The 55,378-nt window shown below is 72.8% G+C and carries 48 protein-coding genes; 21 read left to right on the top strand and 27 right to left on the bottom strand.

Going from position 1 to position 55,378, the window contains the following annotated elements:
* The first annotated feature begins 131 nt into the window (after positions 1 to 131).
* Positions 132 to 1,046, top strand: a complete 915-nt coding sequence (locus tag ABVB68_RS25585; protein WP_353603476.1) for a GNAT family N-acetyltransferase — start codon at positions 132 to 134, stop codon at positions 1,044 to 1,046.
* Positions 1,047 to 1,355: 309 nt separating this feature from the next.
* Here the strand turns inward: ABVB68_RS25585 and ABVB68_RS25580 are convergent, their stop codons facing one another.
* The 3 genes from ABVB68_RS25580 to ABVB68_RS25570 all read right to left on the bottom strand — a co-directional run bounded on the left by ABVB68_RS25580 (position 1,356) and on the right by ABVB68_RS25570 (position 4,666).
* Complete coding sequence (locus ABVB68_RS25580) at positions 1,356 to 2,195, bottom strand: ABC transporter ATP-binding protein (protein WP_353603475.1); 840 nt, start codon at positions 2,193 to 2,195, stop codon at positions 1,356 to 1,358.
* A 290-nt stretch (positions 2,196 to 2,485) separates the two neighbouring features.
* Positions 2,486 to 3,004 carry a hypothetical protein gene (locus ABVB68_RS25575; protein ID WP_353603474.1) on the bottom strand — a complete coding sequence of 173 codons (519 nt, stop codon included), beginning with the start codon at positions 3,002 to 3,004 and terminating at the stop codon, positions 2,486 to 2,488.
* A gap of 492 nt (positions 3,005 to 3,496) precedes the next feature.
* A complete protein-coding gene (locus tag ABVB68_RS25570) occupies positions 3,497 to 4,666 on the bottom strand; it encodes a carboxylate-amine ligase (protein WP_353603473.1) in 1,170 nt (389 codons plus the stop codon).
* 599 nt (positions 4,667 to 5,265) lie between these two features.
* Between ABVB68_RS25570 and ABVB68_RS25565 the strand changes: the two genes are divergently transcribed.
* The 3 genes from ABVB68_RS25565 to ABVB68_RS25555 all read left to right on the top strand — a co-directional run bounded on the left by ABVB68_RS25565 (position 5,266) and on the right by ABVB68_RS25555 (position 8,509).
* Positions 5,266 to 5,562, top strand: a complete 297-nt coding sequence (locus tag ABVB68_RS25565) for a hypothetical protein (RefSeq protein ID WP_353603472.1) — start codon at positions 5,266 to 5,268, stop codon at positions 5,560 to 5,562.
* Positions 5,559 to 7,022 carry an APC family permease gene (locus tag ABVB68_RS25560; protein ID WP_353603471.1) on the top strand — a complete coding sequence of 488 codons (1,464 nt, stop codon included), beginning with the start codon at positions 5,559 to 5,561 and terminating at the stop codon, positions 7,020 to 7,022. The genes ABVB68_RS25565 and ABVB68_RS25560 overlap by 4 nt, the downstream gene beginning before the upstream one ends.
* A 320-nt stretch (positions 7,023 to 7,342) precedes the next feature.
* Positions 7,343 to 8,509: an alanine--tRNA ligase-related protein gene (locus tag ABVB68_RS25555; protein ID WP_353603470.1), complete on the top strand. Its 1,167-nt coding sequence runs from the start codon at positions 7,343 to 7,345 to the stop codon at positions 8,507 to 8,509.
* Positions 8,510 to 8,602: 93 nt separating this feature from the next.
* On the opposite strand, the gene sigJ is transcribed toward ABVB68_RS25555, so the two are convergent.
* Entirely contained in the window at positions 8,603 to 9,538 is a 936-nt protein-coding gene (sigJ, locus tag ABVB68_RS25550; RefSeq protein WP_353603469.1) for an RNA polymerase sigma factor SigJ, read from the bottom strand.
* A gap of 141 nt (positions 9,539 to 9,679) precedes the next feature.
* Here sigJ and wrbA point away from each other — a divergent pair, with 141 nt between their 5' ends.
* Positions 9,680 to 10,288, top strand: coding sequence for an NAD(P)H:quinone oxidoreductase (gene wrbA / locus ABVB68_RS25545; RefSeq protein WP_353603468.1), 609 nt, complete (start codon positions 9,680 to 9,682; stop codon positions 10,286 to 10,288).
* Between the two features lie 93 nt (positions 10,289 to 10,381).
* Here wrbA and ABVB68_RS25540 read toward each other — a convergent pair whose 3' ends face one another.
* The gene (locus ABVB68_RS25540; protein ID WP_353603467.1) at positions 10,382 to 11,842 is read right to left on the bottom strand and encodes a multicopper oxidase family protein; all 1,461 of its coding nucleotides are present in this window, start codon (positions 11,840 to 11,842) and stop codon (positions 10,382 to 10,384) included.
* 306 nt (positions 11,843 to 12,148) lie between these two features.
* Between ABVB68_RS25540 and ABVB68_RS25535 the strand changes: the two genes are divergently transcribed.
* The gene (locus ABVB68_RS25535) at positions 12,149 to 13,243 is read left to right on the top strand and encodes a methyltransferase (RefSeq protein ID WP_353603466.1); all 1,095 of its coding nucleotides are present in this window, start codon (positions 12,149 to 12,151) and stop codon (positions 13,241 to 13,243) included.
* A gap of 74 nt (positions 13,244 to 13,317) precedes the next feature.
* On the opposite strand, the gene ABVB68_RS25530 is transcribed toward ABVB68_RS25535, so the two are convergent.
* The 5 genes from ABVB68_RS25530 to ABVB68_RS25510 form a co-directional block, all read right to left on the bottom strand.
* Positions 13,318 to 13,923 carry a lytic transglycosylase domain-containing protein gene (locus tag ABVB68_RS25530; protein ID WP_353603465.1) on the bottom strand — a complete coding sequence of 202 codons (606 nt, stop codon included), beginning with the start codon at positions 13,921 to 13,923 and terminating at the stop codon, positions 13,318 to 13,320.
* A 205-nt stretch (positions 13,924 to 14,128) separates the two neighbouring features.
* On the bottom strand, positions 14,129 to 16,525 hold the full coding sequence (locus ABVB68_RS25525; protein WP_353603464.1) for a glycoside hydrolase family 65 protein: 2,397 nt from the start codon (positions 16,523 to 16,525) through the stop codon (positions 14,129 to 14,131).
* Entirely contained in the window at positions 16,522 to 17,265 is a 744-nt protein-coding gene (locus ABVB68_RS25520; protein WP_353603463.1) for an HAD family hydrolase, read from the bottom strand. The genes ABVB68_RS25525 and ABVB68_RS25520 overlap by 4 nt, the downstream gene beginning before the upstream one ends.
* 124 nt (positions 17,266 to 17,389) lie before the next feature.
* A complete protein-coding gene (locus ABVB68_RS25515; RefSeq protein WP_353603480.1) occupies positions 17,390 to 18,811 on the bottom strand; it encodes an MFS transporter in 1,422 nt (473 codons plus the stop codon).
* Positions 18,812 to 18,819: 8 nt separating this feature from the next.
* Positions 18,820 to 19,275, bottom strand: a complete 456-nt coding sequence (locus tag ABVB68_RS25510) for a MarR family winged helix-turn-helix transcriptional regulator (RefSeq protein WP_353603462.1) — start codon at positions 19,273 to 19,275, stop codon at positions 18,820 to 18,822.
* Between the two features lie 181 nt (positions 19,276 to 19,456).
* On the opposite strand from ABVB68_RS25510, the gene ABVB68_RS25505 reads away from it, so the two are divergent.
* Positions 19,457 to 20,650 (top strand): acyl-CoA dehydrogenase family protein, encoded by a 1,194-nt coding sequence (locus ABVB68_RS25505; protein WP_353603461.1) that lies wholly within the window; start codon positions 19,457 to 19,459, stop codon positions 20,648 to 20,650.
* A gap of 82 nt (positions 20,651 to 20,732) precedes the next feature.
* Here ABVB68_RS25505 and ABVB68_RS25500 read toward each other — a convergent pair whose 3' ends face one another.
* The 3 genes from ABVB68_RS25500 to ABVB68_RS25490 all read right to left on the bottom strand — a co-directional run bounded on the left by ABVB68_RS25500 (position 20,733) and on the right by ABVB68_RS25490 (position 22,372).
* The gene (locus ABVB68_RS25500; protein WP_353603460.1) at positions 20,733 to 20,903 is read right to left on the bottom strand and encodes a hypothetical protein; all 171 of its coding nucleotides are present in this window, start codon (positions 20,901 to 20,903) and stop codon (positions 20,733 to 20,735) included.
* Positions 20,900 to 21,085 carry a hypothetical protein gene (locus ABVB68_RS25495; RefSeq protein WP_353603459.1) on the bottom strand — a complete coding sequence of 62 codons (186 nt, stop codon included), beginning with the start codon at positions 21,083 to 21,085 and terminating at the stop codon, positions 20,900 to 20,902. Before ABVB68_RS25495 ends, ABVB68_RS25500 begins: the two co-directional genes overlap by 4 nt.
* Positions 21,086 to 21,148: 63 nt before the next feature.
* Positions 21,149 to 22,372: a saccharopine dehydrogenase family protein gene (locus tag ABVB68_RS25490; RefSeq protein ID WP_353603458.1), complete on the bottom strand. Its 1,224-nt coding sequence runs from the start codon at positions 22,370 to 22,372 to the stop codon at positions 21,149 to 21,151.
* Between the two features lie 125 nt (positions 22,373 to 22,497).
* Between ABVB68_RS25490 and ABVB68_RS25485 the strand changes: the two genes are divergently transcribed.
* Positions 22,498 to 23,217, top strand: a complete 720-nt coding sequence (locus ABVB68_RS25485; protein ID WP_353603457.1) for a TetR/AcrR family transcriptional regulator — start codon at positions 22,498 to 22,500, stop codon at positions 23,215 to 23,217.
* A gap of 309 nt (positions 23,218 to 23,526) precedes the next feature.
* Here the strand turns inward: ABVB68_RS25485 and ABVB68_RS25480 are convergent, their stop codons facing one another.
* A complete protein-coding gene (locus tag ABVB68_RS25480; RefSeq protein WP_353603456.1) occupies positions 23,527 to 25,215 on the bottom strand; it encodes an FAD-binding oxidoreductase in 1,689 nt (562 codons plus the stop codon).
* Between the two features lie 70 nt (positions 25,216 to 25,285).
* Between ABVB68_RS25480 and ABVB68_RS25475 the strand changes: the two genes are divergently transcribed.
* Complete coding sequence (locus ABVB68_RS25475) at positions 25,286 to 25,882, top strand: TetR/AcrR family transcriptional regulator (RefSeq protein WP_353603455.1); 597 nt, start codon at positions 25,286 to 25,288, stop codon at positions 25,880 to 25,882.
* Between the two features lie 103 nt (positions 25,883 to 25,985).
* Here the strand turns inward: ABVB68_RS25475 and ABVB68_RS25470 are convergent, their stop codons facing one another.
* Positions 25,986 to 26,774: an SAM-dependent methyltransferase gene (locus tag ABVB68_RS25470; protein ID WP_353603454.1), complete on the bottom strand. Its 789-nt coding sequence runs from the start codon at positions 26,772 to 26,774 to the stop codon at positions 25,986 to 25,988.
* Between the two features lie 518 nt (positions 26,775 to 27,292).
* On the opposite strand from ABVB68_RS25470, the gene ABVB68_RS25465 reads away from it, so the two are divergent.
* Positions 27,293 to 28,123: a class I SAM-dependent methyltransferase gene (locus tag ABVB68_RS25465; protein WP_353603453.1), complete on the top strand. Its 831-nt coding sequence runs from the start codon at positions 27,293 to 27,295 to the stop codon at positions 28,121 to 28,123.
* Between the two features lie 146 nt (positions 28,124 to 28,269).
* Here ABVB68_RS25465 and ABVB68_RS25460 read toward each other — a convergent pair whose 3' ends face one another.
* Positions 28,270 to 29,280 (bottom strand): LysR family transcriptional regulator, encoded by a 1,011-nt coding sequence (locus tag ABVB68_RS25460; protein ID WP_353603452.1) that lies wholly within the window; start codon positions 29,278 to 29,280, stop codon positions 28,270 to 28,272.
* Between the two features lie 189 nt (positions 29,281 to 29,469).
* On the opposite strand from ABVB68_RS25460, the gene snpA reads away from it, so the two are divergent.
* Positions 29,470 to 30,159: a snapalysin gene (snpA, locus tag ABVB68_RS25455; protein ID WP_353603451.1), complete on the top strand. Its 690-nt coding sequence runs from the start codon at positions 29,470 to 29,472 to the stop codon at positions 30,157 to 30,159.
* A 174-nt stretch (positions 30,160 to 30,333) separates the two neighbouring features.
* Here the strand turns inward: snpA and ABVB68_RS25450 are convergent, their stop codons facing one another.
* The gene (locus ABVB68_RS25450; RefSeq protein WP_353603450.1) at positions 30,334 to 30,762 is read right to left on the bottom strand and encodes a hypothetical protein; all 429 of its coding nucleotides are present in this window, start codon (positions 30,760 to 30,762) and stop codon (positions 30,334 to 30,336) included.
* 81 nt (positions 30,763 to 30,843) lie between these two features.
* Between ABVB68_RS25450 and ABVB68_RS25445 the strand changes: the two genes are divergently transcribed.
* The gene (locus ABVB68_RS25445) at positions 30,844 to 31,374 is read left to right on the top strand and encodes a GNAT family N-acetyltransferase (RefSeq protein WP_353603449.1); all 531 of its coding nucleotides are present in this window, start codon (positions 30,844 to 30,846) and stop codon (positions 31,372 to 31,374) included.
* Between the two features lie 282 nt (positions 31,375 to 31,656).
* Here the strand turns inward: ABVB68_RS25445 and ABVB68_RS25440 are convergent, their stop codons facing one another.
* The 3 genes from ABVB68_RS25440 to proP all read right to left on the bottom strand — a co-directional run bounded on the left by ABVB68_RS25440 (position 31,657) and on the right by proP (position 34,970).
* The gene (locus tag ABVB68_RS25440) at positions 31,657 to 32,433 is read right to left on the bottom strand and encodes a hypothetical protein (RefSeq protein WP_353603448.1); all 777 of its coding nucleotides are present in this window, start codon (positions 32,431 to 32,433) and stop codon (positions 31,657 to 31,659) included.
* Positions 32,434 to 32,668: 235 nt separating this feature from the next.
* The gene (locus ABVB68_RS25435) at positions 32,669 to 33,334 is read right to left on the bottom strand and encodes a PepSY domain-containing protein (protein WP_353603447.1); all 666 of its coding nucleotides are present in this window, start codon (positions 33,332 to 33,334) and stop codon (positions 32,669 to 32,671) included.
* A 139-nt stretch (positions 33,335 to 33,473) separates the two neighbouring features.
* A complete protein-coding gene (gene proP, locus ABVB68_RS25430; protein ID WP_353603446.1) occupies positions 33,474 to 34,970 on the bottom strand; it encodes a glycine betaine/L-proline transporter ProP in 1,497 nt (498 codons plus the stop codon).
* 268 nt (positions 34,971 to 35,238) lie between these two features.
* On the opposite strand from proP, the gene ABVB68_RS25425 reads away from it, so the two are divergent.
* The 6 genes from ABVB68_RS25425 (at position 35,239) to ABVB68_RS25400 (ending at position 43,779) form a co-directional block, all read left to right on the top strand.
* On the top strand, positions 35,239 to 36,756 hold the full coding sequence (locus ABVB68_RS25425; RefSeq protein WP_353603445.1) for an MFS transporter: 1,518 nt from the start codon (positions 35,239 to 35,241) through the stop codon (positions 36,754 to 36,756).
* Positions 36,757 to 37,573: 817 nt separating this feature from the next.
* Positions 37,574 to 39,007, top strand: coding sequence for an MFS transporter (locus tag ABVB68_RS25420; protein ID WP_353603444.1), 1,434 nt, complete (start codon positions 37,574 to 37,576; stop codon positions 39,005 to 39,007).
* Positions 39,004 to 40,782 (top strand): S9 family peptidase, encoded by a 1,779-nt coding sequence (locus tag ABVB68_RS25415; protein ID WP_353603443.1) that lies wholly within the window; start codon positions 39,004 to 39,006, stop codon positions 40,780 to 40,782. Before ABVB68_RS25420 ends, ABVB68_RS25415 begins: the two co-directional genes overlap by 4 nt.
* Positions 40,783 to 40,839: 57 nt before the next feature.
* The gene (locus ABVB68_RS25410; RefSeq protein ID WP_353603442.1) at positions 40,840 to 40,965 is read left to right on the top strand and encodes a hypothetical protein; all 126 of its coding nucleotides are present in this window, start codon (positions 40,840 to 40,842) and stop codon (positions 40,963 to 40,965) included.
* Positions 40,966 to 41,056: 91 nt separating this feature from the next.
* Entirely contained in the window at positions 41,057 to 43,012 is a 1,956-nt protein-coding gene (locus ABVB68_RS25405; RefSeq protein ID WP_353603441.1) for a RiPP maturation radical SAM C-methyltransferase, read from the top strand.
* Between the two features lie 107 nt (positions 43,013 to 43,119).
* A complete protein-coding gene (locus ABVB68_RS25400) occupies positions 43,120 to 43,779 on the top strand; it encodes a DUF5825 family protein (protein WP_353603440.1) in 660 nt (219 codons plus the stop codon).
* Positions 43,780 to 44,108: 329 nt separating this feature from the next.
* Here ABVB68_RS25400 and ABVB68_RS25395 read toward each other — a convergent pair whose 3' ends face one another.
* The 5 genes from ABVB68_RS25395 to ABVB68_RS25375 form a co-directional block, all read right to left on the bottom strand.
* Positions 44,109 to 46,595 carry a prolyl oligopeptidase family serine peptidase gene (locus ABVB68_RS25395; RefSeq protein ID WP_503006237.1) on the bottom strand — a complete coding sequence of 829 codons (2,487 nt, stop codon included), beginning with the start codon at positions 46,593 to 46,595 and terminating at the stop codon, positions 44,109 to 44,111.
* Positions 46,568 to 48,352, bottom strand: coding sequence for an N-acetylglutaminylglutamine amidotransferase (locus tag ABVB68_RS25390; protein ID WP_353603439.1), 1,785 nt, complete (start codon positions 48,350 to 48,352; stop codon positions 46,568 to 46,570). The genes ABVB68_RS25395 and ABVB68_RS25390 overlap by 28 nt, the downstream gene beginning before the upstream one ends.
* Before the next feature lie 238 nt (positions 48,353 to 48,590).
* Entirely contained in the window at positions 48,591 to 49,784 is a 1,194-nt protein-coding gene (locus ABVB68_RS25385; protein ID WP_353603438.1) for a carboxylate-amine ligase, read from the bottom strand.
* Between the two features lie 207 nt (positions 49,785 to 49,991).
* Positions 49,992 to 50,474, bottom strand: a complete 483-nt coding sequence (locus ABVB68_RS25380) for a DUF3618 domain-containing protein (RefSeq protein WP_353603437.1) — start codon at positions 50,472 to 50,474, stop codon at positions 49,992 to 49,994.
* Positions 50,471 to 50,899, bottom strand: a complete 429-nt coding sequence (locus tag ABVB68_RS25375; protein WP_353603436.1) for a phage holin family protein — start codon at positions 50,897 to 50,899, stop codon at positions 50,471 to 50,473. The genes ABVB68_RS25380 and ABVB68_RS25375 overlap by 4 nt, the downstream gene beginning before the upstream one ends.
* 319 nt (positions 50,900 to 51,218) lie before the next feature.
* On the opposite strand from ABVB68_RS25375, the gene ABVB68_RS25370 reads away from it, so the two are divergent.
* Genes ABVB68_RS25370 through ABVB68_RS25360 form a run of 3 tightly spaced genes read left to right on the top strand, consistent with a single transcriptional unit; the run spans position 51,219 to position 52,395 of the window.
* Entirely contained in the window at positions 51,219 to 51,365 is a 147-nt protein-coding gene (locus tag ABVB68_RS25370) for a hypothetical protein (protein ID WP_353603435.1), read from the top strand.
* Entirely contained in the window at positions 51,362 to 51,970 is a 609-nt protein-coding gene (locus tag ABVB68_RS25365) for a PRC-barrel domain-containing protein (RefSeq protein WP_353603434.1), read from the top strand. Before ABVB68_RS25370 ends, ABVB68_RS25365 begins: the two co-directional genes overlap by 4 nt.
* The gene (locus tag ABVB68_RS25360; RefSeq protein WP_353603433.1) at positions 51,967 to 52,395 is read left to right on the top strand and encodes a PRC-barrel domain-containing protein; all 429 of its coding nucleotides are present in this window, start codon (positions 51,967 to 51,969) and stop codon (positions 52,393 to 52,395) included. The genes ABVB68_RS25365 and ABVB68_RS25360 overlap by 4 nt, the downstream gene beginning before the upstream one ends.
* 29 nt (positions 52,396 to 52,424) lie before the next feature.
* Here ABVB68_RS25360 and ABVB68_RS25355 read toward each other — a convergent pair whose 3' ends face one another.
* Positions 52,425 to 53,636: a PP2C family protein-serine/threonine phosphatase gene (locus ABVB68_RS25355; RefSeq protein WP_353603432.1), complete on the bottom strand. Its 1,212-nt coding sequence runs from the start codon at positions 53,634 to 53,636 to the stop codon at positions 52,425 to 52,427.
* Positions 53,633 to 55,282 (bottom strand): sensor histidine kinase, encoded by a 1,650-nt coding sequence (locus ABVB68_RS25350; RefSeq protein WP_353603431.1) that lies wholly within the window; start codon positions 55,280 to 55,282, stop codon positions 53,633 to 53,635. Before ABVB68_RS25350 ends, ABVB68_RS25355 begins: the two co-directional genes overlap by 4 nt.
* Positions 55,283 to 55,378: the final 96 nt, after the last annotated feature.

Here is a 55,378-nt window from a genome sequence, read left to right as displayed (position 1 = left end):
CCGCCTCCGGTGATCGGGACCGGAGGCGCCCCGCCGCGCCGGACCGAGGCGGCCAGCGCCGCCCCGCCCACCGCAGCCCGGCACCGAAAAATGCCGGTGTCGATCCCTGACGGCCTGGTTAGTGTGACCAGGTGACGGAATTCAACGCCCTTGAGGACGCTACGGGATGGCAGAAGGACTTCGAGCGACGGCGACGCGACTCGTACACGGCGGCCGGACTCGGTCCCGCCGCCGTGGAGCGCGTGCTCGAGGACATACGCGCCCGCATCGGGGACTGGACCGTCGCCGAGATCACGGACGCCGGTAGCCGAGTGGGACACGTCGCCGTGGTCGTGACCGACGACAACGGCACGCCGGCCGGCCGGATCGGCGACCTCCGCGTCGATGGGCCGCACGCCGGCCGGGGGCACGAGCAGGCCGCCCGGGACTGGGCCGAGCGGTGGTGCGAGGAACGCGGCGCACGCCGGCTGGACATACGGCTCACCGGGCCCGCCGGCGAACTGTTCGGCGGCTACCGCGTCCGCGGCCAGCTCAGGATGCGTCGTATCGCTTCCCCACCGGAACCGGTCGACGGCGTCACCGCGCGGCCGATGACCGAGGCCGAATACCCCGAGTGGCTCGCGGCCGAGAAGCTCGCCTACGTCGACGACATCGTCAGGTCGGGCGCCATGGGCCGCGAGGAGGCCGTACGCAAGTCCGACCGTGACTTCGCGAAGCTGATCCCCGAGGGTCTGGCCACGCCCGACAACACGTTCCTGGTGCTTCAGGCCGCGGCCGAGCGGATCGGCACGGGGTGGTTGAGGCACGGGCACCTCCCGGGCGTCACGTACGGATACTCGCTCTACGTAGAGGAGCGGCACCGCGGCAGAGGCTACGGGCGCGCCGCGATGGCGGCGGGCGAACGGGCCACGCTCGCCGCCGGCGACTCGGCGCTGATGTTCACCGTGTGGGGCGGCAACGAGGTGGCGATGAACCTGTACACGAGCACCGGATACCAGGTCGTCGAGGAGGACCGGTCCATCGGCCTTCCCCGCTCCGCGGCCTGACACCCACTTCGCGGGGGTGCCCGCGGCCGCCGGCCGGTCCGACCGTGGGGTCGTACGCCTCGGTCCGCGGCCACGGCACATGCCGGGGAACGGGTCCGGGCGTCGGCGCCCCTACCGTCTGCCCGTGTGACGCACGGATCGAACAGCCCATCAGCCGGCCCCGCGCGGCGCGGCCTCCTCACCCCCGGGGCGGGACGGCCGGCACGAGGGATCAACGGCGTTGCCCACCGGCGGCTGACACGCCCTCGGAACCCTCGGTCCGGTCGTCCTCGTCGGGTTGCCCGGCTCCGGTGGGCCGATGTCCCGGGGTCAGGGGCGGGCGGTCCGGCCTCCCGAGTGCGCCGCCCAGCGCCCGTCGCGCCGGGTCACCGTGATGTCACGCCCGAAGCAGGCCGTCAGAAGGGCGTCGGTCAGCACGTCGGCGATCTCGCCCTGGGCGAAGATCCGGCCCTCCCGCAGCAGCAGAGCGTGCCCGATCGCCGGGGACAGCTCCTCCAAGTGGTGCGTGACCGTCACGGTGGCCAGCCGCGGGCGTCCTTCGGCCAGCTGGTGGAGGGCCTCGATGAGGTCCTCCCTGGACGGCAGGTCGAGCGCGTTGAACGGCTCGTCCAGGAGCAACAGGGCCGGGTCGGCCATCAGCGCCCTGGCGATCAGGACGCGGGCCCGCTGACCGCCCGAGCACACGCCGTACGGCCGGTCTCCCAGCTCCTTGACACCCAGCTCGGACAGCAGAGCCCCGGCCCGCTGCCGGACCTCGTCGTCGTACGTCCGCCACAGCGGCTGAACAGTGCCGGTGTGCCCGGTCAGGACCACCGTGTGGGCGGTGAGGTCCTCGGGAACCCGCTGTGCGGCGGTGACGTGTCCGATGCGGGCGCGCAGCTCACGGACGTCGACGTGGCCGAGCCTGCTGCCGAGCACCTCGACGGTGCCGGTCGTGGGATGCGTCAGGGCGCCGAGCAGCCGCAGCAAGGTGGTCTTACCGGCACCGTTGGCCCCTAGCAGCGCCCAGTGCTCTCCGGGTCGGACCGTCCAGTCGATCCCGTCGAGGATCAGGTGGTCGACCGTGTGGCGGCGGACGGCCACGTCGCGGAGGTGGACGACGGCCGCCCCGGATCCGTCGGCCGCGTGCCCCGCAGTCTGCCCGGCCATCCGGCAACCCCTCTCGTCCGGGACGTCGTCTCCACGCCGAACGGTAGGTGTACCGAACATGTTGTTGTCGGGTCGTCCGGATCCTGGACCTCGGTCCATGCCGCCGGGTGGCTGGACGTCGCCGGTGCACCGGCGCGGCCTGGGGCACCAGTAGGCGGCGAACGGCTGTCCCACGACGCCCCCGAAGGCGACCGGGCTCTTCGTCCGGACGCCTCGGGCGCGCAGCCGGCCGGCCTGGTCGCGAGGGGGCCGGGCCGCGGGGCGGTCGCGGGCCGGTGGCGCCGTCGCCGTCAGGTTTCGAGTCGTTCCCGGTCGCCCATCACCACGACGGGGTACTGCGCCGGATCCAGGGTGCGCAGAAGCGTCTTCATGCCGGATTCCGGGACGGTGACGCACGCCGACGTACCGTCTCCGTGGTCCAGGTGCAGCCATATTCCGCCGCCCTTCTCCACTCCGTCGGGCCGGTTCCAGTCGAAGGGCGGGGTGCCTTCGAGCCGGTTGTAGTCGATGGCGATGACGTAGTCGAAGTCGTGCGTGTGCTCTTCACCCGGATTCAGCATGGTCGCGTAGGCGTTGTCGTCGTGCCAGTACCTCAGCCGGCTCCCGGGGTCCGCGAGCGATCCTCCCGCGTCGGTGAGGGTGAACACCCCGACGGGGCTGCGTTCGTCGTCCATCCGGTGGTCGGTCGTCCAGCCCAGCCTCCCGTTGTGCGCGGGCCAGCTTGCCGTCTGTTCCCAGGTGGAGCCCCGCTTCTGGTAGAGAACCGCGACGCTCTCGGGCGAGTCCCTGCGGTCGCCGTAGACGACCACGGCCTGTCTGGTACCAGCCGGTACCCGCGCCCACATCCGGTCTCCGACACCCGGCAGCCGCGTGCCCACGACCCCACCGGGGGAGGCCGAGGCCGCGCCGGGCGCGCCGCCGGGGGACTTGCGCTCGACCGTGTCGCCGCACCCCGTGACAGCCGCCAGCAGGAGGCCGCAGGCAAGAGCCGTGCGTGCGGCTCGCCGCATTGTGCGTGCGGCTCGCCACACATCGCGCTGCCGCACACCGTGATGCCGTGCACGGCCGTGCTCCTTCGGCCGGCGTGGAGACTGGGTCACCGTAGATATCCACATGATCAGGATCTTGTGGCGCACGGGGTGCCCCCCGCATCCGGACGCGGCATCCGGCCCAACTGATCCTTCCGGGTGACTGGGCCGGGCGTGAAGGCAGCCCAGCCCAGGGCCACTTGGCGGAGCAGACAGGGCGGCGGGGCAGGGAACTCGGCGGAGCAGACAGAGAGGCGGGGGGGCAGGGACGGTTCAGGGCGGCTCGATCGCGAGGTCGTCCACGACCGCCTGGAGGCGGCCCGCGTTCCGTTCCGCAACGCGCCTCTGCCGTGCGTGGCCGGCACCCTTGAGGTGGGCGTCGCTCAGCCAGTCGCCGACGCACTGGTCGTCGCCGTACCTGCTGAGGTGTGGCTCGACCCGCTTCCACAGTTCCTCGATCAGCCGGCCGACCGCCGTCGGGGCGCATTCGCGGGTGTGGGCCGCGGGCAGGGTGCCGGTCGGCCCGTGCCGCGCGGCCCGCCAGCAGGCTGCCCTCAACAGCAGGTCGGACACCTCGGGTGCGCGTTCGCCGGCGCGTACCACCTCGACGGCGTGGCCGACGAGGGCGCGCACGAGCAGCGCGTACGCGGCGGCGCTCGCGGAGTCGGGCAGTACGTCCGCGACGCGCACCTCGATGGTCGGAAGGTGCGCCGAGGGCCGGACGTGCCAGTACATCATGGCCGGGTCCATGGCCGCCCCGGTGGCGACGAGTTGGTCGACGACCCCGTCGTAGTGGGCCGCGCCGTACAGGTAGGGCGGGGGCCCCGCGGAGGGCCACCGGCTCCAGACCATCGAGCGCCAGCTCGCGTACCCCGTGTCCGCTCCCCCGCTGTAGGGGGAGTTGGCGGTGAGGGCGAGCAGCAGGGGCATCCAGCCGCGTAAGTGGTTGACCGCCAGTACGGCTTCTTCGCGGTCTGCCACGCCGACGTGTACGTGGCAGGAGTTCACTCCCTGGTCGTCGACGACGGGCCCGAAGCGGCGTTCCAGGGCGCGGTAGCGTGCGTGGTCGAGGAGGGGCGGTGGCCCGGACCGGCCGAGGATCGCCGTGCCGCTGGGCACCAGCAGGCAGTCGTACTCGGCCGCGGCCGCGGCGGTGCCCTTCCGCAATCGGCCTATCTCCGCCTCCAGTTCGGCGGCCGTACGGCACACCGCGCTCACGGTCTCCACCTGGGACCGCGAGAGCTCGGGCGTGGCGTGCGGGGCGCCGAGGTGGGCGCGGGCCGCACACACCACGGAGGGCGATCGGTACACGGCCGACCTGGTGTTCCGGTCGGCCAGGACGAACTCCTCCTCCACGCCCACCGTGGGTGGTGCGGTCGCCTCGGGTGGGAGACCGAGGCCGCCGACGGCGGCAAGGGGTACGGCATCACGCGGCTCTGGCACGTCCAGCCCTTTCGGCAGACACGGGACAGGGATCCACTGGTCGCTGCACTGCACGGCTCGCGCCGGCCGCTGGCACGCTCGGGCGCATGGGCCACTTTCTGTCGAACAGCGGGCCGGAACCGCCATGTTGAGCCTTCGCCCTGGAGTGCCGCAAGCGGTTCCCAAGCCACCATCGGGGCACGCGAGCCGCCGCCGCCCCCTTCAGCGGCCCGGCTGCCCGGCTACCCGGCGACCGCCGGCCCTTCTTCCGCGGACACCCGGGACGCCACTGTTCACCAGGCGTACGGTTGCGCCAGGCGTGACGGCGGGACAGGTGCCCCCCTGCCGACGGACGCGCATGGCCGAAAGCGTGGCGCCCTCGGGCGAGCGGGCGACGCCGGCCTGCCGTCCCGCGACCGCCGCCGGTCACCGGCTCGCGGCCCCGGACGCAGGACGGGTCGCGGACCCGAACGTATCGGTCCTCGGGTTAGCCCACCCGGGTTCCCTGGACCTCCTGGACACGATCGCGGCGGTGCGTCCCGTGGCCGCCACCCGCCCGGTGGGCCATGTTGCTGACCGTCGAACCGATCGGCACCGGCCGGATCCGAGGGAGGCCCCGGGTGGGCGAGCTGTACACCGACGGCGAGTGGACACGGGCGGCGGCCGGCCTGCGGCGGGAGGCGCTCGATGCCGACGGCGCCCCCGTCACCACCGTCGCCGAAGCCGAGGCCGAGGCCAGCACCGCCGTGGACCGCGCCGTGCGCGCCGCCCGGCGCGCCGTCGAGGGGGACCGGGTGAGCGCACCCACCCGCCACCGGGCCCCCGAGCCGGTGGTGACCCTCCTGGTCGCCGCTGAACGCGCCGCCGCTCTCGTCACCGGCCGCCCCGGGCCCGGGTGTCAGGAGGGCGGGCGGTGACCGGTCCACAGCCTCCCGCACCGGCGGCCGGCGGCACGGGAGGGGAACCGGGCTCGGAGTTCCGCAAGGACATGGGGCCGTGGGCGAACTTCGCTCTCGGTTTCACCTACCTCTCCCCCGTTGTCAGCACCTACACCCTCTTCGGTACCGCGCTGGCCACCGGCGGGCCGCCGATGATCTGGGCGTTCCTGCTCGCCGGCTGCGGCCAGTTCCTCGTCGCGCTGGTCTTCGGCGAGATCGTCGCGCAGTACCCCATCGCCGGCGGTGTCTACCCCTGGGCCAGGCGGCTGTGGGGCAAGCGCTGGGCGTGGATGACCGGCTGGGTGTACATGTGGGCGCTGCTGGTGACCATCACCTCGGTCGCGTACGGCGCCGGCCCCTACATCGCCATCCTCTTCGGTTTCCGTCCCACCGTGCACACCACGGTGCTGTGCACGGTGGTGCTCATCCTGGTCGCCGTCCTCATCAACTACATGGGCACGAAGGCCCTTTCGGCGGCGGCGGTGATCGGCTTCACCGGGGAGCTGGTCGGCGCGCTCGTCGTCGGTGTCTATCTGCTGTCCACCCACCGCAAGCACGGCATCGGCGTCGTCTTCGACTCCTACGGCACCGCCGGGAACGGCTCCTACGTTCCGGTGTTCCTGGCATCGGCGATCATCGGCTTCTACCAGTACTACGGCTTCGAGGCGTGCGGCGACACCGCCGAGGAGGTCGCCGATCCCGGCCGGGTCATCCCCCGGGCCATGCGCCGCACCATCTACGTCGGCGGGGCGGCGGCCACCTTCACCTGTCTGTCCCTGCTGCTCGCGGTCCCGGACTACCGCGCGGTCATCTCGGGCAGGGACCGCGATCCGGTGGTGCACGTGCTGTACGACGCCATGGGTGAGGTCGGTGCCAGGCTGGTGATGGCGGTGGTACTGATCTCCTTCCTGTCCTGCACCGTCAGCCTGCAGGCCGCCGCCGGCCGGCTCATCTACTCCTACGCCCGCGACGAGATGATCGTCGGGCACCGGTTGCTGCGGCGGTTCTCCCACGCCCGCGCGGTTCCCGGATACGCGCTGCTCGTGGCCGCCGTGGTGCCGATGCTCATCGCCTTCGGGTCGCTGGTCTCCGCCGACGCCCTCACCAAGATCGTCTCCTTCGCCATCCTCGGTATCTACGGCTCGTTCCAGATGGTGGTGCTGGCCGCGCTGCGTGCCCGGCTGAAGGGGTGGCGACCGCAGGGGAAGTTCACCCTGGGACGCTACGGCCTCGCGGTGAACATCGCGGCCCTGGCATACGGCATCTTCGCCATCGTCAACATCGCCTGGCCCCGCACCCCACAGGAGCCCTGGTACGACAACTGGATCGTCCTGCTGTGCGGAGCGGTGGTGGTGGCCACCGGTCTCCTCTACATGTTCACCACCCACCACTACGGCCGCGGCACCTCACCCGCCGGTGACGCCGTACCGACACGGTGACCTCCGCGACCGCACCTTCGGCGTGCCGTCGACGGCGTCACCACCCTCCGGGCCGCACCACCCGGTGGTGCCGGGCCGTAAATCAGGTGTGCGGGCGAGCAGGGCGGGTTATGGTCGCCCGCATGAACGTCACCGGCCGAAGCACCAGCGCGACCGCGCGAGCGACCAGCTCGCCGGTTGCCGCCGCCTGACCTTCACCTCTTCCCATCGGCGACCGGAAACGGCCCGCCGGTGGTGCCTCGGCTTCCTCGCCCTGGTGTGAACGATCCCGCGGTCCCGTTCTCCGGTGCCTCCCCCGCTTGACGCGAAGGAGCCACCTCATGAACACCGATCAGGTAGTCCGCACCTTCATCGAGTACTTCGAGGAGCGCGGGCACCGGCGGATCACCGGTTCGACGCTGCTTCCATCGCCCGGCGACCCGGTGCTGTTCACCACCTCCGGTATGCACCCGCTCACGCCGTACCTGGAGGGCCGCCCCCATCCGCAGGGCCGGCGGCTGGTCAACGTACAGCGCTGTCTGCGTACCACGGACCTGGACGAGGTCGGTGATCCCACTCATCTGACGGTCTTCGAGATGCTCGGCACCTGGTCGCTGGGCGACTACGAGGGTTCGCTGAGCCTCGGCTGGGCCTATGAGCTGCTCACCGAGGGGCTGGGCGTCGACCCGGGCCTGTTGCAGGCCACCGTCTACGGCGGCGACGACCGGGTCGGGCCGGACACCGCTTCCCTGCGGCTGTGGCAGGAGCGGGGCGTCCCCGTGGAACTCACCGTGGAGGACAACTGGTGGTTCAACGGCCCGGTCGGGCCGTGCGGTCCCGACTCGGAGATCTTCCTCTGGAGCGGTGAGGGGCCGCCCCGGTCGACGCCCACGCGTGACGACCGCTGGGTCGAGGTGTGGAACCACGTGATGATGCGTCACCGCCGGCTGGAGGACGGTTCGCTGGTACCGCTCCCCCAGCGCAACGTCGACACCGGGCTCGGCCTGGAGCGGCTCGTCTCGCTGCTGCAGGGCAGGACGTCGGTGTTCGACTGCGACGTCTTCGACCCGTGGCGGCGCCTCCTGCCGGCCGTGTGGCCGTTGGACGAGCCCTCGTTCCGCCTGGTCTGCGACCACCTTCGCTCGGCCGTGGTGGTACTGGGCGACGGAGTGCGCCCGGCCGGCACCGGGCGGGGCTACGTGCTGCGCCGGCTGGTGCGGCGGCTGCTCACCGTGCTGTGGCGGGACGACCCGTCGCGCAGCCTCGAAGACCTGCCGGACGAGCTGGTCGGGCACACCCTGGACCGCTTCCGGCAGGACGTGGGCCCCGGCGGGGTGCGCCGGGAACTGCTGGCCGAGGAACAGCGGTTCGCCGGGCTCCTGCGGCGCGGCCGGCAGGTGCTGGCCCGGCCGCGGTTCCGGGGCCCGCTGACGGACGACGACTTCCGCTACCTGCACGACACCCACGGTCTGCCCCGCGAGCTGGTGGTGAGCCTGCGTCAGGAGTGACGGAGCGGGCGGACGAGTCGGCCCGCTCCGTCACCCGCGAGCAGTTGGGCGAGCGCGTACGGCGTCGAGGCGGGGCCGTCGGAACGCGGGCTGTCAGCGGGCCGTCCAGGCGCGGAGTTTGTCGGGGTTGAGCACGGCCCAGACATGGTTGATCCGGTCGCCGGTGATGTCGAACGCCATCACCGACACGGTGACACCGTCGAGTTGGGCCACCAGCCCCGGCTGGCCGTTGACCGTGCACTCCACGAGCGTGAGATCGGGTGCCGCACCGCGCCGGTCGGCGAAGAAGCGTGCGACCTGCTCCGCGCCCTCGACCGGGTGCAGCGCGGCCGTGACGAGTCCGCCGCCGTCCCCGGTCGCCGTGGCGTCGGGGGCCAGCAGGCCGATGAGGCCCTCGATGTCCTTGGCCTCCCACGCCTGTTTGAAGGCTCTGACGACATCGGCGCGCTGGGCTGCCGAGACGGCGTCGGGCTGCGCCGAGCGGATGCGGCGGCGGGCCGAGGAGGCCAGCTGACGGCAGGCAGCGGGGGTCCGGCCGACGATCTCGGCCACTTCGGTGAAGGGGTAGCGGAAGACGTCGTGCAGCATGAAGGCGACGCGCTCGGCGGGGGTCATCGCTTCGAGCACGACGAGGAAGGCCATGTTGACCGACTCGTCGAGGGTGACGCGGTCGGCCGGGTCGACGATCCCCGCCCCCGGCCGCCCACTGATCCACTCCGTGCGGTCGGGCAGCGGTTCCGGGATCCATTCGCCCACGTAGCGCTCACGCCTGGCCCGCGCCGAGCCGAGCAGATCGAGGCAGATCCGGCTGGCGACGGTCGTCAGCCAGGCGCCGGGGGCGTCGATGGCCTCCCGCTGCGGTCCGGACATGGCGTACCAGCGGGCGTAGGTCTCCTGTACGACGTCCTCCGCGTCGGCGAGCGAGCCCAGCAGCCGGTACGCGAGGTTCGTCAGCTGCCGCCGCTCGCTCATGATCGCGCTCAGCCCCGGTTCGGAGTGGTCCGGTCCGGGCTCGGACGGGTTGGTCATGGTGTCACCGGCTCCCTCGGTCGTTCCTGCTCACTCTTCACGACGAACCGTCGCATCGAACTGTCAGGCCGGCTCGCGACCTCACATCTCGCGGGGCTCTCTCGTCGTACCCGTCGGAACCACCCAGGAAGGAAAACATTCATGCAATCCGTGAACGTCGCGATCATCTACTACAGCTCCACCGGCACCATTCACGCCTTGGCGAAGGCCGCCGTCGAGGGCGCCGAGAAGGCCGGCGCCGAGGTGCGGCTGCGCAAGGTCGCCGAAACGGCCCCTCCGCAGGCGGTCGACGCCAGGCCGGAGTGGGCCCGGCACCTGGAGGAGACCGCCGACGTCGCCGAGGTCGGCCACGAGGACCTGGAGTGGGCCGACGCGGTGCTGTTCGGCACCCCGACCCGCTTCGGCAACCCGGCCAGCCAGCTCAGGACGTTCATCGACACCACGGGTCCTCTGTGGTTCCAGGGCAAGCTCGCGAACAAGGTGTATTCGGTCTTCACCGCCTCCAACACCCTGCACGGCGGGCAGGAATCCACGATTCTGGCGCTGACGAACACGTTCTACCACTGGGGCGGCATCATCGTGCCGCCCGGCTACACCGACCCCATCCAGTTCCAGACGGGCAACCCCTACGGCACCTCGCACGTGGCCACCGAGGGCCTTCCCGGTGAGGTGCCCCTGCAGGCCGCCCGCTACCAGGCCCGCCGCGTCGCGGAGACGGCGGCCGCCCTCAAGGCGGGGCGCACCGCCTGATCGACCGCTGAGGGTTCGAGCCCGTCACAGCCGTGTGTGCCCCCCGTCACAGAAGCGTGGCGGGGGGCACACACGGCGTCCGGCTGCCCCGGGTCAGCGGATCCTCATGGTCGCCATCATGCCCATCGCCGAGTGGTCGAGCATGTGGCAGTGGTACACGAAGTCCCCAGCGTAGGTGTCGAACGTCGCCTGCAGTCTGACCGTCTCACCGGGCTGGAGCACCACGGTGTCCTTCAGGCCCGACTCGGCGGGACCGGGCGCGTTCCCGTTGCGTTCGATCACCCGGAACTGCACCAGGTGCATGTGGAAGTTGTGCGCCGCCTTCACGTTGGTGTTGGTGACCGTCCACACCTCGCTGGCGCCGTGGCGGACGCCGGCGTCGATCCGCGCGGGATCGTAGAGCTTCTCGTCCAGGAACGCCTGCGGGTCGGGGCGGCCGTCCTCGTCCATGCGCATGACGACGGTGCGGCTGCCGGTCGGCGTGGGCAGCGGGGGCAGGGTGCGCAGCACGGACGGCACGGAGCTGGGGTCGTCGGCGGTGTGCGTCACGTCGAAGCGCATCACCTGCCCGACCTGCTCGACGGGGCCGCGCCCCGCGGTGTTCTTCAGGACGAGCTGGGTGCCGACCGGGTACCGCGAGAAGTCGATGACGACGTCGGCGCGTTCGCCCGAGGACAGGTAGACGGACTTGGTCGTGTTCGGGCTCGGCAGCAGTCCGCCGTCGGAGCCGATCTGGATCATGTCGCCGCCGTCGGCGAGGCTCAGCTCGAAGAAGCGCATGTTGGACGTGTTGGCGAAGCGCAGCCGGTACTTGCGGGCGGCGACCTCGAAGTACGGGTAGGGCACGCCGTTGGCCAGAATGGTGTTGCGGTTGCGATCGCTCATGGCGTACAGCAGCCGGCCCGTCGCGTCGAAGTCCGCGTCCCGCAGCTGGATCAGCACGTCGTACTTGCCCTTGGGCAGCGGCAGCGCGTCCTCGGTCGAGTCGCGGATCAGATAGCTGCCCTGCAGGCCCCGGTAGACGTTCTCCGACTCCTGGTGGTGCGCGTGGTCGTGGTACCAGAGCGAGGCGTGCGACTGCTTGTTGGGGTAGAAGTACACCCGCTCGCCACCCGGGTCGATGGTGTCCATCGGACCGCCGTCGCTGTTCTGCGGCACCGAGGCTCCGTGCAGGTGGCGGGAAATGGGGACGTCCAGCCCGTTGCGCTGGACGACGCGCACGGGGCGGTTCCTGCGTGCCTTGATGGTCGCGCCGGGGAACTGGCCGTCGTACGTGAACAGTTCGGTCTGGACCCCGGGAACGATCTCCTTGGTGACCTTGCGTGTGGTGACCTCGTAGGTGTCCACGCCGCCGGCGGTGGAGACGGGCCGCGCCACGGGTATCAGGGGCATGGGCACCTTGAAGAGCTCTATGGCCAGGGGGGTGGTGCCGGTCGCCGGTGAGTCCGCGGCCTCGGCGGCGCGGGCGGAGAGCAGGGGGGTCAGCGAGGCCCCGGTGAGTGCCGCGGATCCGGTCGCGATCCCCGCGGCCAGCACGCGGCGTCTGGTGGCCATGATGTGTCGTCCTCCTTGGATGGTGCCTGGTCGAACCCGTCGGGTGTGCCGTGGCGCCGCGTTCGAGGCGCAAGCGCCCTCGGGCAGCGGCGCGTGGGGGCCCGGAGCAGGCTTGAGTGTCGTCACCGTGGCTCGGGACCGGGTGGAGAAGTGTTCAAGGGCCTCCGGCATGCCGGAGCACGGCTCACGCCAGTCTCGAGCGGAACACGATGTGTCGGGTGCAGGGTGGGACACAGCATGCCGAGCCGTGTGCGGGATCGTTTGCGCCCCTGGACTTCGCGGGGCACGAGAAAGGGGACCTTACCGATGGCAGGCGCTCGCCCCGAGGCCGCAGCGGTCTCGAAGACCACTTCCGACCAGCACGCTGCGGACGGCCCGGTGCCCGCTCCGGCCGCCGCCGCGCAGTCGACGACGGGTGAGCTGCTCGAACTGGCCCTGGGTTATGTGTACTCGGCGGCCCTGCACACGGCCGCGCGCTTCGGCATCGCCGACCACCTGGTGGACGGTCCCCGCACGGCCGCCGAACTCGCCGAGGCGATCGAGGTCGACGGTCCGTATCTGTACCGGCTGCTGCGATTACTGGCGACCAAGGGCGTCTTCCGTGAGGACACCGAGGGCCGCTTCCATCTGACCGCGCTCGCCCGGCCGTTGTGCACGGACGGGGAGCGGTCGCTGCGGGACTACATCACGGTGCGCGGCGAGGCGGTCTTCTGGGAGTCGGCCGGCCGTCTCCACGAGGCGGTCCGCACGGGCACGACCGCCTTCGAGCGCCTGTACGGCGTGCCCTTCTACGACCATGTCGCGGCGGACCCCGCTTTCGGCAGGGCGTTCAACTCCAGCATGGCGGCGTTCTCCGAGACGCTCAGCAACGACGTCGCCGAGGCCTGGGACTTCTCGCAGGTCAAGAGCGCCGTCGACGTGGGAGGCGGGCGGGGCGGTCTGCTGCGCGCGATCCTGCGGCGCAACCCGCACATGACGGGCACCCTGTTCGACCTCAAGTCCGTGGTGGCCGGTCATGTCCTCGACGAGCCCGGGCTGGAGGGGCGGTGGACCGTGGCGGGCGGAGACTTCTTCGTCTCCGTGCCGGCCGGCGCCGACGTCTATCTCCTCAAGCATGTGCTGGCCAGCTGGCCGGACGAGGACTGCGTGCGGATCCTGCGGACGTGCCGCGCCGCCATGCCCGCGCACGCACGGCTGCTCGCCGTCAACGCCATGATCCCGCCGGGCAACGACCCGCATCCGGGCAAGACCATCGACCTGCTGATGATGACGGTCCTGAACGGGAAGGGCCGCACCCGCGCGGAGTATGAGGCACTGCTCACGGCGGCGGGATTCACGGTCACCCGTGTGCTGGAGGCCTCGCCGCACGCGTCGGTGATGGAAGCGGTCGCGACCGCCTGACCCCCCGGACCGTCCGTCGTACGTCCGCTCCAGGCGGTCGTCCGCCCCGCCGTCGTCTGCGCGAGTGCGCCCGGTCAGCGGCTTCCGCGGGGACGCGGCCCGTGCGAGTCGCCGCCGGCCGCCAGGGCCTGGGCCGCCCGGTGCCGGTTGAGCCGGAGGCGGCGGAGGTAGGACCGTGCCATGGGGCCCGGGGGGACGCCCCGGGCGAAGGCCCGCATGTTGCGCTCTCCGGCGTTGTAGCCGAGGGCGAGGAGTTCGTCACGGGTGTAGCGGCGCGTACGGCGTTCCGGAAGCCTGCGGTCGAGGTCCGTCAGGTGCAGGGCCGCCGCGTGGACGGCGAACGCGGGGTCGTCGCGGAGATCCTCCCACCGCCCGTCGAGGTCGTGCGCCCGCCGTACCTGCTCGAACGTCGCCCGGTGCATGTTGGCGACACCGAAGGACGCGCCTGGCTTCCACCACTGCCACAGCCTCTCCAGCAGCGGATGGTGCGGCTTGTAGGCCTCGTTGTGGAGGACGCCCATCAGCAGCAGCGGTGACACACCCGTCTCGGCGGCGCTGCGCAGCACGTATCCGGCGTAGTCGGCCGGGTCGTACCCGCCCGGACGCAACGGCGGCGTCCGCACGTCACCGTCGTCGATCGGCCCCGGCCGTTCCGCCACCTCGGTCACTTCCTCGGTCATCCTCGGTCCACTCTCCTCGTCGCCGCCACCGGCGCGGTGGGCTGCCGGGGCACACGCCGGCGTGAGGTGCGCGTGCCCCCGCGGACGAGTCTCAATCAGCCGTGCCGGATCCCCTGACGGTCGCCCAGGCGCCGGCCGCCGGCCGGGCTCCCGAAGGTGACCGGCACGGCTCCCGCCGTGGGTGCGGCCGTCTGCGGCCCGCGTGCTACTCCGGTGCCTCCGGCCCGGCTTCCTCCAGGTCGGGCCGGCCCTCCGGGCGGCGGCCGCGCGGCTGCTGCGGCTCGGGGCGCACGGGCGCCGGCGGAATCGGACGGTCCACCGGCGCGTCGGAGGTCACGGTCATGGGCTCTCCGTGGTGCAGCACCACCAGCGGCTCGCCCTCCACCAGCCGGTAGCGGGCCCGGGACCGTTCGAGATCCACCCTCAGTCTGCGTCCGCGCACCAGCACCGTGAAGGCCACCCTGGACAGTGCTTCGGGCAAGCGCGGGACGAAGCTCAGGAGGTCCGGCTTCCCGTCCTCGCCGGCGGAGCGGCGCAGTCCTCCGAAGCCCGCGACCAGGGCGATCCACGTTCCGGCGAGAGAGGCGATGTGCAGTCCGTCGCGGGTGTTGTGCTCCAGGTCGCCCAGGTCCATCAACGCGGCCTCGACGAGGTAGGCGTAGGCGAGCCGCAGATGGCCGGTCTCGGCCGCGAGCACCGCCTGGCAGCAGGCCGAAAGGGAGGAATCGCGCACGGTCAGCGCTTCGTAGTAGGCGAAGTTGCGGGCCTTCTCCTCGTCGGAGAAGGCCTCCGGGCACTCCATCATCGCCAGCACCAGGTCCGCCTGCTTCACCACCTGTTTGCGGTACAGGTCGAAGTAGGGGTAGTGCAGCAGCAGCGGGTAGTGCTCGGGCGGGGTCGCGTCGAAGTCCCAGCGCTGCAATCGCGTGAAGCCGGCCGACTGTTCGTGCACACCGAGGGTCTCGTTGTACGGCACCGCCATGCGGGCGGCGGCGTCCCGCCAGACGGCGGCCTCCTCGTCGTCGACACCCAGCTCCGCGGCCCGGTCCGGGTGACGCATGGCCACGGCCGCCGCGGCCAGCAGGTTCCGCCGGGCCATCAGGTTGGTGTACAGGTTGTCCCGGGCGATGGCGCTGTACTCGTCGGGTCCGGTGACCCCGTCGATGTGGAAGACGCCGTCCGCGTCGTGATGCCCGAGGGAGCGCCACAGCCGGGCGGTGTCCACGAGGAGTTCCATGCCCTCGCCGCGCTCGAAGTCGGTGTCGCCGCTCACCATGATGTAGCGCATCGCGGCCATGGCGATGTCGGCGTTGATGTGGAATGCGGCCGTCCCGGCCGGCCAGTAGGCGGAGCACTCCGCGCCGTCGATCGTCCGCCAGGGGAACGTCGCTCCCGACAGGTTCAGTTGACGCGCGCGTTCGCGTGCCGCGGGCAGTGTCCCGTGCCGCCACCTCAGTGCCGAGGCGACGGCCTCCGGCGCGGTGAACGTCAGCAGGGGCAGCACATAGGACTCGGTGTCCCAGAAGGAGTGCCCGTCGTACCCGGTCCCGGTCAGTCCTTTGGCGGGGATCGCCCGGTTCTCGCCGCGGGCCGCCGCCTGGAGCACGTGGAACAGGGCGAAGCGCACCGCCTGCTGGATCTGCGCGTCGCCCTCCACCTCGACGTCCGCGCCGGCCCAGAACCGGTCCAGGTAGGTGCGCTGCGCGTCGACCAGCCCGTCCCAGCCGGTGCTGACCGCGGCCGCCACCGCACCGTCCACCTGATCGTGCACGGCCGGCAGCGAACGCTCCCCCGACCAGCCGTAGGCCACGAACTTCACCAGCCGCAGCGGCTGTCCGGGCTGCAGATCCGCGGTCACCGTCAGACGGCTGACGTCGGGTTCGCTCTCCGACGCCCAGCGCGTGCTCTCGGGCCCCTCCACGAGATGGTCGGCCGCCGCCCCCACCCGCAGGGCGCTGCCGGCGGTGCAGTGCACGAGGCGCAGCCGGGTCCCCTGCGCGAAGTGCTCCTCGGCCACCAACGGGGACTCGGTCGCCGCGGCGACGCGCGGGTCGCCCTCGAAGCGCGGCAGTTGTTCGTTGGCCACCAGCTCGGACTGGACGGCCACCGTGACCGCTGCGTCGACCGGCTCGACCTCGTACACGATCGCGGCCACGGCTCGTTGGGTGAAGGAGACCAGCCGCTGTGAGGTGATCCGGACCGTGACCGCGCCGGGCGTCTCCCACCGCGCGGTGCGGCTGAGCACACCGGTGCGGAAGTCCAGGAACCGCTCGTGCTCCAGCAGCCGGCCGTAGCGCAGGTCGCACGGGTGATCGTCGACCAGCAGCCGGATGATCTTGCCGTCGGTGACATTGATCATCGTCTGCCCGGACTCGGGGTAGCCGTAGCCCGCTTCGGCGTAGGGCAGCGGATGCCGCTCGAAGACACCGTTGAGGTAGGCGCCGGGCAGTCCGTGGGGTTCGCCCTCGTCGAGGTTCCCGCGCCAGCCGATGTGCCCGTTGGACAGCGCGAACACCGATTCGCTCTGCGCGAGGACGTCCAGGTTGAGCTCGGTCTCGCGCAGCCCCCACGGCTCGACGGTGAAACTGGGATGGGTGATCACGGCGACTCCAGAAGTTCGGCCAGGTCACTGACGGCCACGTCCGCCCCGTGCGCCCGCAGTTGATCTGCCTGGCCCACCCGGTCCACCCCCACGACCAGACCGAACCGTCCCGCCCGGCCCGCCTCCACACCGGCCAGCGCGTCCTCGAAGACGGCGGCCTCGTCCGGCTGCACCCCCAGCCCGCGGGCCGCCTCCAGGAAGGTGTCGGGAGCGGGCTTGCCGCGCAGCCGGCGCTCGCGTGCCACGACCCCGTCGATCCGTTCGTCGAAGAGGTCCTCGATGCCGGCGGCCACCAGGACGTCACGGCAGTTCGCGCTGGACGAGACCACCGCGCAGCGCAGACCGGCCTGCCGCACCGCGTGCACGAAGCGGACCGACCCCTCGTAGGGCTCCACACCCTCCTCGCGGATCCGGCTGAGCACCAGGTCGTTCTTGCGGGTGCCCAGTCCGTTCACGGTCTCGGCCTCGGGCGGGTCCTGCGGTGTTCCCTCGGGCAGTCGCACCCCGCGAGAGGCGAGGAAGGTGCGCACGCCGTCCTCCCGGGGCCGCCCGTCCACGTACTCGTCGTAGTCCTCGACGGCGTCGAAGGGCACGAACTCGGTCCCTTCGCGTGCGGCGCGCTCGCGGAGGAAGTCGTCGAACATCTCCTTCCAGGCGGCCGCGTGTACTTTCGCGGTCTGGGTGAGCACCCCGTCGAGGTCGAACAGGCAGGCACGGACATGAGCAGGAAGCCCCAGCATGCCGACCAAACTAGGAGGCGCCCGCGACCGCTGCCGTGGGGACACGGTCCGGCACGCCGGAAGGCACCCGCTCGGTCGAGACGTGAGAGGGGTCCGGTGATCCTGGAGGCCGCCGGAGCTCGCGTTACGAGGTCGCTGCCGGTGGCTCGCCGACGCGGCGCAGGGAACGGTCGGCCACGGTCACGGCGAGGAAGAGGGCGCTGACGCCGAGCATGAGCCAGGCGAGGTGGTGGAGGCCGCCGGTGTCGGCGCGCTGTCCGAAGAAGGCGCCGCCGGCGGCGGAGGCGACGATCGCGCCGAGGTAGCCGAAGGTGCGCAGGAGGCCGGCGGAGGAACCCATGCGGTCGGGGTCCGCCTGGTGGAAGACGGCGTTCTGCAGGGCGAGGCTGTTCAGGCCCTGCGGGACGCCGAGGACGACGACGACGGCCAGGAGGAGCCACGGGGCGCTGTGGGCGTCCAGGAGCAGCAGCAGGGCACACGCGACGAGTTGGCCGACGGCGCCCACCAGGAGCTTGCCTCGGATCGCCTCGCGGCGTCCGGTGAGGGTGGAGACGGCCAGGGCGGTGGCGAAGAGCGGCAGTTGGACCAGACCGGCCTGGGAGGCGGACAGCCCCCGGCCTTCCTCGGTCCACTGGGTGAATCCGTACAGGAACGCGTAGCTGACGATGTAGGCGAGCAGGGCCCGGGTGTAGGTGGCCAGGAGGGGCAGGCTGCCGCCCAGTACGCGGACGTCGATGAAGGGGTGCCGGGCCCGCAGCTCGCGCCGGGTGAAGGCGGCCGCCGCGGCGAGGGTCAGCGCCGGGAGGTACCAGTGGCCGCCGCCGGGGCTCATGAGGAACAGCAGCAGGCAGACCATGGCCGTGGCGAACAGTGCCATGCCGGGCAGGTCCAGGGCGGCGGCGGGGTGGGGGTCCTCACCGCGGCGGGTGGTGGGGGTCGCGGGGAGGCGGCGGGCGCCGAGGCAGAGGCCGGCGAGGGCGAGGGGGATGTTGACGGCCAGGGTGGCGCGCCATCCGCCGACGCCGATCAGCAGGCCGCCGAGGCTGGGGCCGATGACGGCGATGGTCTGGGTGGTGACGGCGAGGGCGGTGAGGACGCCGACGGGGCTGTCCTGGCCGGTGCGTCGGGCCTCGCTGCGGATGAGGTACATGGCCGCCGGATAGCCGGAGCAGGTGCCGAAGCCCAGGATCACGCGTGCGGCGATGAGCACGCCCAGGTCGGGGGCGAGCATGCCGACGACGCCGGCGACGCCGGTCAGTGCCGTCCCGGCCAGGAACAGGCGGCGCGGCCCGAAGAGGTCGATCAGCCGGCCCACGACGGGCTGGCCGATGGCGGTGGCCAGGTAGAGGGCGCTGATGAGCCATGCCGTCCGCGAGGGCGGTGCGCCGAAGGCGGCGCCGATCGGGACCAGGGAGACGGAGATGACGGAGGAGTTGACCGGGTTGAGCACCGATCCCAGCATCATCGGGGCCAGCAGCCGCCGGTCGAAGCGGCCGTCCGGCGTCCTGGCCGGGCCCGGACGCAGCCGGAGCAGTGCGCGGATCATCCGGCCGGTCACGAACGGACGACCCGTTCCAGTATCGCCGCCGCTTCGAGCAGGGTGTGCCGTTCGGCTTCCGTGCACCGGTCCTCCAGGGCGCGGGTGAGCCAGCCCTCTCCGGCGCGGCGGCGGTCCTCCAGGAAGGCGTGGCCGCTGTCCGTGACGAAGACCAGCTGGCGCCTGCCGTCCCCGGGATCGGGACGGCGGGACACGAGGCCGCGTTCCTCCAGGACGGCGACGGTGGAGGCCACCGACTGGTGCCGTACCCGCTCGGCTGCCGCCAGGTCGCTGACCGAGGCCTCGCCGTCCTTGTCCAGGCGGCTGAGGACGGAGGTCTGGGACGGCGTGAGGTCACCGGGGTCGTAGCTCTCGCGCATGCGGCGCCGGAGGCGGCTGAACACCACGCGGAACTCGTGTGCCGCGCGCACGGCCGATTCGGACACGCCGGCGGTGTCGCCGATCTCGTTCATATGTACAGGTTAGGTTGCGCAGTCCAGCCTGTGCAAATGGCTGGGCGGTCCGGCGGCCCGCCGGAGCCTCCCACGGGCGCACGCATCGCTCGGGCGCGTTCCGCGAGCGCAGGCGTCGCACCGTGCGGGCGTGGACGGCGCCCGCACGCATCGCACCGCGCAGGCGTGGAAGAAGGGGCCCATGACTTCTCTGACGGAACAGCGGAACACGGCCGACTTCTACGACTTCGAGTCAGCCCTGACGGAGGAGGAGCGCAAGGTCCTGCACAGGACACGGGCGTTCATGCGCGAGGAGGTGCAGCCCCTGGTGGCCGAGCACTGGGCCGAGGGCACCTTCCCCGGGGAACTGATCGGCCGCTTCCGGGACAGCGGCCTGGTCGGGCTGCCGTACGAGGGGTACGGCGAACCGGGCCCCGCCGCCAGCCACCTGCTGACGGGGATGATGGCCATGGAGATGAGCCGCGTCGACGCCTCCGTCGCCACCTTCTTCGGCGTCCACAACGGACTCGCCATGTACGCCATCCAGCTCGGCGGTGACCAGGCCCAGCGCGACCGCTGGCTGCCGGGGATGGCGCGGATGGACACCATCGGGGCGTTCGCGCTCACGGAGCCGCTCGACGGTTCCGACATAGCGGCGGGTATGCGGACGACGGCCCGGCGCGACGGCGACACCTGGGTGCTGGACGGCGCCAAACGCTGGATCGGCAACGCGACCTTCGCCGATCACGTCGTCGTGTGGGCCCGTGACGTCGCCGACGACCAGGTCAAGGGCTTCGTCGTCGGCAAGGGCGCACCGGGGTTCAGGGCCGAGAAGATCACCCACAAGACCTCGCTCCGCATCGTGGAGAACGCGGACGTCACCCTCGACGGCGTCCGGGTGCCGGAGACCGACCGGCTGCAGAACGTCTCCTCGTTCCGCGAGGTCGCCGAGATCCTGCGCGCGACGCGCAGCGGTGTGGCCTGGCAGGCCCTCGGTGTCATGATCGGCGCGTACGAACTGGCTCTGCGCTACGCCACGGAGAGGCAGCAGTTCGGCCGGCCGCTCGCGGGATTCCAGCTCGTGCAGGACCTCCTGGTGAAGAGCCTGGGGAACATCACGTCGAGCTGGGGCATGCTGCTCCAGCTCGCCCGGCTGCAGGACAGGGGGGTGTTCCGGGACGAGCACTCCTCCCTGGCCAAGGCCCACGTCACCGGCCGGATGCGCGAGGTCGTGGCCTGGGCCCGCGAGATCTTCGGGGGCAACGGCATCGTCCTGGACTACGACGTCGCACGCTTCTTCGCGGACGCGGAGGCCATCTACTCCTTCGAGGGCACCCGGGAGATGAACACGCTGATCGTCGGCAAGGCGATCACCGGCGAAAGCGCCTTCGTCTGACCGGCGACGCCCTGGCGTACGCCGACTCCCGTGAGGCCGCGGACCCGCCATTGCGGCCAAGGCGGGGCGGGGCCGCGCCCGTTCACCCGGCCGGTGCTCGGCCGGCGGCGACTCGGCGGGTGACGGAGCGCCACGACTCCAGGGGCGGGACGCGCAGACCCGGCACCTTCCCGGCGTCGTCGGCGCGGCGCGGCGTGACCGCCGCCGTGAAGTCGGGGTCGGCCTCGAAGTCCGCCGCCTCCCGGGGCGTCATGGGCCGCCCTGACGGCCCAGCGTCCGAGCGCTCTCCGGGGAGAGGGTGAGGCCCGGACCGGCGGCGGCGAGATGGCGTTGGGCCGGGACGTGCGCGGCGACCAGGCGGGCGCCCCGCGGCCCGAGCAGACCCTCGACCGCCTCCGCCGCGTGCCGGCCGCGTCCCGCCTCGTCGGCAGGCACGGCTCGTCGTCCCAGTGATCCGGGGCCTGTGAGCCGTCCACCCTCCGCTCCGGGCCCCCGGGGTCAGTGCTGCTCGCGCAGGCCCCAGGGAGAGCCGTACTCGGTGAGCAGGTCGAGGAAGGGGCGGGGTGCCATGGCCTCGGGGCCGAGGACGCCCTGTCCCGACCAGACGCCGGTGGCGAGGAGTTCGAGGGCGGCGACCGGGTTGACGGCGGTCTGCCAGACCACGGCCTGACAGCCGTACTCGCGCATCGACCACTGGTTGTCGACCACGTGGTAGAGGTACACCTCGCGCGGGGCGCCGTCCTTCGTGCCCTTCACCCAGGTGCCCGCGCAGGTCTTGCCGGTCATCCGGTCGCCCAGGGTGGCCGGGTCGGGCAGGCAGGCGGCGACCACGTCGCGCGGGGACACCCGCACCGGCCCGTCCTCGCCCGGGACGGTGACCTTCGCGGTGGAGTCCAGCCCCAACTCGTGCAGGGTCTTCAGCTTGGCGATGAAGTCGTCGCCCAGGCCGTACTTGAACGTCACCCGGCGCGCGTCCACCCAGCGGGGTATCAGCAGCACCTCCTCGTGCTCGACGTTCACGCACTCGACCGGGCCGATGCCCTCCGGGAAGTCGAAGACCTCCGGTTCGCTGAAGGGCGCCGTGGTGAACCAGCCGCGGTCCTTCTCGTAGACCACCGGAGGGTTCAGGCACTCCTCGATCGTGGTCCAGATACTGAAGGACGGCGCGAAGTCGTAGCCCTCCACGGTCAGGTCGGCCCCGTCGCGGACGCCTATCTCCTCGATGTCGTCGAAGAGTTCGTCGGCGGCGTAGCGGGCGAAGACGTCGGACAGGCCGGGCTCCACCCCCATGCCGACCAGGGCCAGCCGGCCCGCGTCCGCCCAGCGCCCGGCCAGCTCGAACTGGCCGTCGCCGAGTTTCACGCCGCACTCCTGGTACGGGCGCTCGGCGTGCGGGGCGGACAGGGACATCGCCATGTCGACATAGTGGGCGCCCGCCGCGAGTGCCGCCCGGAACAGATGCATCACGAACCGCGGGTCGGTCGCGTTGAGCAGTACGTCGCAGCGTTCCTCGGCGAGCAGCCGGCGTACGCCGTCCTCGTCGGAGGCGTCCAGACGCCGGGCGCTGAAGCGGTCGCCGTGCTCCTTCAGCGCGGCGACGGCCGCCTCCGCCCGGCTGAGGTCGTAGTCGGCCACGACCATGTGGGTCAGGAAGTCGCGGCGGGCCGCGATCCGGGTGACGGCGGTCCCGACACCGCCCGCGCCCACGAGCAGTACTCGCATGTCAGACACCTTTCTCCCAAGGCACACGCCTGTGCGGATGACCCGATGCAACGGGACCGCGCAAGGTAAAGTCAATGGCGTTGGCATAAGGGTCGCCGTCGTGGCGCCGAGGAGGAGGGGTCCGCATGGCCAAGCAAGTGGTGCCCGAGTCGGCGCGGCGCAGGCGCCGGCCGACGCAGCGGGGCACCGTGCTGTCGGAGGCGCTCATCGTGCGGACCGCGCTGCGGGTGCTGCGCGAGCACGGCAGCACCGGCCTCACCGCGCGCCGGCTGGGTGCGGCCCTCGGCGCGGACCCGAGCACCCTCTACCGCTACTTCGCCGGGATGGACGACCTGACCCGGGCCATCGGCGAGGAGCTGATGGGGCGGGCGCTGGACACCTGGTCCGCCACGGGTGAGTGGCGGGCCGATCTGCGGGCCCTCGGGCTCGCCATCCACTCCTCGTACCTCGCGCACCCGCACGCCGCCGCACTGACCGCGAGCCGGGTCACCGGGCGGCCCCGGGAGATCGCGGTCGACGAGACGATCCTCGGCATCGTGCGCTCCGCCGGCTTCCCGGACGACGAGGCCGTCCGCCTCTACCACGCCTTCATCGACCTGAGCCTGGCCTTCGCCGCACTCGATGCCGGAGCGCTGGCCCTGACGCAGGAGGCGCGCGCGGCCGACGAGGAGATGTGGACCTCCACGTATGCCCGGCTCCCCGCGGAGTCCTACCCGCACATCGCCGCGACCGCCGGGCTGCTGGCCGCCCGCATGCCGCACAGCGCCTACCCGGCCGTCCTCGACACCCTGCTGGACAGCGCCGCCGCGCAACTGGCCGCCGCGCGATCCGCGGACTCACCCTGACCGGACCGAACCGAGTCTGCCCTGACCGGACCCGCCCCTGGCCGAGGGCGTCCGGCCGACCCGCGGATGCCCCCCTTCCCCATCGTCCATGTGATCCGGGGTGACACCTTCCCGGGCGCGATCGCGCGGGCACCGGGATGGCAGGTGCCGGGATGCCGGGTGCCGGGATGCTGGATGCCGGGTGCCGGGTGGCGGGCGCCGGAATGCCGGGCGCCGGGATGCCGGGTGCCCGGGTGCCGGGTGGCGGGCGCCGGAAGGCCGGGTGGCGGGCGCCGGGTTCTCGAGCGCCGGGCGCCGGGCCCCGGGCGGTTACGGCACCGGGAGGAGCACTCCGGGGTTGAGGACGCCGGCCGGGTCCAGGGCGGCCTTCGCGGCGGACAGGGCGGCGGCGAAGGGGTCGGGGCGCTGGCGGTCGTACCAGGGGCGGTGGTCGCGCCCGACCGCGTGGTGATGCGTGATGGTCCCGCCGTGCGCCTCGATCGCCTCGGACACCGCGGCCTTGATGTGGTCCCACTGGGCTACGGTGCTGCCCCAGCGGCCGGGTGCGTACACGCCGAAGTACGGCGCCGGCCCATCCGGGTAGACATGGGTGAACCGGCAGGTGACGACGCCTGTTCCGGTCACCTCGCGGATGGCTTGGCGCGCCGCGCCGGTGACCGCCCGGTGGAGTGCCTCGAACCGGTCCCAGGTGCAGGCCGTCTCGAACGTCTCGGCGATCATCGAGTGACGGGCCAGCGCGTCGCGTTGATAGGGCATGCGCAGGAACGACGAGCGCCAGGTCTCCGTGGCCGATCCACCGGACCGGCCCTCACCGGAGTTCCTCGCTGATCCCCGGCCGGAGTTCCCGGCGGAATCCCCGGCCGGTTCCCCGCCGTCGTTCATGCCGGGTTCCCCGCCGGAGTTCCGGCCGGGTTCTCCGGCGGGATCGGCGAACGGCTCGCCGCCGTGGTCCCGGCAGAGTTCCACGGCCCGCTCCAGGCTCCGGCGGACCGGGTGGTCCGCCGATTCGAAGGCGAGGACGAGTACACCGCCGCCCACGCTCACGCCCGCGTTGATCAGCGACTCGGCCGCGTCGAGCAGGCGGCAGTTCGCCGGGTGCAGCCCGCTCTGCGCGATCGCCCGGGTGGCCGCGACCGCCGCCGCGTAGTCGTCGAACCGCACCGACGCCCCGGCGCGCCGGCGGGGGCGCTCCTGGAGGCGCATCCACGCCTCCGTGATGACGCCCAACGTTCCCTCGCTGCCCAGGAAGAGCCGGTCGGGAGACGGCCCCGCGCCGGAGCCCGGCAGCCGCCGCGACGCGCTGACCCCGCTCGGCGTGACCACCCGCATCGACTCGACCATGTCGTCGATGTGCGTGTACAGCGTCGCGTAGTGGCCGCCGGCGCGCGTGGCGAGCCAGCCGCCCAGCGTGGAGAACTCGAACGACTGCGGGAAGTGCCGCAGCGTCAGCCCGTGGGGACGCAGCTGGGCCTCCAGACGCGGACCGAACACGCCGGCCTGGATGCGCGCGGCCCGGCTCGTCCGGTCGATCTCCAGGACCCGGTCCAGGCGCTCCAGATCGAGGGTGACCACGGCGGGGTGACCGTCGAAGCGCGGCTCCACGCCGCCGACCACCGAACTGCCGCCGCCGTACGGGATGACGGCGATGCCCTCGCGCGAGCACCAGTCCATCAGGTCGGTCACGTCGCGCTCGTCGCGGGGCCGGACGACGAGGTCCGGTACGTGGCGCAGCTCCCCGTGCAGGTTGCGGACCACGTCCCGGAACGCCTTGCCGTGGGCGTGCGCGGCGCGGTCGGCCGGCTCGGCGGAGCAGAGGGCGGCGAGCGAGGCGGGTGCGGACACCCGGGGCGCGCGCAGGCCGAGGGCGGCGACGGCCGGCGGTCTGTGCTCGGTCAGTTCGCCCGGGATCAGCGCTCGCACGCGTGACAGCAGCATCCGCAACTCGGCACCGGACACCGCGTCCTGGGCGTTTCCCCAGCCCCACCACGATCGCGTCACGACAGTGCGCCCCTCGATTGACCCATGGGTAAATTACTTTGGGGTCACATGGTGGGCTAGGGTGGCCCTCATGGGCAAGGCCGGAACCAAGGGTGTCTCCCGGGCGGAGCGGGAGCGGCAGATCATCGACGTGGCCGTGGAGGAGTTCGGCAGACACGGGTACGCGGGGGTGTCCGTCGCCGCCGTCGCGGGGCGCGCGGGCATCTCCAAACCGCTGGTCTACAGCTACTTCGACTCCAAGGACGGGCTGTACCTGGCCTGCGTCCACCGGGTCGGCGGCCTGCTGGTGGACGCCGTGGCCGCCGCCAGGTCCCGCAGCGGCTCGGCCGACCACGCGCTGGACACCCTCGGCGCGATCTTCACCACGGTCGAGCGGTGCCGACACGCCTGGTCGGTGCTCTACGATCCGGCCCTGCCGCCGACCGATGAGCTGCGCGGGGCCGTGCGTCTGTACCGCGGGCGGCTCGCCGCCATGGGGGCCGCGGGCGCCGCCGGGCTCCTCACCCGGGCCGGGCACGACGACCCACTCGACCACCAACTGCTCCATCACGTCTGGCAGTACACCGTGACCGCCGTCATGCGCTGGTGGTCGGACCACCCCGACCAGAGCGCGGCCGAGATGACGGCCCGCTGCGTGCGTCTGCTCACCGCGCTCGGCACGGACTGACCGGCCCGGGGCGGGACCGTGCGGACCGGCCCGGGACCGAACTCACCGGCCCGGGGCGGGACCCTACTGACCGGCCCGGGGGCCGCACGACCGGCGCCGCGGGTCAGCGGACGCGTGCGACGCCGGCGTAGATGCCGCTGCCCTCCGGGGAGGGAGCCGGGGTCTCCTTGAACCACTCCGGAGCGGTCACCAGCCCGGGCTCCACCAGATCCAGGCCCTCGAAGAAGCGCAGGACACCGGCGCGCGTCCGGAATCCCAGACGGATGCCGCCCTTGGCGTACTCGGCCGTGACCTGTTCGGCGAGTTCGGGGAAGATGTCGGACGCGGCGTGCGACAGCACCAGGTAACTGCCGGAGGGCAGTTCGGCCACCATGTCCCGCACCAGGGCGTGGGGGTTCTGGTCGTCGCCGAGGAAGTGCATCAGCGCGATCAGCGACAGGGCGATGGGGCGGCTGAAGTCGAGGATCCGGCGCGCGTGACCCATGATCGCGGCCGGGTCCCGGACATCGGCCTCCACATAGTCCGTGACACCCTCCGGACGCCCCACGAGCAGCGCCTCCGCGTGCCGCAGCACGATCGGGTCGTTGTCCGTGTAGACGACACGGGCGGTCGGAACGATGTCCTGGACTATCTGATGGAGGTTCGGCTCGGTGGGGATGCCGGTGCCGATGTCGAGGAACTGGTCGATGCCCTGTCCGGCGAGCCAGGCGACCGCGCGGTTCATGAACGCGCGGTTCTGCCTGGCGGCGTCCCGGGCCTGCGGGGGAAGTCTGTCCCCCACCGCCTCGTCGACGGGATAGTTGTCCTTGCCGCCGAGCAGCCAGTCGTAGACGCGGGCCGGGTGGGCCGTGCTCGTGTCGATCTGCCGGGGGGTTGAGGTGCCGGGCGTCATGGCGGGCTCCGTCGCGCGTCGTTGACCGATGGATGCTGACGATCAACGAGTGTCGCACACCGTTCTCCTTGCTCCGCAAGGCCGTTGACGCATCCCGGACCGCCGCTGTCCGGCTGGGCCATTCGGATGGGACTCGCCGCGCCGCGGAGCTGCGGCGGGCAAGCCCCGCTGCGCGGGCCTATGTTCAGGTGCTGTTCCACTGCCCCGGGCAACGGTGCCGGCCGTGCCGGCCACGGGACACACGGCGGGCGCGCGGACCACGGACGTCGACGGCGGTCCTCGGCGCCGGGGCCGAGACGGTGCGCGGCCGGCGGTGTGACCGTGGTGATCGACGCGGCGGTGCGAAAGACGTACCGCGCACGGCTGAAGGCGTACCGCGCGCGGCGGTCGACCGTCGCCCGCACCCTGAGGGAGATGAGCATGGAGGTCGTGCGAGCGATGTGTCAGCCTCACCCGGCCGGGCGCCGGCCGGTCGATCGGGCACGGCCCGCCCTGCGGCCGGCACGCGGGGTCCGATCATGACCGGGTCGCCGTCCGCGGACGACGCGGCCGCCGGGGAAGGCCGCTACGGAGAGGACCTCTTCGAACCGGACCGCCCGGGCGAAGCCGAGCGGATCGACGCCGCCGCGCTGGCCTACGACCCCGTGACCACGCGCCGGCTGCGGGCTCTGGGCGTGGGCCCGGGCAGCCGCTGTCTGGAAGTGGGGGCGGGGACCGGAACGGTGGCGCGCTGGCTGCTGGAAGAGGCGGGCGTCGAGGAGGTCGTCGCCCTCGACCGGGACACCGGCGCACTGGACGCCCTCGCGGAGCCCCGGCTGCGGGTGGTCGACGCCGACGTCACCGACGAGAGCCTGCGCCCCGGCAGCTTCGACCTCGTCCACGCCAGGTTCGTCCTCATGCACCTGCCCCAGCGCCGCCGGCTCGTCACCCGGCTGGCGGGCTGGCTCAGGCCGGGAGGCTGGCTGGTACTGGGCGACGCGGTGGAACTGCCGGACGCCCTGGACGCCTCCTCCGCCTACCGGCGGACCATGGACGCCATGTGGCGGGCGCTGCGATCGACGATCGGCACGGACGTCTCCACGGTCCCGGCGTATCCGCACTTCCTGCGGGAGGAGGACCTGCGGAACGTCGCCGCGGAGCTGTACTGCCCGCCCCTGGTCGCGGGCAGCCCCCTCGCCGCGTTCTGGTCCGAGACGTGGAGCCGGATGCGGCCCGCTCTGGAGGAGACCGGCCTGGTGGACGCCACGGTCGTCGACGAGGCCCTCGCGTACCTGGCGTCGTCCCGGCTCGCCGAGCTGGGGCCCGGCATGATGATGGCCTGGGGGCAGCGCGAGCGCCGGAGCCGCTGACCGCGGCGAGGCTTCCCGACGAGGTTCGGCAGGCTGAGGGACGGGGACACCGTCTCCGCGGGCTGCCCACCCTGCCGGCCAGGCCGTCGCCCGACGACTGGCCGGGCCGCCGCGCCTACCACCTTCGTGGCGGCCGGCCGGCGGTCTCACGGCGTCGGCAGTCCGGCCGTCATCGGCCGCGTACACGGCGCCGGCACCGGCGCGCGCACCGGCTCGGGACGCGTGTGCCGGTGCGCGTCCTCCAGCCATTCCCGGTAGGCCGGCGCCTCACGGGCGACCGCCCAGTAGGCCTGCTCCAACTGTGGGTACACCTCGTCCAGTTCGGCTTCGGTGCGGGCGGCCAGCAGGAGGCGCACGCCTATCGGGTTGCCCTCCAGGGGGCGGATCGCGAGGTCGGGACGGGGATGGGCGGTCGGCTGGCTGACCGTGACCACCTCTCCGGTGGCGGCCAGGGAGTACGCGGTGAGGTAGTCGCCGTGCAGCATCTCCGGCTCCAGGCCCGCCGCCCGCAGCACCCGGAACAGGGCGTCCCACTCGCCGTCGACCGTGGAGTCGATCATCCACCGGTCACCGGCCAGGTCGGCAAGGCTCACCTGCCGCCGCGACGCCGCGGGATGGTCGGCGGCGAGCGTGACGAACTGCGGTTCCCGCTCGAGGAGCACGCGCAGGCACAGGCCGGGCGGGACGCGCAGCGGGCTGCCCTCCACCTCGTGCACGAAGGCCATGTCGAGCCGGCCCGCGGCGACCATGCCGAGCAGGGCGTTGGCGGACACGTTCATCTGCAGCGTCGGTTCGATCCGCGGTACCCGTGCCCGCAGCAGGCGCAGCCAGCCGGGGATGGCCCGGCTCGCCGTGGCGCCGATGCGCAGCTGGAACCGGCCGGTGGCGCGGGCGGCCGCCGCCCTGGTCTCGGTGACGATCGCGGTGAACTCGGTGATGAGCGGTCTGGCCCGGCTCAGCACCGCGAGCCCCAGCGGGGTGGGGCGGCAGCCGGTCCGGGCGCGGACGAAGAGCTGGGCACCGAGCGCCTGCTCTATGCGGCGCAGCTGAGTGCTCAACGAGGGCTGCGCCAGGCCGAGTTCTCGTGCCGCTTTGTGCAGGCTGCCGGTGTCGGCGATGGCGCAGAGAACGCGCAGATGCCTCACCTCGAGCTCCATGGAGGGAGCGTAGGGCGGCGCGGGGCGTGACACCAGATGTTCAAGTTCCAACAAACAACGCAAGTGGGCGAGTTGGGCGCCGATAGCCCCGTGCTATCCCCGATTGCCATCATCCCCCGACCCGTTGGCCTACAGGAGACTCACTGGCAACCGATCGTTCAACCCCACAGGACGAGAAGGAGCCCCCACATGGCCTCGTTCCGCCACAGCACCGGCTCGAAGAACCCCAGACGCATCCTGGCCCTCGCGCTCGGCCTCGGTCTGGCCTCCGCCGCGCTCGGCACCGCGAACCCGGCGAGCGCCCAGAGCCCCGCCAAGGCCCCCGCCCCCACGAGCGCCGTCGGCTACGTGGGTACGGCAGAGAACGCCGGCAACAAGGCGTTCTTCGACGCCGTGCTGAAGTCGGTCGCCAAGAGGCAGGCCGCCCAGTCCTCCCTGAAGGCGGTGACCGTCTACTACAACGCCTCCCAGGCCCCGAGCTTCCGTTCCCAGATATCGAGCGCCGCCTCCATCTGGAACAGCTCGGTGTCGAACGTCAAGCTCCAGGCGACGTCCGGCGGCGCCGACTTCTCCTACTACGAAGGCAACGACTCACGCGGGTCCTACGCCTCCACCAACGGTCACGGCAGCGGCTACATCTTCCTGGACTACACGCAGAACCAGCAGTACGACTCCATCCGGGTCACCGCGCACGAGACCGGTCACGTGCTCGGGCTGCCCGACCACTACAGCGGCCCGTGCAGCGAGCTGATGTCGGGCGGCGGTCCCGGCCCCTCCTGCACCAACCGGTACCCGAACTCCGCCGAGCGCTCGCGGGTCAACCAGCTGTGGGCCAACGGCCTCGCCAAGGCCATCGCGCAGGTGAACGCGTCGCGCTGACCCCCGTGCACGTGCCGGGCGGGCCTCCCCAGGGTCCGGGCCGGCCCCTTCCGGTACGGACCGCGGCGCCGACCCGCGGTCCGTACCGCCGCTGTCTTCGACGCCATCGAGCGGTCGCGGCGGGGCTGGAGGGGTGCTACCGGTGCGAGCCGGACGCCGGCCGCCGACGGGCCGTCACATACGCGCGTTGGTCAGGCGGGTGAGGGGACCGTACGTGTGCCGCTCGGCCCGGCGGCCCATCGCGTACGACGCGGCGGTCAGCGCGGTGAGGCCCGCGCCCACTCCGGCGACGACCACCTTACGGTGGGCGACCACCGCCCAGGCCGTCCTGGCCGTGGCCGCGACCTGGCCCGAGGCCGTGATCAGCGCCTGCCGGCCCGACTCGACGCCCTGGGCCGCCGTGCGGGCGGCCGCGCCGGCCGCCCCGGCCGCTCGATCGGTGCCGGACTTCGCGGCCGACACCGCGTCATCGGTGGTCGCCACGGCCTTCTTCGCCGCGCGTCCGGCCGGTGCCGTCGCCTTGTCCGCCGTCTGCCGTGCCTTCGCGGCCGTCTTGTCCTCTGCTGCGGACTTGCGGCTCGTCTCACTGTTCGGTTCAGTCATGGAGTTCGCGTTGCCCGACCCGGTCCGGGCAAACGCGGAAACCCGGATGGCATCGACGCGCCTGCGGGATACGGTCGGGCCATGACCGAGTTGCAGCGGCTCCATGCCGGCCATGCCCAGGCGGTCCTGGCGTTCGAGCTGGCGAACCGAGCCTATTTCGCCGCATCCGTCTCCGACCGCGGCGACGACTTCTTCGCCCGGTTCGCCGAACGGTACGACGCCTTGCTGGCCGAGCAGGAGGCCGGCGTCTGCGCCTTCCACGTGCTGGTCGCCGAGGACGGCTCGGTACTCGGCAGGTTCAACCTGGTCGACATCGAGGACCACACCGCACAACTCGGCTACCGGGTGGCGCAGCACGTGGCCGGGCAGGGTCTGGCGACCGCCACCGTCCGGGAGTTGTGCGCGGTGGCGGGGGCGCGGTACGGCTTGCGCACGCTCAGGGCGGCCACCGCGCACGCGAACGCCGCCTCCCGGAAGGTGCTGACGAAGGCCGGGTTCGTTCCCCTCGGCCCGGCGGACCCCGCCGATCTCGGAGGCAGGCCGGGGACCTGGTATCGGCGCAGCGTCCAGCAGGCGTACGACTCGTCCCGTGACGACGGCTTCAGCGGGTAGCGGAAGGGCGACGCGAGGAAAGTCCGCGCAACGCGCCGGTCCGACGGACTCCACGGCCTCCGGGGCCCGGTGCGACGAACTCCATGGCCTCCACGGCCCACTCCGACGGACTCGGCGGCCTCCGCGGCCTCCACGGCCCACTCCGACGGACTCGGCGGCCTCCGCGGCCCGGCCCAACGAACTCCACGGCCTCCACGGCCCGCTCCGACGGACTCGGCGGCCTCCGCGACCCGCTCCGACGGACTCGGCGGCCTACCGGTTCGGGCGCGCGCACGGTCCCGGTCACTCACGCAGTGCCTTGCTGAGGAACGCGCCGACGACGATCAGGGCCACGCCCAGCCACCAGGTGTTGTCGAAGACGAGCACGGCGATCCCTACCGGGATGAGCAGGCCGGCCATGGGCAGCAGCAGGCCGGACAGCCGGGGCTGATCGGGAACCGGCAGCCCTTGCTCGCGCCGGGCCCGGGCGCGGACCACGTCGGGGTACCAGGCGGTGAAGCGGAGGGCCACGACGATGGCCAGGATCTGGATGATCCAGCCGGTCCAGATGTTGTTCGGGTTGTGGAGGACGAGGTCGCCGTAACCGCCCACGAGGGCGGCGACCAGGAACGCCAGCCCCCACACCCCGGTGATCATGTAGTTGGCCCGCAGGAACGCGGGTGTGTGCCACTGGGCCGGGTCGACCTGCTCGCGGGCGTACTGGAGGGTGAACGGCGTCCCGGCCGCCATCGATCCGAAAGCGATCAGGACGAGGGCGATGTTCGACACCTCCCCGGAGTACACCTCGAGCCAGCGCAGCGTGCCGGCGTCCGCCAGTCCGCCGATGACAGCCAGGCCGGCGAAGAAGACCAGGTCGGCCAGTTCGAGAAGTTTCCAGGAGCTGCCCCGGTGCACGAGTCTGCCGAGGGACACGAGGACAACGGTGCACGCCAGGGCCAGCGCGACCGCGATCTCGAACCGGCCCGGTCCGACCAGCAGGGAGAAGACGATCCACGGGGCCATCCCGACGATGGGGCTTTCCAGGAGCCGGCCGGAGCCGGTGGCCGCGACGGTACTCATGTTTCCAGAGTGGGCACGGTGCACGCGGGCGGCCACTCGCGCGTTCCCCTGCGCCGACGGGATCCTGCGCCAGGGGCAAGCTCGCGCGCCGCTCGCCCGCGAACTCGCCTCGCCCGGCGCGTCCCGGAAGTCCCCCACGGCGAAAGACCCCCGCCGCCCGGACCGGTGTCCGGACGGCGGGGGCGCTTCGGGCGCTTCACCGGGTTCCTCACGTGCGCGACGGTGCCCGACCGGTTCAGTCCTGGTCGACGTGCTCCCGAATGATCTTGCGGGTGGTCGCGTCGATGTCGAAGGTCGTCTTCTTCCAGTCCTTGAGCGTCACGACGTCGACGGACCACTTCGGCGCACCGTTGTCGGAGGTGCCGAGTCCGATCGAGGTCACGGTGCCCTTGATCTTGTCCGTGGCGGTCTGCGCGGCCTGCTGGGCGGTCACGGTGGCCTTGCTCAGCCGGTCGGCCACCTCGTGCTTGTCGTCCTGGTCCTGCTGGGCCTGCGCCTGCCCGGCCTTGCCGGTGACCGCGTCGACGCGGACGGAGTGGACGGCTCCGTCGGCGGTGGCCACCTCGGCCTCCCAACCGGGGCTGTCGGCCGGACCCTTGAGATCGATCGAGAGCGGTTTCGCCTTCTGCACCGCCGCCGTCGCGGCGCTCAGCGCCTTGACATAACCGACCTTGACCTTCGCAAGGAGTGCCTTCCGCCTGGCCTGGTCCTCCGTGAGGGTGCTCCCGCTCGCCGAGGCCGACGAAGACGTCGTCGCAGCGGAGGACGAAGTCGCCGGGGCGGAGGGCGGCGAGGCGGTCGGGGCCACCTGGGCGGCCTCGACCGCACCGGTCCCGGCGGCGCTGGTGTCGCCCTTGCCGCAGCCCGTGATCAGGGCGCCCGCCGCGGCCGCGACACACACCAGGCCGACGCCCCGCGAGACCGGCGGACGTATACGCTGCGCAGTCGTACCATCTCTCTTTGTCACCATATGGGCACGTTAAGTGAGTTTTTCACCCTCGGCCACTTGGCGGTCCCACGGTCGGCGCAGCGCAGGCGCCTCAGAACCTGGGCACGGCGGACCGGGCCTGGACCAGCTCGGCGGCCTCCGCCTCCGTCTCGACGGAGGGCGGGGACCCGGCCAGGGGTTTGTTGGCGGTCTCCCGCATGCACAGCACCGCGATGACGCCGACGACCGCCGCGGCCGTCGTGTAGTAGGCCGGCATGAGGTTGGTGTGGAAGGTGCTGATCAGGGCGGTGACCACCAGGGGCGTCGTGCCGCCGAACAGCGAGGTGGCGAGGTTGTACGCGACCGAGAGCGAACCGTACCGGACGTGGGTGGGGAAGATCGCCGGGAGCGCCGCCGACATCGTGCCGAGCATCATCACCAGGGAGAGGCCCATCAGAAGCAGGCCCAGGGTGATGAGGGCGACGCTGCCCTGCCGGATGAGGAGGAAGGACGGCACGGAGAGGAAGAGGAAGCCGAGCATCCCCGCCATCAGCAACGGTTTGCGCCCGAATCGGTCCGAGAGGCGTCCGACCTGGTTGATGACGCACATCTGGACGATCATCACGATGAGCAGGATCAGCAGCCCGCGGTTGGTGCCGTAGCCGAGTTCGTCGGACAGGTACGTCGGCATGTACGACAGCAGCAGGTAGTCCGTGATGTTGTACGCCGCGACGAGCGCGAGGCACAGCACCAGCGGCCGCCAGTAGCGGGTGAAGATCTTGCCGAGGTCGGCGGCGGCCGAGGTCTCCACGGCGTCGGCGGCCTCGCTCGCCTTGGCCTGGCCGCCCTCCAGCTTCTGGAAGGCGGGCGTCTCGTCCAGCTTGAGCCGCAGATAGAGGCCGATCAGCCCGAGCGGGGCCGCGACCAGGAAGGGGATGCGCCATCCCCACTGCAGCATCTGGTCCTCGCTGAAGACGCTGGAGAGGATGACGACGAGGCCGGAAGCCCCGACGTACCCGGCGAGCGTGCCGAACTCCAGGAAGCTGCCGAAGAAGCCGCGGCGCTTGTCGGGCGCGTACTCCGCGATGAACGTCGAGGCGCCCCCGTACTCCCCGCCGGTCGAGAAGCCCTGCACCAGCCGGAAGAAGATCAGCAGGGCGGGGGCCCACAGGCCGATGGCGGCGTGCGAGGGGATGAGGCCGATGGCGAAGGTACCCACCGCCATCATGATCATGGTGATGGAGAGGATGCTCTTGCGGCCGATCTTGTCACCGAGCGGCCCGAAGACCATTCCGCCGACGGGCCGCACGAGGAACGCCACCGCGAAGGTGGCGAAGGAGCCGAGCAGCTGGGCGGTGTCGCTCCCCGAGGGGAAGAAGACCTTCCCGATGGTCGACGCCAGGTAGCTGTAGATCCCGAAGTCGTACCACTCCATCGCGTTACCGAGGGCCGCGGCCTTGGTGGCGCGCTTCACCGCCGCCTCGTCGGTCACGGTGATGTCGCTTCGCCGAAGCTTCGGGTTGCGTCGCCTCTCGATCGCGCGGAACAGCACCCTGTGGCGTCTGACCGCGGCGAGATCTGCCGACTCGTCGTTGTCGGTCGCCGTCATGTCTTGATCCTTTCGCCGGTCGTCTTACCCCTGCACAGTTCTCGCCACTTCAAACTGACCCCTTCGTACGGCACCCGGCCGGTCACCGAGAGCGACGAACGACGCACCCGTGTTCCTGCGTCGCCGCGGCACTCGCGGGCACGGGCGGCGGGCGTCCGGGGCGGACTTCCCGCCCGGGTGTCGCCGTCACACGATGCGGTGTGTGCCGTCGTCCGGTGCGGGAACCTGGTTCGCCCGGGGACCTGCCCGGTGAGAGGAGTCCGAGCGAGTGACTGCGTCGGCGTCGGCGGCGGGCGGCCGGAACACGGGCGCCCAGGAGAGCGGGTACGAGCCGGACCCGCAGCGGTGGCGGGCCCTGTGGGTCACGCTCGTGGCGGGCTTCATGAGCCTGCTGGACGTGACGATCGTCGCCGTCGCCCTGCCGACCATCCAGCGCGAACTGCACGCCTCCGCCGCGCAGGTGCAGTGGGTGGTGTCCGGGTACGCCCTCACCTTCGCCCTCGCCCTGGTCACCGCGGGGCGGCTCGGCGACGCCCTGGACCGGCGGCGCATCTTCCTGCTGGCCCTCAGCGGCTTCGTGGTCTTCAGCGCGGCCTGCGGGGCGGCCCCCGACATCACCCTGCTGGTGGCGGCCCGCCTCGCCCAGGGCCTGGCGGCCGGTTTCATGGCCCCGCAGAACTCCGCACTCATCCAGCAGATGTTCCGGGGCGCCGAACGCGGCCGGGCCTTCGGCCTGTTCGGCGCGACCGTCGGCATCTCCTCGGCCGTCGGCCCGATCACCGCGGGTGCCATCCTCACCCTGGCCTCCGGCGCCCAGGGCTGGCGGTGGATCTTCTACGTCAACGTCCCCATCGGCATCCTCGCGGTCCTCCTGGGCCGCCGGCTGCTGCCCCGCACCCGCCGGTCCGGCCGGGGACACGTGGACGTGCCCGGCATCCTCCTCCTCGGCCTCGGCGTCCTCGCGCTCATGTACCCGCTCGTCCAGGCGGACTCCGGCGGTATCGGCCGAGTGTGGTGGCTGTTCCCCGCCGGCGCCGCGATCCTCGCCGGGTTCGCCCGGTGGCAGCGCCACCTCGTCGCCCGGGGGGCCGAGCCGCTGCTCGACCCGCGCCTGTTCACCACCGTGCGCGGCTACGCCGTCGGCGCCGGTGTCGGCACCCTGTACTTCATCGGCTTCAGCGGGGTCTGGCTGGTCTTCGCCCTGTTCTACCAGCGCGGCCTCGGCTTCTCCCCGCTGCGGTCCGGTCTCGCCGTGACTCCCTTCGCGCTGGGCTCGGCGATCGCCGCCGTGGTCGCGGGCCGGCTGGTGGACCGGTTCGGCCGGCTGCTCACCGTGTGCGGTCTGACGGGCGTGATCGTCGGCCTGGGCGGCACCGCGCTGCTGCTGCGGTTCGCGCCGCTCGGCACCGCTCCCTGGATGGCCGCCCCGCTCCTGTTCCTCGGCGGCATCGGCGGCGGCTTCGTGGTGTCCCCCAACATCACCATGACCCTGCGAGACGTGCCCGTGCACATGGCCGGCGCGGCCGGCGGCGCGTTGCAGACCGGGCAGAGGCTCGGCGCCGCGGTGGGCACCGCCGCCCTGCCCGGCCTCTTCTACCTGGTGCTCGGCAGGAGCAGCGACTACCGCGGTGCCGTGGTCACCGCGCTGGCCGCGGCTCTCGTCGGCATGCTGGCATCCCTGGCCCTCGCGGCCTTCGACTGGCAGCGGGACAAGCGGAAACGCCCGCCGAACCGCAAGTGCCCGGACGAAGTCGCCAACAGCCCGGTGCACGCACGCCAGACGTGAGACAGCGGGGCGCGGGCGCGGGCTCCAGAGGTCGCGCCCCGCGCTACCGCACATCCACAGCCCACGAGCCCGCCGGCTCACCGGGCCGCGAGCGCGCGAGGCGGCCGGCGGCGTTCCGGGCGGGCGGACAGCGGACCCACCCGGCGCTCAAGTCGGGTCGGAGAGAGCCGAGTCGAGTTGGGCCGAGCCGGGACGGACGCGATCGGACCGGGCCGGAGCGGAATGACTGCTTGCTCTTTGGGCTTCGACGGGGCGTGTTGTCGGCCAATGTGGAGGCCGCGCCCGGCCCGCCACCGGCCGCGGTGCCGGATGATCGCCGACGGGGTGACCGGGGCCGGAGGGGAGGGGGCGCGCCCGCGGGTGCGAGCGCTTTCCTTTCGTACCGCAACGCACGGCCGTCGGCCTCGCGGGACCCGCGCGCCGATGCGGGTGACACCACGCGGGCGTGCGGCCTTCGCCGGAGTGAGCGACGGTGTCCGGTAGCCGGACGGCGGAGTCCGGACACCTTGAAGTGCGCTGTCGCGAAGCGCCGCGCCGGTGCCCGGCAGCCCGTGGGCGGGGGCTGCCGCGGCGCCCCCGCGCGGGAGTGGTCGCAGGCAACGGCCAAGTCGACTGTTGGCCAACTTGGGCGTACCGGACGGGATCGAGGCGACTGCCGGGCCCTTGTTCCCCCGGCGCCGGGGTGATTAGGCTCCGGCTCACTTTCGCACTTCGCACACATTTTCCACACATGACGGCCGGTTTCCGCGTACGCCGTGTGCTTTCGCATGCCTCCGCCGGTCACCTCCGGCGGCGGCCACCGTGCGTTTCAAGGGGGGTGGGGGAGATCGACGCGTCGGGCGTACCGCGGCGGGTGGACGGCGGGTCGCCGCCCTCGCCGGTGGCCGTCGTCCCGCGGCGGACAGCAGGGGCCGGCACGGGCAGCCGCCGCGACACGGCCGTGCTGTGGTGCGTCAACGCCGTGGACGCGCTCGGCAGTCAGGCCTCCGGGCTGGTCTTCCCGCTCCTGCTCCTCGACCTGGGTCACGGCCCGGCAACCGCGGGCGCGTTCGCCAGTGCCGCCGCGATCGCCGGAGTACTGCTGGGGCCCCTGATCGCCGTGCCGGCCGACCGGGGCCACCGGCGCGCCCTCATGACCGCGTCGGCGGTGCTGGCCACGCTGGCCATGGCCGGGCTGGCCACGGCCTGCCTGCGCCATCCGCCGCTGTGGGTCCTGCTGGGGCTGGCTGTCACCGAGCGGCTGTCCGCGACGGGGTACGAGGCGGCGGCGCGCGGTGCGCTGTCCCGGCTGGCGGCACCGGAGGACATGCCGCGGGCCGTGGCCGGCGTCCAGGCGGGCGATCAGGCGGCGCTGGTGCTGGGACCGGCACTGGGCGGGGTCCTGTTCGGCGTGAGCCGCTTCCTGCCGTTCGCCGTCGACGCGGTCACCTACGCGGTGACGGCCCTCGGGACGCGGGCGATTCGCAGTCACCTCGACGCGCCCCCCGTGTCCGCGCCCGTCCCGTCGGCTGCCGCCTCGGCCGCGGCCGCCCTGTCCGCACAGCCGTCGCGCGTGACCGCCGAACCGCCGTGCGGCACCGGGGCGTTACGGCGGGTCACGGACGAACTGCGGGCCGGTGTGCGGGTGGTGGTCCGCTCCCCCGTGCTGCGCCTGGTGCTGTGGTGGTCCTCGGTGGCGAGCGGAGTGCTCGCCCTGCTCTTCTACGCCGCCGTGTTCGTGATGGGCGGCCGGTCGGGCGGCGCCGTGACCGGGGGCGTGCTCGCGGTCTCCGGGGCGGCGGGACTGGCCGGCTCGCTGGTGGCGGCCCCGGTGGTACGGCGGTTCGGCGCACACCGGTCGCTGGCGGCGGCCACCTGGCTGCTCCTGCCGCCGTGCGCGGCGCTGTCGGTGGCCGGAGGGCCGTGGGCGTGGGCCCTGTGCTTCTCCGCGCTGTGTGCGGTGCTGCCCGTGGTGACCGTCGTGCTCGGGTCGGCGGCCGTGCTCGCCGCACCGCGGGAACTGCAGTCGCGGACCGGCGCCGTACTGGCGGCCGGTGCCGCCACGACCGCCGCCCTGGCACCGGTGTGCGCGGCCGCCCTGGTCGGCTGGGGCGGGGGCCGGGCGCCGGCCCTGTGCTGCGGGGCCGTCCTCGCCGTACTGGCGGCGCACACCCAGCGCTCCGCGGCCGCCGTGCTGCGCCCAGCCGTGCCGGCGGACGGACCCGGGCGCACCGGCCCGTCGACGAGTGCCACACCGGGAGAGCGCCCATGACCGATTCCTACCAGGTGTTCCTCGCCGCCCTGCCCGACGTGTGCCCGGCCGACCGGCGCCGCATGGTCTTCACCGCGGACGCCGCCGGACGCTGCGAGGTCTTCACGTGGGACGCGCAGAGCCGCCGGATCCGGCAGGTGACGAGCAGTCGGGTGGGCACCGTGCACCGGGCGATCGACGCCGACGGGTACGTGTGGTGGTTCGACGAGAACGCGTCGGGCGAGGGCCGCTGGTGGTTCCAGCACTTCGAGGGCGGCCCGCGGTTACCGGGACTGCCCGGAACCCCGGCCGGACTGCCCCGCGGGCTGGCCGTGACCGCGGACGGGACGGTCGCCGCGGCCGTCGCCGGACGGCGGCACACCGTGCTGACGACGGGCCGGCGGGGCCACGTCCCTCGCGAGGTGCTGCGTACGCCCCGGCCGTGCCGGCTGGCCGGCGTCAGCCCGGACGGCGAACTGATCGCCCTGGCCTCGTCCGCCGACGACGCGGTGGCCGTCTCGGTCGTCACACGCGATGGCCGGACCGTCGCCGATCTGCCCGGCCCCGGACTGTGGTGCCAGGGCTTCCCGTCCTCGCCCGGTAACCCCGAGCTGCTCCTGGTGCGGGACCTCGGAGACGCTTACGCCCTGGCCACGTGGACGGCGCGGCACGGTCTTCGCACCCACCACTGGTGCACCTTCGACACCGAGATCAGCGCCTGCTGGTACCCGGAGGGCCGCGAGGTGCTGGTACGCCAGGACCGCCACGGCCGCTCCCTGCTGCACCGCGTCGTCCTCGGATCCAGGCACCGCGGCCTCGTACCGACGCCCTCCGGCACCCTGCTGGACGCGGCCCCGCGGGCCACCGGAGCGGTCGACTACCTGTGGACCGCGACCGCCCACCGGCCGGTCCTGCGGGCCACGGACGGCATCGCCCTGCCACCGGCGGGGCCCCAGGTCGTCGTCCCCGGCCGGCACACCGACCGCTGGACGCCCACGGCGTCGGGACGCGTGCACAGCCTGCTGAGCCTGCCCGGGCCGGCCGGCGGCACGCCGCCGCCGGCCGTCTTCCTGGTCCACGGCGGTCCGGCCGACCACGACCGGGACGCCTACGACGGCACGGTGCACTCCCTGGTGGCCTCGGGGTACGCGGTCGTCCGCGTCAACTACCGCGGCTCCACCGGGTACGGGCCGCGCTGGCGGCGCGCCTTCCCGGCCGGAGTGGGGCACACCCAGGTGGAGGACCTGGACGCGGTCCGGGCCGATCTCGTCTCCCGCGGGCTGATCGCCGGCGACGCCGTCGCGCTGTGGGGGGTGTCCTGGGGCGCCTACCTGGTGCTGCTCGCCCTCGGCAGCCGTCCCGGGCGGTGGCAGGCCGGCGTGGCCGTCAAACCGGTCGCCGACTGGGCCGCGGCGCACCGGGCGACCACACCGGCGCTACGGGCCCTGGACGTCCGGATGTTCGGCGGCACCCCGGACGAGGTGCCCGAGCGCTATGCCGGCAGCTCGCCCCTGACCTACGCGTCCTCGGTCACGGCGCCGCTGCTCGTCGTCGGCGCCGACCGCGACACCAAGTGCCCGCCCGGGCAGATCCGCGCCTATCTCCGGGCGCTGACCGCCGCGGGCGTACCCCACGAGGCCATGTGGCTCGACACCGGCCACGACGGCTACGACGGCGCGGCGCACGTCGCCGTGCTGCGCCGCGCGCTGTCCTTCCTGCGCGCGCGGCTGCCGCGACCGGCGCCCCGCGCCCCCGGACGTCCTCCGGCACCGGCCGGAGGGCCCCGGCCCCGCTGAGGACACAGCGGGACCGGGTGTGCACAGCACCACGCCACTCACAGAAGGAGAAGCACCGTGCAGAAGGACATCATCCACAACGACCCGCTCGCGGGCGACGAGCAGAACCGCAGGCCCGGCATCGGCATCACCATCACCGTCCCGTTCCGCAACGCCGACGAGGGCGACGACAACGAGGAGTGACCCACCGTCCGGCCGGTCCGCGTACGTGCGGGCCGGCCGGGCTCGCCTCCCTCCCGGCCGTCATCCCGCGCCCTCATCCAAGGAGCCGTCCGTGCGCGTTCTCCTCCTCAACATGCCGTGGTCGCCCATCGACCTGCCCTCCCTGGCCCTGGGCATCCTCAATCGCAGTGTCGACGAGCGCGTCGCGGGCGCGACCTGCGAGGTGCTGCACGCCAATCTGGAGTTCACCGACTGGATCACCCGGCGCACCGAGTTCACCGCGGAGGACTACGAGTACTACGCGCTGTCCTCCTACTTCCTCGGCTGCGGCGACTGGGTGTTCTCCAGCGCCCTGTACGACGACCCCGCCTGGAAGGACGCCGAGTTCACCGCGGCGATGGATGGCAGGCTGCGCTCCTCGCGGATGCGGATGACCCGGGAACTGCACGCGGTCGTGCCGGAGTTCGTGGAGGAGATCGCGCGGCGGGTGGCCGAACTCGCCCCCGACGTGGTGGGCCTGACCTCCACCTTCCAGCAGAACACCGCCGCGCTGGCCGCGGCCCGGCACATCAAGCGGCTCGCTCCGCGGACCGTGACGGTCATGGGCGGCGCCAACTGCGACGCCGAACAGGGTGCTGCCGTGCACCGGAACTTCCCCTTCGTCGACTTCGTGGTGCGCGGTGAGGGCGAGGACGCCTTCCCGCGGCTGCTGGAGGCGCTGCGCGACGGCGCGGGCGACGGCGCGACGGCCGGGATCCCGGGGCTGTGCCATCGCGAGGACGGCGCCTCGGTCGCCAACCCGATGCCCACCGGCCCGCTGCCACCGGCGGCGATCCTTCCGCCCGACTACAGCGGCTACTTCGAGCGCCTCGCCGCCTCCGTGGCGCGCAACTGGGTGGAGCCGAAGCTGGTGGTCGAGGGCGCCCGCGGCTGCTGGTGGGGCGAGAAGCACCACTGCACCTTCTGCGGTCTGAACGGCTCGTTCATGCAGTTCCGCAGCAAGAGCCCCGACACCTTCTACCGGGAGATCATGGACCTGGCCGAGCGGCACCGCGTCCTCGACATGTACGTCGTCGACAACATCCTCGACATGCGGTACCTGACCAGCGTGCTGCCCCGGATCATCGACAGCGGTTACGACCTGCGCATGCACATCGAGATCAAGGCGAACATGCGCCGCCCGCAGCTGCAGGTCCTCGCCGACGCCGGGCTCATCTACGTCCAGCCCGGCATCGAGAGCCTCAACAGCAGAGTGCTCGACCTCATGGACAAGGGGGTCAGCGGCTGCCAGAACGTCCGGATGCTCCGGGACGCGGCCGAGACGGGCCTGTCGGTGTCCTGGAACTACCTGCACGGCTTCCCCGGGGAGACGGCCGAGGACTACGACCCCGTCATCCGGCAGCTGCCCGCGCTCGAGCATCTGGACCCGCCGGTCGACCTGTCCGCCAGGATCGCCATCGAACGCTTCAGCCCCTACTTCAACCGGCCCGAGCTGGGCTTCACCGGGCTGCGCCCGGAGGAGCACTACCTCTTCACCTACGACCTGCCGGAAGAGGAACTGCACGGCCTGGCCTACGTCTTCCAGGCACCCGAACGCGGCATCGGCGAGGACACGGTGAGCGGGCTGAACGACGGCATCGCCGCGTGGAAGAAGCACCACACCGACTCCCGGCTCACCCACACCGACCTCGGTGACGAGATCGTCCTGGTCAGCCGGCGGCGCTCGTTCGAGTGGCGGACGCTTCGCCTCACCGACCCGTTCGGCGTCGCGCTCTTCCGGCTCCTGGACCAACCGCACTCCCCCGCCGCCCTGCACCGCAAGGCCACGGCGGACCCCGCGCACGCCGGCCGGACCCCGGAGCAGGTGCAGGCGCTCCTGGACGAATGGACGGCCCTGGGGGTGACCTTCACCGACGCCGGCCAGTACGTGCACATCGCGCCCGCGTCGGTCAACCAGGACCTGCTGCGCCTCGACTACATGAACCACCTGTACGCCCGTCCCGCCTCCGAACCGGCGGCGGGTTCCGTCACGACGGGCCGCCCCGCTCCGGCTCCCGCGCTGCCCTGAACCCCGCCGAGGGCCGGCGCCGCTCCCGCGTCCGGGCTTGCTCCCCGTCAGGTCTCACCGCCCGCACGCCGCCGCACACCTGGCGGCCAGTCCCAAGGAGCCACGCCATGCCAGCCAGTCCACCGCCCCCGGCCGTCCTGGCCTGGCGCGACCACGACCCCCTCGCCCGGACGCTGACGGGCATGTCCCTGGGCCGCATCCCGCTCGCCCCGGAACCCGGCGCCGCCGAACGGCTGTGGGGCATGGGCGCGCGCCGGGCCGAACTCGACCGCCCGGTGGACCTCGCCACGCCCGGCCGGGCCGCCGCCCGGGCCGCGGTCGACCGGCTCTGCCTGGTCCGCGACCTCACGGCGCGGGCCGTCCAGGTCGACTGGGACCTGCGCCTGCCGGCGGACCGGGCCGAACAGACGTGGAAGGTCCTGTCACACCTGCAGCCGCCCCGAACCGTCACCGGCCCCGCAGAGGCCGAAGCCGCCCTGCGGGCCTGGCGGACCCGGCACTACCTGTGCAAACTCGTATGGCGTCAGGGGCCGGGGTTCCTGCAGATCCGCGACCGGCGCTGGGGCGACCTGCGCCGCTTCACCGCCGACGACCCCCGTTACCCGGCAGCCGTCGCCCGGCTCGACCGGGGCGCCCACCTCACCGAGGTCGCGGGCGACATAGTGGAGGAACTGACAGCCGAGCACCTGGTCCTGCGAGCGGACGACCTCGTCTGGTGGCTGCCGTACCGCGTGGCCCGATGGCTGCAGGAGGCCATGGCCGTCTAGGGCGGGCACGGGCCGTCCAGGGGCATGGGCCGTCCAGGGAGGGCACGGTGGTCGACGGCGGGCACGGTGGTCGACCGCGGAGACGGTCGTCGACGGCGGGCACGGTGGGCCGGGCATGTCGGATGCACGGCCGCGGCGGCGTGTCACCCCGGTGTTCAGGACGTTCCGCTCCTGTCGACCGCCATGTCGACGACGGCACCGCCCTCGTGCCATCCGGCCCGTCGGTCCGGACGGCACCGCCATCGTGCCGTCCGGACCGACGGTCCGGAACCGGGCCCGGTCGTCTCGCCCTCCCGTGTGGACCGGTGCGCCGGGGGACGGCGGGCGTGTCAGGTCGTCACGTGCCGGTGGATCCAGTCGGCGGCCGTGCGGCGGAAGAGGCGGCGGTTGTCCGCGCGCCGGAACTCGTGGCCCTCCTCGCGCAGCAGCAGGAGTTCGGCGTCCAGTCCGCGCTCCCGCGCCGCCCTGACGAACTGCTCCGACTCCCCCACGGGCACGTTGGTGTCGTGCTCGCCGTGCACGGCGAGGACGGGGACGCGCAGCGCGTCGACGCGGCTCATCGGCGACAGTGCCCGCAGCAGCTCGCGGTCGCGTTCCGGGTGGCCGTACTTGTGGGCCGCGGATTCGGCGATCCACGGCTCGGTGCCGGCGAAGAACGTGTTCAGGTCCGACATCCCGCACACCGCCACCCCGGTGCGGAACAGCTCCGGATGCCAGACGAGCGAGGCCATCGTCAGATACCCGCCGTACGACCGTCCCATCACGGCGAGCCGGCGCGGGTCGGCCAGTCCCGCGACGATCACGTGGGCGGCGCACGCGGCGACGTCTTCGAGCGCGGCGAAACGTCCTTCGCCGAGGTCCGCGTCGACGAAGGAGCGGCCGTATCCCGACGAGCCGCGGATGTCGGGCGCGAAGACGTCCACGCCCCGGCCGAGCAGCTCGTGGTACAGCGGCTGCAGCACCGGGCGTTCCTGCTCCTCGGGACCGCCGTGCAGGTGCAGGACGCAGGGCGCCGGCTCCTCCGGGGAACGGCCCGGCGCCCGGTAGTACCAGCCGCCGAGTTCCAGCCCGTCCCGCGCGACGGGGCGCAGGGGGAAGGGGCGCACGGGCGGGCGGCCGCCGGGAACGGTGTCCTCGTCGCGCGCGGACCAGGGCATGCGCAGCGGCACGCCCTGGTGCAGCCACCACACCCCCGGCCGGCGCCGGGACCCCGCCAGCGCCACCACCGGGCCGTCGGCCGCCGGGGTGGGTGCCACCCGGGTGACCACCTCGTGGGGCAGCGCGAGGGCGTGGGACGGGCCCGCGGCCGCCGGCTCGGCGGGGTCCGCTCCGTCTGCGTCCGGTGCGGCCGCGCTCAGCGTGGTGACTTCCAGCTCGCTGACTCCGCGCACGTTCCACGACAGCACTGCGCTGCGCCCCGCCCGGCCGAGGGCCAGCAGTTCCAGGTCGCAGCCCGGGCGGGCGGCGGCCACCCGCCGGTCTGTCCACTGTCCCTGCGGGCCGAGCCGGACCGCGACCAGTGCGGCGAACTCCCGTCCGGCGTCGCTGCGCAGCCACAGGGTACGGCCGTCGGGCGAGAAACCGCCGATCCAGGGATCCCCGTCGGCGACGCGCAGGGAGCCGGTGACGGCGCCGTCCCGCAGGCGTACGACGAGTGCCTCGCGGCCTCCGCGCGGTCCCCGGCGCAGCAGGGCGAGCCCGCCGTCCCGGCTGAGGGCGCACACGCGCAGGCTCGGCGCCCCGGCTTCGCTCGCGAGCAGCACCGGCGCGGTGGCGCCCTCGGGGTCGACGAGGTAGGCCGCCAGGGTGCGCCGGCCGGGCTCTCCTGAGGGCCCGGTGTCCGTCCCGCCCGTCACCGTCCTCACCGGCTCGTGGTGGGAGGGGAAGGTGAGTTGGGGTCCTCCCAGGAGGGTCGCCCGGCCGTCGCGGCCGGCCCAGTCGCCCGGGTGGGCGGGTACCGCCGGGTCCGTCGTCGCGGCCGGTCCTCCGGGTTGGGTGAGCGTGAGGCCCGCGGGTGCGGGTGCGGTGACGGTCACCGCGACGGCGGCGCCGTCCGGGGACCAGCAGCCGAGGTGGGCGGAGGCACCCGGTTCGCCGCCGGCCAGCAGGCGCCGGCCGGTGCCGTCGGGGCGCACGCACAGGACGCGGGTGAGCTCGCCGCCCCCGGGGGCGGTGGTGTAGGCGACCCACCGGCCGTCGGGGGACCACGAGACCTCGATCACCGGGTCCGGGCCGGCGTCCAGCAGGTGCGCCCGGTCGCCGTCGACGGGACCGGCCCACAGCTGCGGTACGCCGGTGCGGTCGCAGATGAAGGCGACGTGCCGGCCGTCGGGGTCCACCGAGGGATACCAGCAGCCGTGGGCGCTCAGCGGCTGCGCCACGTCGAGCGGGGCGGAGGTGTCGGGCAGGAGCACGGGCTCGGGCGCCGGCCGGGCACCGGCCACCGCGAATCCGACGGTGGCCGCCGCGAGTGCTCCCGCCGAAGCCGCCCCGGTCGCCGCGCGGCCTTCCCGCGACGCCGCCTCCGTCGCCACGGGACCTCCCACCGGTGCCGGACCTCCCGCGGGCGCTCCCGCCGCAGCCGCCCCGGTCGCCGCGCGGCCTTCCCGCGACGCCGCCTCCGTCGCCGCGGGACCTCCCACCGGTGCCGGACCTCCCGCCGACTCCCCCGCTGCCGTGGCACGTTCGCCGGTGGCGCCCTCACGTCGTCCGGGATCCGGCGGGCGGGCGGCCGGGGTCGCGCCGGGGGGCGCAGTCGCGCGTCCACCGGCGTCCGGCGCCGGGCCGGTCAGTGGATGCCGTGCGTCTGCAGCCATGTCTCCAGCAGCGCTACCTGCCACAGTGTGTTCGCTCCTCGCCGGGTGCGGTGCGCGTTGGGTGCCGCGAGCAGTCCGGCGACGTACTCCTGGCGGAACACGCCGCGCTTCCTGGCCTCCGGGGCGGTGAGCGCCTCACGGACCCGCTGCAGCACCGGGCCTGCCATGTGCTTGATCGCCGGGACCGGGAAGTAGCCCTTGGGCCGGTCGACGACCTCCCGCGGGAGGACCTTGCGTCCCGCGGCCTTCAGTACGCCCTTCCCGCCGTCGGCGAGCTTCAGCTCGGGCGGGCAGGCGGCGGCCAGCTCGACCAGTTCGTGGTCGAGGAAGGGCACCCGGGCCTCCAGGCCCCAGTCCATGGTCATGTTGTCCACGCGTTTGACGGGATCGTCGACCATCATCACGTGCGTGTCCAGCCGGAGATCGGCGTCCAGCGCCGTGTCCGCGCCCTCGGCCGCCATGTGGGCGCGGACGAACTCCGCGGACGTGTCCCGCTCGGTCAGGAAGGCGGGCTCGAGGATGCGGGAGAGCTCCGCGTGGGACCGGTCGAAGTAGGTGTCGATGTACGCGTCCGCGGCCCGCTGCCGGGACACGTCCGCCATGGCCGGGTACCAGTGGTAGCCCGCGAACACCTCGTCCGCCCCCTGGCCGCTCTGGACGACCTTGACCTCCTTGGCGACCTGCTCGGACAGCAGGTGGAAGGCCACCACGTCGTGGCTCATCATGGGCTCGCTCATGGCGCCCACGGCCGCCTCCAGCGCCCCCGACACCCGGTCGGAGGGCACCATCAGCTGGTGGTGGCGGGTGTCGAAGTGCCGTGCGACGAGGTCGGAGTAGTGGAACTCGTCCCCCTCCTCGCCGCCCTCCGACTCGAACCCGACGCTGAAGGTCGCGAGGTCGTGCTGTCCTTCGTCGGCCAGCAGGGCGACGATGAGGCTGGAGTCGAGACCGCCGGACAGCAGCACGCCCACGGGCACGTCGGCCACCATGCGACGGCGCACGGCGGTGCGCAGCGCGTCCAGCACGGCGTCGGTCCAGTCCTGCGGGCTCAGGCCCGCGTGTTCCGGGCGGCGCGTGTAGGCGGGCTGCCAGTAGCGGTGGTCGCTGTGGGTCCCGTCCGGTTCGACCACGCGCACGGTGGCCGGGGGGAGCTTGGCCACGCCGCGCAGCACGGTGTGCGGCGCGGCCACGGTCGCGTGCCAGCTGAAGTACTGGTGCAGCGCCACCGGGTCGAGGGAGGTGTCGACGTCGCCGCCGGCCAGCAGGGCGGGCAGCGTGGAGGCGAACCGCAGCCGGCCGGCGGTTCGGGCCAGGTAGAGCGGCTTGATGCCGAGCCGGTCGCGGGCCAGCACCAGGCGTCCGGTGTCCAGTTCGACGATCGCGAAGGCGAACATGCCGTAGAAGCGCTCCACACAGTCGGCGCCCCACTGCCGGTAGGCCCTGAGGACCACCTCGGTGTCGGAGTCGGAGAAGAACTCGTGGCCCAGCGCACGGAGTTCGTCACGCAGCTCGCGGTAGTTGTACACGCAGCCGTTGAAGACGCCGGCGGTCTTCGTGTGGGGATCGGCCATGGGCTGGGCGCCGGTGTCCGACAGGCCGATGATCTTCAGGCGCCGGTGGCCGAGCGCGACCGGCCCCTGTGACCACAGCCCGCGGCCGTCGGGGCCGCGCGGCGCGAGCCGGTCGGTCATCCGTTCCACCGCGGCGACGTCCGGCCGCTCGCCGTCGAACCGTATCTCTCCGCTCAGTCCGCACATCAGAGGATGCCCCTCCCCTGGACCCCGGGCCGAACGGTGCGGCCCGCACGGCACGTACGGCGGTGCCGGCCGCCGTACGGTGCCGCCCTCCCGGGCTGTCCCGGGAGCGGACGGTCGGGGGCCGGAAGATCCTGTGTCGCGTGCATGGGTGTGTGACTCTCCTTGGTCGGGCAACGGTCGCCGGCCGGACGGAGCACGAGGCCCCGCTCGTTCCACGGCCGTCGGCAGGGTGGGCGGATCACGGGCGCGGCATCGGCGCGGAGGGCGTTCCGGTGTACGGGTGACTGCCGAGGGGGTCCGGCCGGAGGGCGGTGCGCCGGGCGCCGGCCGACGGGCGCCGTGCCGCGCCTTCGCCGCGGGTCTCGGCCGTCATCAGGTCGATGCCGGCGAGGACATCCCCGGCCTGGACGGCCCGGCGCAGCCGGTGCGCCGCGCTGCCCGCGAGCAGCGCCTCCTCGAGCAGTGAGTGCACGGTCTCCCAGTCCCCGGCCGCCTCGAGCGCCGGACGCAGCCGGGCCAGCATCCCGGTCAGCACGACGGGGGCGGGTGCCGGGCTGCGCGTCACGGGGTCGACCAGCGCGCCCTCGAGGCCCGACCGGGCCGCCCGCCAGGTGGCCGCCCGCAGCCAGTCGTGGCGGCCGTCGCACAACGGGCCGTCCGTGCGGGACAGGCGTTCGCAGGCGTCGCGCACCAGGGCGCGGAAGAGGCCGGCGACCAGCACCACGGTCTCCGCGCGCGGACAGGCGTCACAGATCCGCAGCTCCAGGGTGCGCTGGTGGGCCGAGGGCCGGACATCGTGGTAGATCATGCCGGCGTCGCTGATGACGCCGGTGCGGATCAGTTCCGCGAGTGCCCGGTCGTAGTCGGCGGCGTCCCGGTGGCAGCCGGCCGGTCCCGCGGTGGGCCACCGCTGCCACAGCATGGTGCGCCAGCTGGCGTAGCCCGTGTCCGAGCCCAGCCAGAACGGCGAGCTGGCCGAGAGGGCGAGCAGCGGCGGCAGCCAGGGCGAGACCAGGCACATCGCGCGGACGGCGGTGTCCCGGTCGGGCGCGTCGACGTGGATCTGCGCGCTGCAGATGAGCTGTTCGTCGGCGACGAGCCGGTAGTCGTCGGCCATGCGCTGGTAGCGGGGGTCGGCGGTGACGTCGTGACGTGCGACGCCGGCCAGCGGAACCGTGCCGGCGGCCGCGACCGCGAGGCCGAGGGCGGCCGCGGCGGCGTCGAGACGGCGCCGGGCCGAGGTCAGGTCCGCCCACAGGCCGTCGAGCGAGTCGTGCACGGCGCTGTTGTTCTCCACCACCGACCGCTGCAGTTCGCCGGTGAAGCCGGGTCTCTCGATGCGGCCGAGCAACTCGCCGGCGCGTGGTACGAGGTGGCCGCTCTCCACGTCCAGCACGTGAAACTCTTCTTCTGCTCCGAGGCGCGCTGTCATGGGTTTCTCCCCTGCGAGTAGTCCACAGCCGCCCGATACGCCGAGTTGTCGGCGGCCTGGGCGGTTGACACGCTCCGAGTTCCCCTGATCAGCCACCGACACGCCCCATAGCTCGCATATGGTGACAAAGTCTGATCAAATGAGACGAGCGCGACTCGCATGAGCGGGGTGCCGGCCGTCCCGTGTGCCGGCACCCCTGTCATCGCTTCAGCCGTTGCGGCGCCGGAACGCGAGCCAGGTCAGGACGGCCACACCGCCCGCCGCCAGCAGCAGGGTGCGGTTGTCGCGGGCCGCCCGTGCGCCCTGGAGCGTCCTGGCGCGCACCGGCTCGGGCGCGTTCTCCTCCCAGAGCCTGCCGACCCGGGCGGCCTCCTCACCGGCCCGCTCGGCGCCTCGGGCGGCCTTGTCCTTGACCGGTTCCGGCAGCTTGTCCTGTGCCTGGTGGACGACCTCGGCGGCCTTGGCCTTCAGTTCGCCCGCCTTGACCGCGGCCCGTTCCCGCAGCTCCCCGGTCTTGGCCACGGCCTGTTCCTTGACGTCCGCGGCCTTCTCCTGCGCGCGGGTCATGACGTCGGCCTTGGCCGCGAGGGCCTCGACGGTCTCGCCGAGTTCGTGGCGGGTCTGCTCGATCTGCTCGCGCAGTTCCTGCGGGTCGGCGGCGGTGGGCTCGTCGTGGGGCGGCTGGGTCATCGGTGTGCACTCTCCTTGATCTCGGCCATGTCGGCCTTCACGTTCTCGATCGTCTGCTGGGGCGTGGGCGGCGCGGCCCGGGCGACCTCCTTCTTCCCGGTCAGCGCCATCACCGCGGCGATCACACCCAGTACCGCGGCCACGATGAGGGCCGCGGCCCACACCGGCAGCGGTACCGCCAGGCCGGCGATCGCGGCGGCCACCAGGGCCTGCAGCATCAGGAACCCGACGACGCCGGCGCCGCCGAACATCCCGCCGCCCTTGCCGTAGCGCTTTCCCTTCTCCTTCATCTCCGCCTGCGCCAGGTGCAGTTCCGCGCGCACCAGCTCCGTCAGTTGCTGCGAAGCGCGGTGGACCAGCTCTCCCACCGGTTCCGTGCCCGGCGCCTGCCGATCGGACGCGTTGTGCGGCTGGGTACTCGACACGGCGATCACCTCCCGTCAGTCGCTGTCATGGGGACGAAAGCGCCGCGGCGTCGTCCCGTGTGGGCGCGGGTACCCCGAAGGACCGGGTTCAGGACGTGCGGTTTCGCCGGCCGGGCGGACACCGCGGGCGCCGCCGGCCCCACCCCTCGGCCCCACGTCTTCGAACGACCGGCTGCGCACCGGCAGTCGACGGCGTCCCCCGCCCCGTTCCGCGGCGGCCCGGTCGCCGTCCGGAGGCGTGTCGGGTCCGCCCTGCGGGCAGCCGGAAGCACAAGGGCAGGCCGTCACGACGACGGTGACGGCCAGGAGGAGGTCGGCAATGGTGTGGTGGGCTTGGGTGGTCTTCCTCATCGCGGTGGTGGGACTGCTGGGGGCGGTGACGCTGGCGGTTCAGGCCAAGCGGCGTGCCGGAACGGTGATCGCGGTGCGCGGCGGCCGCCGGTCCGGCCGGGGAGGCCGGCCGTGACGGGGCTGATGCTCGCTTCCGAGCTGCACAAGCGAGTGGTCGTGACCCTGGGCGGCGAGGCGGTGGCGCAGATCAAGGACACCGTCTTCGACGCGGGGGCCGGGCGGGTCACCGGCTTCACGCTCAGCGGGCGGGGCCTGCTGGCCGGGCCGCTGCGGCGGAGTCTGCCGTTCTCCGGGGTGCATGCCGTCGGGCCCGCGGCCGTGATGATCCCGAGCGAGGCGGTCTTCGAGGACCGGGGCGCGGTCGTCGGGAAGGGCGAGGCAGGGCACGGCCGGGTGATCGGTGTGCCCGTGGTCACCGATCAGGGCAACGAGATGGGCACGGTGCGTGACGTGGTGATCGAGGCCGGTACGAGCGGACGGGTGATCGGCTTCGAGATCGACGCCCACGAGAACGCGGAACAGCCCCGGCGCAAGGTGTTCATCCCCCGTGGGACGACCATGGCCGTCTCCGGACAGGCCGTGGTCGTTCCTGCGCGGGCGAGCCACTTCGTCGCCGAGGACCTGCCCACCTTCGGCGCCCAGGTCGAAGCGTTCCGCGCGGAGGCCGGCCGGACCGGCGCGGGCACCCCCGCACCCGATGAGGAGGGCCTCACACGATGATGTTCACGCAAGCCCGGGGCCTTCCGGTGATCACCGCCGACGAAGCGGCGACGCTGGGCACCGTCAAGGACCTGACGATCGACCCCCATACGCGGAGCATCGCCGGACTGCGTCTGTCCGGAGCACCGAAGGACGCCGCGGTCGTCGCCTGGAGCGCGGTGGAGGCCGTGGGGCAGGACGCCGTGATCGTACGCTCCCGCGGCGCCGCCGGGGCCGGGGACGAGGGGGCCCCCGAGCACCATGACCCCCTCGGGGCCCGCGTGCTGACCGAGTACGGCGTCGAGCACGGCACCGTCAAGGACGTCTCCTTCGATCCCGCTTCGGGAGCGATCCTCACCGTGTACACGGCCCTCGGCGACATCGCGGGAGACCGCCTCATCGGCCTCGGCTCCCACGCCATGGTCGTGCATGCGGCCCCTGTCTGAGCCGTGGGGCCGGAGCGCCGGTGCGTGCGTCACGGTGCCGTCCGCCAGGCGTTCGCCCGCTGCCCGTGGGCGCCGGTGTCCCAGTCCAGGCGGAGGATGGCGAGGTCGTCGGTGTGCCGGTCGGCGTTGAGCTGCCGGGTCCTGGCGATGAGCTGGTCGAGGTGGCTGCCCGGGTCCTGGGTGCGGATGGTGCCGATCAGGTGCAGCAGGCCGGTCACGCCGAGGCGGTCGCCGTCGTGGCCCGTGTAGCCCTCGATGAGTCCGTCGGTGTACGCGACGAGGGCGCCGCGGCGGGGCAGGCTGAGCGTCGTGGCCGGCCACTTGCCCAGTCCGGGCAGGATGCCGAGGGCCACTCCGTGGGTCGCCGCGACCTCCTGCGGACCGTCCGGGGTCAGCAGCAGGGGACCGTGGTGGCCGGCCAGGTGCAGGGTGAGGGTGGCCGCCTTGGGGTCGAGCGTGATGAGCGAGCAGGTGGTGAACAGGTCACTGCCGGTGCGTTCGGCGATGTGTATCCGTTCCAGCAGGTGCAGCAGCTCCTGGTCGCGGTGGCCGCCGAGGGTCAGGGACCGCCAGGCGATACGCAGGCAGACGCCGAGGGCGGCCGCGTCCGGTCCGTGGCCGCTGACGTCTCCGATGACCGCGTGCACCTGGCCGTCGTCGGTCTGCACCACGTCGAGGAAGTCGCCGCCGAGGAGCGCCTGGGCGCGCCCGGGGAAGTAGCGGCTGGAGGCGGTGACCGTGGTGGACGACAGTATGGGGTCCGGCAGCAGTCCACGTTCGAGGCGGGCGTTCTCCTCGGCGCGCAGCCGGCCCACCTGCAGCGCCGCGTTGGCCCGTTCGGCCTGCTTGCGCTGGACGGCGTAGCGGACGGCACGCTGGATCAGGTCGGGTTCGACCTTGCCCTTGATCAGGTAGTCCTGGGCACCCGCGGCGAGGGCTTCCACGCCGGCTCTCGGCTCCTGCAGGCCGGTCAGCACGATGATGGCGGCGTGGGTCCGCGTCTGGATGGCCTGGACCGTCTCGACCCCGGAGATGTCCGGCAGGTGCAGGTCCAGCAGGACGCAGTCGGCGTGGTCCTCGGCGAGCATCGCCCGTGCGTCGGCGGCCGTCCGGCAGCGGGCGAGGGTGTGCGGCAGATCGGTGTCGGCGAGCAGTTCCTCGACCAGCAGGGCGTCCCCGTCGTCGTCCTCCACCAGCAGGATGCGGTAGTGCTCGGCGCCGCCCGTCGTCTGGTCCGTCACGGCTGCAGCTCTCTGCCCGCCGCATCCGCTGCGCCCGCGGCGTCAGAGGTACCGGCTCCGTCAGAGGTACCGGCTCCGTCAGAGGCGTCGGCGCCGTCAGAGGCGTCGGCCGACACGGGCAGGGTGAACAGGACGCGGGTGCCCGGCCGGTGGTCGGGGTCGATGCCGATCGTGCCTCCGTGGAACTCCACGACCTTCTTGCACATGGCCAGGCCGATGCCCGTACCCGGATAGGCGTCCTTGGTGTGCAGCCGCTGGAAGATGATGAAGACCTTCTCCTGGAACTCCGGTTCGATGCCTATGCCGTTGTCGCTGACCGCGAACCGCCACACCCCGTCGTCCGGTGCGGCACTGATGTGGATGCGCGGCGGACGGTCCGGACTGCGGAACTTGAGGGAGTTCGACAGCAGGTTCTGCCACAGCATGCCCAGTTGAGTGCTGTCCCCGACCACGGTCGGCAGCGTGTCGCGGGTGATCTCGGCGCCGCTCTCCTCGATGGCGACGCTCAGGGTGTCCAGGGTCCGGTCCAGCACGTCTTCGAGGTTCACGGTGTCGTGGTCGGCGTGTACGCGGCCCACGCGGGAGAAGGCCAGCAGGTCGTTGATGAGCACCTGCATGCGGTTGGCGCCGTCGACGGCGAAGGCGATGTACTGGTCGGCCCGTTCGTCCAGCCGGCCGCCGTAGCGCCGCTGGAGCAGCTGGGTGAAGCTGGACACCTTGCGCAGGGGCTCCTGCAGGTCGTGGGAGGCGACGTAGGCGAACTGCTCCAGCTCCGTGTTGGAGCGTCTGAGGTCGGCCGCCTGTTCGTCGAGCAGCGCGCGGGACTCCTCGCTGACCTGCAGTTCCGCCACCAGCCGCCGGCGCATCGCGTCGACGTCGGCGCCCAGCTGCCGCAGGTCGGCGGGGCCCGCGACGACGACGGAGCGGTCGAAACGGCCGCGCGCCACCTCACGGGCGGCCGAGCTCAGCTGGCTCAGCGGGTCGGTGATACCCCGCCGCAGGCCCTCGAAGACGAGGAAGGAGATCAGGACGATCAGGGCGGCGATGACGCCGAACGTCCAGTTGCGCAGGGTGATGGCGGCGCGCAGATCCCGGGCGGCAGCCGTCCGTTCGTCCTCGAGATGACGCTGTTGCCGGGCCAGCGCACGGCGCAGCGAGTCGAAGGACGTCTTCCCCTCCGCCGCCCGTGCGGCGGCGATCCGGACGGCCTCGGTGGAGGACGCCGAGGAGACGGGGCGCGCGATCCGCTCCGTCCAGCCGCGGGCCAGCCTGTCCACTTCGGCGAGGTCGGAGCCTGCCCTCGCGTCGCTCCGCAGCAGCGGCCGGAGGGCGCGCACGGCACTCTGCTCGGCCGTGACGCCCTGGGAGTAGGGCTGGAGGAAGTCGCGGCGGCCGGAGAGGCCGTAGCCGCGGATCCCGGTCTCCTGGTCGATCAGGGCCCGCTCCAGGCGGATGGCGTCGATGAGGGCCGGGGAGCGCCTGTCGACCAGTTCGGTCGTGATCTGCGACGTGCGCCACATCGCCCAGCCGCCCAGCGCTCCGAGCACTGCCAGCGCCACCAGCGCGCCGGTGACGCCGACGCGCAGCCAGCGGCGAGTGGTCCAGCGGGCGAACGCACCCTGGTCGACGGACGGCTTCCTGGTCATGGCGGTGTGTCGGCTCCTCAGGTGATCGCAGGCCGCGTCCGGGCGCGTGGCCGTCGATCAACTCTACCGCTGTTCGACAACAGCTGTTGTCGAATC

This window comes from Streptomyces sp. NPDC096012 (assembly GCF_040426375.1).
GTDB lineage: Bacteria > Actinomycetota > Actinomycetes > Streptomycetales > Streptomycetaceae > Streptomyces.
This window is presented reverse-complemented; position numbering and strand designations above follow the sequence as displayed.

Excerpts from the sequence above, each read along its gene's own strand:
- ABVB68_RS25580 (WP_353603475.1), bottom strand. The coding sequence starts at position 2,195 with ATGGCCGGGCAGACTGCGGGGCACGCGGCCGACGGATCCGGGGCGGCC.
- ABVB68_RS25555 (WP_353603470.1), top strand. The coding sequence starts at position 7,343 with ATGAACACCGATCAGGTAGTCCGCACCTTCATCGAGTACTTCGAGGAG.
- sigJ (WP_353603469.1), bottom strand. The coding sequence starts at position 9,538 with ATGACCAACCCGTCCGAGCCCGGACCGGACCACTCCGAACCGGGGCTG.
- wrbA (WP_353603468.1), top strand. The coding sequence starts at position 9,680 with ATGCAATCCGTGAACGTCGCGATCATCTACTACAGCTCCACCGGCACC.
- ABVB68_RS25540 (WP_353603467.1), bottom strand. The coding sequence starts at position 11,842 with ATGGCCACCAGACGCCGCGTGCTGGCCGCGGGGATCGCGACCGGATCC.
- ABVB68_RS25535 (WP_353603466.1), top strand. The coding sequence starts at position 12,149 with ATGGCAGGCGCTCGCCCCGAGGCCGCAGCGGTCTCGAAGACCACTTCC.
- ABVB68_RS25530 (WP_353603465.1), bottom strand. The coding sequence starts at position 13,923 with ATGACCGAGGAAGTGACCGAGGTGGCGGAACGGCCGGGGCCGATCGAC.
- ABVB68_RS25520 (WP_353603463.1), bottom strand. The coding sequence starts at position 17,265 with ATGCTGGGGCTTCCTGCTCATGTCCGTGCCTGCCTGTTCGACCTCGAC.
- ABVB68_RS25515 (WP_353603480.1), bottom strand. The coding sequence starts at position 18,811 with ATGATCCGCGCACTGCTCCGGCTGCGTCCGGGCCCGGCCAGGACGCCG.
- ABVB68_RS25510 (WP_353603462.1), bottom strand. The coding sequence starts at position 19,275 with ATGAACGAGATCGGCGACACCGCCGGCGTGTCCGAATCGGCCGTGCGC.
- ABVB68_RS25505 (WP_353603461.1), top strand. The coding sequence starts at position 19,457 with ATGACTTCTCTGACGGAACAGCGGAACACGGCCGACTTCTACGACTTC.
- ABVB68_RS25500 (WP_353603460.1), bottom strand. The coding sequence starts at position 20,903 with ATGACGCCCCGGGAGGCGGCGGACTTCGAGGCCGACCCCGACTTCACG.
- ABVB68_RS25490 (WP_353603458.1), bottom strand. The coding sequence starts at position 22,372 with ATGCGAGTACTGCTCGTGGGCGCGGGCGGTGTCGGGACCGCCGTCACC.
- ABVB68_RS25485 (WP_353603457.1), top strand. The coding sequence starts at position 22,498 with ATGGCCAAGCAAGTGGTGCCCGAGTCGGCGCGGCGCAGGCGCCGGCCG.
- ABVB68_RS25475 (WP_353603455.1), top strand. The coding sequence starts at position 25,286 with ATGGGCAAGGCCGGAACCAAGGGTGTCTCCCGGGCGGAGCGGGAGCGG.
- ABVB68_RS25470 (WP_353603454.1), bottom strand. The coding sequence starts at position 26,774 with ATGACGCCCGGCACCTCAACCCCCCGGCAGATCGACACGAGCACGGCC.
- ABVB68_RS25465 (WP_353603453.1), top strand. The coding sequence starts at position 27,293 with ATGACCGGGTCGCCGTCCGCGGACGACGCGGCCGCCGGGGAAGGCCGC.
- ABVB68_RS25460 (WP_353603452.1), bottom strand. The coding sequence starts at position 29,280 with ATGGAGCTCGAGGTGAGGCATCTGCGCGTTCTCTGCGCCATCGCCGAC.
- snpA (WP_353603451.1), top strand. The coding sequence starts at position 29,470 with ATGGCCTCGTTCCGCCACAGCACCGGCTCGAAGAACCCCAGACGCATC.
- ABVB68_RS25450 (WP_353603450.1), bottom strand. The coding sequence starts at position 30,762 with ATGACTGAACCGAACAGTGAGACGAGCCGCAAGTCCGCAGCAGAGGAC.
- ABVB68_RS25445 (WP_353603449.1), top strand. The coding sequence starts at position 30,844 with ATGACCGAGTTGCAGCGGCTCCATGCCGGCCATGCCCAGGCGGTCCTG.
- ABVB68_RS25440 (WP_353603448.1), bottom strand. The coding sequence starts at position 32,433 with ATGAGTACCGTCGCGGCCACCGGCTCCGGCCGGCTCCTGGAAAGCCCC.
- proP (WP_353603446.1), bottom strand. The coding sequence starts at position 34,970 with ATGACGGCGACCGACAACGACGAGTCGGCAGATCTCGCCGCGGTCAGA.
- ABVB68_RS25415 (WP_353603443.1), top strand. The coding sequence starts at position 39,004 with ATGACCGATTCCTACCAGGTGTTCCTCGCCGCCCTGCCCGACGTGTGC.
- ABVB68_RS25400 (WP_353603440.1), top strand. The coding sequence starts at position 43,120 with ATGCCAGCCAGTCCACCGCCCCCGGCCGTCCTGGCCTGGCGCGACCAC.
- ABVB68_RS25395 (WP_503006237.1), bottom strand. The coding sequence starts at position 46,595 with ATGGCTGCAGACGCACGGCATCCACTGACCGGCCCGGCGCCGGACGCC.
- ABVB68_RS25390 (WP_353603439.1), bottom strand. The coding sequence starts at position 48,352 with ATGTGCGGACTGAGCGGAGAGATACGGTTCGACGGCGAGCGGCCGGAC.
- ABVB68_RS25385 (WP_353603438.1), bottom strand. The coding sequence starts at position 49,784 with ATGACAGCGCGCCTCGGAGCAGAAGAAGAGTTTCACGTGCTGGACGTG.
- ABVB68_RS25380 (WP_353603437.1), bottom strand. The coding sequence starts at position 50,474 with ATGACCCAGCCGCCCCACGACGAGCCCACCGCCGCCGACCCGCAGGAA.
- ABVB68_RS25370 (WP_353603435.1), top strand. The coding sequence starts at position 51,219 with ATGGTGTGGTGGGCTTGGGTGGTCTTCCTCATCGCGGTGGTGGGACTG.
- ABVB68_RS25360 (WP_353603433.1), top strand. The coding sequence starts at position 51,967 with ATGATGTTCACGCAAGCCCGGGGCCTTCCGGTGATCACCGCCGACGAA.
- ABVB68_RS25350 (WP_353603431.1), bottom strand. The coding sequence starts at position 55,282 with ATGACCAGGAAGCCGTCCGTCGACCAGGGTGCGTTCGCCCGCTGGACC.